At 66.6% G+C, this 56,567-nt stretch carries 55 protein-coding genes and 1 pseudogene (1 of these 56 running past the window's edge); 29 read left to right on the top strand and 27 right to left on the bottom strand.

What is annotated here, in order from left to right; all coding sequences use genetic code 11:
• The first annotated feature begins 169 nt into the window (after positions 1–169).
• Positions 170–1,066 carry an HhH-GPD family protein gene (locus tag NM2_RS13255; RefSeq protein ID WP_067668235.1) on the top strand — a complete coding sequence of 299 codons (897 nt, stop codon included), beginning with the start codon at positions 170–172 and terminating at the stop codon, positions 1,064–1,066.
• Positions 1,067–1,330: 264 nt separating this feature from the next.
• On the opposite strand, the gene NM2_RS13250 is transcribed toward NM2_RS13255, so the two are convergent.
• The 5 genes from NM2_RS13250 to kstR form a co-directional block, all read right to left on the bottom strand.
• Entirely contained in the window at positions 1,331–2,248 is a 918-nt protein-coding gene (locus tag NM2_RS13250; protein WP_067668233.1) for a metal ABC transporter permease, read from the bottom strand.
• Positions 2,245–2,991: a metal ABC transporter ATP-binding protein gene (locus tag NM2_RS13245; RefSeq protein WP_084530901.1), complete on the bottom strand. Its 747-nt coding sequence runs from the start codon at positions 2,989–2,991 to the stop codon at positions 2,245–2,247. Before NM2_RS13245 ends, NM2_RS13250 begins: the two co-directional genes overlap by 4 nt.
• Positions 2,992–3,732: 741 nt before the next feature.
• A complete protein-coding gene (locus NM2_RS13240) occupies positions 3,733–4,623 on the bottom strand; it encodes a metal ABC transporter solute-binding protein, Zn/Mn family (protein WP_067668231.1) in 891 nt (296 codons plus the stop codon).
• A gap of 181 nt (positions 4,624–4,804) precedes the next feature.
• On the bottom strand, positions 4,805–7,378 hold the full coding sequence (otsB, locus tag NM2_RS13235; RefSeq protein ID WP_067668229.1) for a trehalose-phosphatase: 2,574 nt from the start codon (positions 7,376–7,378) through the stop codon (positions 4,805–4,807).
• Between the two features lie 267 nt (positions 7,379–7,645).
• The gene (gene kstR / locus NM2_RS13230) at positions 7,646–8,305 is read right to left on the bottom strand and encodes a cholesterol catabolism transcriptional regulator KstR (RefSeq protein WP_067668227.1); all 660 of its coding nucleotides are present in this window, start codon (positions 8,303–8,305) and stop codon (positions 7,646–7,648) included.
• A gap of 146 nt (positions 8,306–8,451) precedes the next feature.
• On the opposite strand from kstR, the gene NM2_RS13225 reads away from it, so the two are divergent.
• The 8 genes from NM2_RS13225 (at position 8,452) to NM2_RS13190 (ending at position 16,513) form a co-directional block, all read left to right on the top strand.
• Entirely contained in the window at positions 8,452–10,740 is a 2,289-nt protein-coding gene (locus NM2_RS13225) for an acyl-CoA dehydrogenase family protein (RefSeq protein WP_067668225.1), read from the top strand.
• A 27-nt stretch (positions 10,741–10,767) separates the two neighbouring features.
• Entirely contained in the window at positions 10,768–11,847 is a 1,080-nt protein-coding gene (locus NM2_RS13220; RefSeq protein ID WP_067668310.1) for an acyl-CoA dehydrogenase family protein, read from the top strand.
• Positions 11,832–13,001: an acyl-CoA dehydrogenase family protein gene (locus tag NM2_RS13215; protein WP_067668223.1), complete on the top strand. Its 1,170-nt coding sequence runs from the start codon at positions 11,832–11,834 to the stop codon at positions 12,999–13,001. The genes NM2_RS13220 and NM2_RS13215 overlap by 16 nt, the downstream gene beginning before the upstream one ends.
• Positions 13,002–13,010: 9 nt before the next feature.
• Positions 13,011–13,955, top strand: a complete 945-nt coding sequence (locus tag NM2_RS13210; protein ID WP_067668221.1) for a bifunctional MaoC family dehydratase N-terminal/OB-fold nucleic acid binding domain-containing protein — start codon at positions 13,011–13,013, stop codon at positions 13,953–13,955.
• Positions 13,952–14,368: a MaoC family dehydratase gene (locus tag NM2_RS13205; protein WP_067668219.1), complete on the top strand. Its 417-nt coding sequence runs from the start codon at positions 13,952–13,954 to the stop codon at positions 14,366–14,368. The genes NM2_RS13210 and NM2_RS13205 overlap by 4 nt, the downstream gene beginning before the upstream one ends.
• Positions 14,365–15,534: a lipid-transfer protein gene (locus NM2_RS13200; RefSeq protein ID WP_067668217.1), complete on the top strand. Its 1,170-nt coding sequence runs from the start codon at positions 14,365–14,367 to the stop codon at positions 15,532–15,534. Before NM2_RS13205 ends, NM2_RS13200 begins: the two co-directional genes overlap by 4 nt.
• A 312-nt stretch (positions 15,535–15,846) precedes the next feature.
• Positions 15,847–16,074 (top strand): AbrB/MazE/SpoVT family DNA-binding domain-containing protein, encoded by a 228-nt coding sequence (locus NM2_RS13195; protein WP_067668215.1) that lies wholly within the window; start codon positions 15,847–15,849, stop codon positions 16,072–16,074.
• Complete coding sequence (locus tag NM2_RS13190; protein WP_067668213.1) at positions 16,064–16,513, top strand: type II toxin-antitoxin system VapC family toxin; 450 nt, start codon at positions 16,064–16,066, stop codon at positions 16,511–16,513. Before NM2_RS13195 ends, NM2_RS13190 begins: the two co-directional genes overlap by 11 nt.
• 49 nt (positions 16,514–16,562) lie before the next feature.
• On the opposite strand, the gene NM2_RS13185 is transcribed toward NM2_RS13190, so the two are convergent.
• Positions 16,563–17,135, bottom strand: coding sequence for a TetR/AcrR family transcriptional regulator (locus NM2_RS13185; protein ID WP_067668211.1), 573 nt, complete (start codon positions 17,133–17,135; stop codon positions 16,563–16,565).
• Between the two features lie 101 nt (positions 17,136–17,236).
• Here NM2_RS13185 and NM2_RS13180 point away from each other — a divergent pair, with 101 nt between their 5' ends.
• Positions 17,237–18,160, top strand: a complete 924-nt coding sequence (locus NM2_RS13180) for an NmrA family NAD(P)-binding protein (RefSeq protein ID WP_067668208.1) — start codon at positions 17,237–17,239, stop codon at positions 18,158–18,160.
• A gap of 128 nt (positions 18,161–18,288) precedes the next feature.
• On the opposite strand, the gene NM2_RS13175 is transcribed toward NM2_RS13180, so the two are convergent.
• Positions 18,289–20,160 carry an oxidoreductase gene (locus tag NM2_RS13175; protein WP_067668206.1) on the bottom strand — a complete coding sequence of 624 codons (1,872 nt, stop codon included), beginning with the start codon at positions 20,158–20,160 and terminating at the stop codon, positions 18,289–18,291.
• 373 nt (positions 20,161–20,533) lie between these two features.
• Complete coding sequence (locus NM2_RS13170) at positions 20,534–21,118, bottom strand: hypothetical protein (RefSeq protein WP_067668204.1); 585 nt, start codon at positions 21,116–21,118, stop codon at positions 20,534–20,536.
• 162 nt (positions 21,119–21,280) lie between these two features.
• Between NM2_RS13170 and NM2_RS13165 the strand changes: the two genes are divergently transcribed.
• Together NM2_RS13165 and NM2_RS13160 are read left to right on the top strand one after the other, a co-directional pair.
• Positions 21,281–21,853, top strand: a complete 573-nt coding sequence (locus tag NM2_RS13165; RefSeq protein ID WP_067668202.1) for a TetR/AcrR family transcriptional regulator — start codon at positions 21,281–21,283, stop codon at positions 21,851–21,853.
• 243 nt (positions 21,854–22,096) lie between these two features.
• Entirely contained in the window at positions 22,097–23,602 is a 1,506-nt protein-coding gene (locus NM2_RS13160; RefSeq protein ID WP_169816171.1) for a plasmid pRiA4b ORF-3 family protein, read from the top strand.
• Positions 23,603–23,641: 39 nt separating this feature from the next.
• Here the strand turns inward: NM2_RS13160 and NM2_RS13155 are convergent, their stop codons facing one another.
• The 3 genes from NM2_RS13155 to dapA form a co-directional block, all read right to left on the bottom strand.
• Positions 23,642–24,922: a type II toxin-antitoxin system HipA family toxin gene (locus NM2_RS13155; RefSeq protein ID WP_067668198.1), complete on the bottom strand. Its 1,281-nt coding sequence runs from the start codon at positions 24,920–24,922 to the stop codon at positions 23,642–23,644.
• Positions 24,919–25,221, bottom strand: a complete 303-nt coding sequence (locus tag NM2_RS13150) for a helix-turn-helix transcriptional regulator (protein WP_084530882.1) — start codon at positions 25,219–25,221, stop codon at positions 24,919–24,921. Before NM2_RS13150 ends, NM2_RS13155 begins: the two co-directional genes overlap by 4 nt.
• A 419-nt stretch (positions 25,222–25,640) precedes the next feature.
• Positions 25,641–26,531, bottom strand: a complete 891-nt coding sequence (gene dapA / locus NM2_RS13145; protein WP_067668308.1) for a 4-hydroxy-tetrahydrodipicolinate synthase — start codon at positions 26,529–26,531, stop codon at positions 25,641–25,643.
• A gap of 182 nt (positions 26,532–26,713) precedes the next feature.
• On the opposite strand from dapA, the gene NM2_RS13140 reads away from it, so the two are divergent.
• The 3 genes from NM2_RS13140 to NM2_RS13130 all read left to right on the top strand — a co-directional run bounded on the left by NM2_RS13140 (position 26,714) and on the right by NM2_RS13130 (position 28,295).
• Positions 26,714–27,658 carry a DUF3048 domain-containing protein gene (locus NM2_RS13140; protein WP_067668194.1) on the top strand — a complete coding sequence of 315 codons (945 nt, stop codon included), beginning with the start codon at positions 26,714–26,716 and terminating at the stop codon, positions 27,656–27,658.
• Positions 27,659–27,753: 95 nt separating this feature from the next.
• Positions 27,754–28,038 carry a type II toxin-antitoxin system Phd/YefM family antitoxin gene (locus NM2_RS13135; RefSeq protein ID WP_067668192.1) on the top strand — a complete coding sequence of 95 codons (285 nt, stop codon included), beginning with the start codon at positions 27,754–27,756 and terminating at the stop codon, positions 28,036–28,038.
• Complete coding sequence (locus tag NM2_RS13130) at positions 28,035–28,295, top strand: Txe/YoeB family addiction module toxin (protein ID WP_067668190.1); 261 nt, start codon at positions 28,035–28,037, stop codon at positions 28,293–28,295. The genes NM2_RS13135 and NM2_RS13130 overlap by 4 nt, the downstream gene beginning before the upstream one ends.
• A gap of 108 nt (positions 28,296–28,403) precedes the next feature.
• Here the strand turns inward: NM2_RS13130 and NM2_RS52975 are convergent, their stop codons facing one another.
• The 4 genes from NM2_RS52975 to NM2_RS13115 form a co-directional block, all read right to left on the bottom strand.
• Positions 28,404–28,496 carry a DUF2510 domain-containing protein gene (locus NM2_RS52975; protein WP_084530899.1) on the bottom strand — a complete coding sequence of 31 codons (93 nt, stop codon included), beginning with the start codon at positions 28,494–28,496 and terminating at the stop codon, positions 28,404–28,406.
• Positions 28,497–28,812: 316 nt separating this feature from the next.
• Entirely contained in the window at positions 28,813–29,064 is a 252-nt protein-coding gene (locus NM2_RS13125) for a hypothetical protein (RefSeq protein WP_067668188.1), read from the bottom strand.
• 321 nt (positions 29,065–29,385) lie between these two features.
• The gene (locus tag NM2_RS13120; protein ID WP_157121062.1) at positions 29,386–30,519 is read right to left on the bottom strand and encodes an LppU/SCO3897 family protein; all 1,134 of its coding nucleotides are present in this window, start codon (positions 30,517–30,519) and stop codon (positions 29,386–29,388) included.
• A 1,031-nt stretch (positions 30,520–31,550) separates the two neighbouring features.
• A complete protein-coding gene (locus NM2_RS13115; protein ID WP_157121061.1) occupies positions 31,551–32,186 on the bottom strand; it encodes a hypothetical protein in 636 nt (211 codons plus the stop codon).
• Positions 32,187–32,586: 400 nt separating this feature from the next.
• Between NM2_RS13115 and NM2_RS13110 the strand changes: the two genes are divergently transcribed.
• From NM2_RS13110 to NM2_RS13085, 6 genes are all read left to right on the top strand, one after another.
• On the top strand, positions 32,587–33,537 hold the full coding sequence (locus NM2_RS13110; RefSeq protein ID WP_067668183.1) for a DUF4129 domain-containing protein: 951 nt from the start codon (positions 32,587–32,589) through the stop codon (positions 33,535–33,537).
• Between the two features lie 5 nt (positions 33,538–33,542).
• A complete protein-coding gene (locus NM2_RS13105) occupies positions 33,543–34,055 on the top strand; it encodes a hypothetical protein (RefSeq protein WP_067668306.1) in 513 nt (170 codons plus the stop codon).
• 32 nt (positions 34,056–34,087) lie between these two features.
• A complete protein-coding gene (locus NM2_RS13100; protein ID WP_067668181.1) occupies positions 34,088–35,050 on the top strand; it encodes an AAA family ATPase in 963 nt (320 codons plus the stop codon).
• Positions 35,051–35,111: 61 nt separating this feature from the next.
• Complete coding sequence (locus NM2_RS13095; protein ID WP_067668179.1) at positions 35,112–36,386, top strand: DUF58 domain-containing protein; 1,275 nt, start codon at positions 35,112–35,114, stop codon at positions 36,384–36,386.
• On the top strand, positions 36,383–36,811 hold the full coding sequence (locus tag NM2_RS13090) for a hypothetical protein (protein WP_067668177.1): 429 nt from the start codon (positions 36,383–36,385) through the stop codon (positions 36,809–36,811). Before NM2_RS13095 ends, NM2_RS13090 begins: the two co-directional genes overlap by 4 nt.
• A gap of 255 nt (positions 36,812–37,066) precedes the next feature.
• Positions 37,067–37,972 carry an SAM-dependent methyltransferase gene (locus NM2_RS13085; RefSeq protein ID WP_084530879.1) on the top strand — a complete coding sequence of 302 codons (906 nt, stop codon included), beginning with the start codon at positions 37,067–37,069 and terminating at the stop codon, positions 37,970–37,972.
• 83 nt (positions 37,973–38,055) lie between these two features.
• On the opposite strand, the gene NM2_RS13080 is transcribed toward NM2_RS13085, so the two are convergent.
• Genes NM2_RS13080 through NM2_RS13065 form a run of 4 tightly spaced genes read right to left on the bottom strand, consistent with a single transcriptional unit; the run spans position 38,056 to position 42,080 of the window.
• On the bottom strand, positions 38,056–39,228 hold the full coding sequence (locus tag NM2_RS13080; RefSeq protein ID WP_067668174.1) for an acyl-CoA dehydrogenase family protein: 1,173 nt from the start codon (positions 39,226–39,228) through the stop codon (positions 38,056–38,058).
• 31 nt (positions 39,229–39,259) lie between these two features.
• Complete coding sequence (locus NM2_RS13075) at positions 39,260–40,411, bottom strand: acyl-CoA dehydrogenase family protein (RefSeq protein ID WP_067668172.1); 1,152 nt, start codon at positions 40,409–40,411, stop codon at positions 39,260–39,262.
• Between the two features lie 2 nt (positions 40,412–40,413).
• Positions 40,414–41,307: a 3-hydroxyacyl-CoA dehydrogenase family protein gene (locus tag NM2_RS13070; RefSeq protein WP_067668170.1), complete on the bottom strand. Its 894-nt coding sequence runs from the start codon at positions 41,305–41,307 to the stop codon at positions 40,414–40,416.
• A gap of 2 nt (positions 41,308–41,309) precedes the next feature.
• Positions 41,310–42,080 (bottom strand): enoyl-CoA hydratase/isomerase family protein, encoded by a 771-nt coding sequence (locus tag NM2_RS13065; RefSeq protein WP_067668168.1) that lies wholly within the window; start codon positions 42,078–42,080, stop codon positions 41,310–41,312.
• A 35-nt stretch (positions 42,081–42,115) separates the two neighbouring features.
• On the opposite strand from NM2_RS13065, the gene NM2_RS13060 reads away from it, so the two are divergent.
• Positions 42,116–42,403 (top strand): hypothetical protein, encoded by a 288-nt coding sequence (locus NM2_RS13060; protein WP_067668166.1) that lies wholly within the window; start codon positions 42,116–42,118, stop codon positions 42,401–42,403.
• 125 nt (positions 42,404–42,528) lie between these two features.
• Here NM2_RS13060 and NM2_RS13055 read toward each other — a convergent pair whose 3' ends face one another.
• From NM2_RS13055 to NM2_RS13040, 4 genes are read right to left on the bottom strand one after another with little or no spacing between them, the layout of a single operon-like run.
• Complete coding sequence (locus NM2_RS13055; protein WP_067668163.1) at positions 42,529–44,142, bottom strand: AMP-binding protein; 1,614 nt, start codon at positions 44,140–44,142, stop codon at positions 42,529–42,531.
• 13 nt (positions 44,143–44,155) lie between these two features.
• Positions 44,156–44,902, bottom strand: a complete 747-nt coding sequence (locus tag NM2_RS13050; RefSeq protein WP_067668161.1) for an SDR family NAD(P)-dependent oxidoreductase — start codon at positions 44,900–44,902, stop codon at positions 44,156–44,158.
• 23 nt (positions 44,903–44,925) lie between these two features.
• A complete protein-coding gene (locus NM2_RS13045; protein ID WP_067668159.1) occupies positions 44,926–46,071 on the bottom strand; it encodes an acyl-CoA dehydrogenase family protein in 1,146 nt (381 codons plus the stop codon).
• Positions 46,072–46,073: 2 nt separating this feature from the next.
• Positions 46,074–46,874: an enoyl-CoA hydratase-related protein gene (locus tag NM2_RS13040; protein WP_067668157.1), complete on the bottom strand. Its 801-nt coding sequence runs from the start codon at positions 46,872–46,874 to the stop codon at positions 46,074–46,076.
• A gap of 125 nt (positions 46,875–46,999) precedes the next feature.
• Here NM2_RS13040 and NM2_RS13035 point away from each other — a divergent pair, with 125 nt between their 5' ends.
• On the top strand, positions 47,000–47,644 hold the full coding sequence (locus NM2_RS13035) for a TetR/AcrR family transcriptional regulator (protein ID WP_067668155.1): 645 nt from the start codon (positions 47,000–47,002) through the stop codon (positions 47,642–47,644).
• On the opposite strand, the gene NM2_RS13030 is transcribed toward NM2_RS13035, so the two are convergent.
• Together NM2_RS13030 and NM2_RS13025 are read right to left on the bottom strand one after the other, a co-directional pair.
• Entirely contained in the window at positions 47,625–48,572 is a 948-nt protein-coding gene (locus NM2_RS13030) for a cyclopropane mycolic acid synthase family methyltransferase (protein WP_084530897.1), read from the bottom strand. The genes NM2_RS13035 and NM2_RS13030 overlap by 20 nt on opposite strands.
• Positions 48,573–48,695: 123 nt before the next feature.
• Entirely contained in the window at positions 48,696–49,223 is a 528-nt protein-coding gene (locus NM2_RS13025; protein WP_067668151.1) for a TetR/AcrR family transcriptional regulator, read from the bottom strand.
• 85 nt (positions 49,224–49,308) lie between these two features.
• On the opposite strand from NM2_RS13025, the gene NM2_RS13020 reads away from it, so the two are divergent.
• The 3 genes and pseudogenes from NM2_RS13020 to NM2_RS13010 all read left to right on the top strand — a co-directional run bounded on the left by NM2_RS13020 (position 49,309) and on the right by NM2_RS13010 (position 51,347).
• The gene (locus NM2_RS13020; protein WP_067668149.1) at positions 49,309–50,163 is read left to right on the top strand and encodes a TIGR03564 family F420-dependent LLM class oxidoreductase; all 855 of its coding nucleotides are present in this window, start codon (positions 49,309–49,311) and stop codon (positions 50,161–50,163) included.
• A gap of 182 nt (positions 50,164–50,345) precedes the next feature.
• Positions 50,346–50,927 (top strand): annotated as a pseudogene (locus tag NM2_RS53390) (maleylpyruvate isomerase N-terminal domain-containing protein).
• Positions 50,928–51,143: 216 nt separating this feature from the next.
• On the top strand, positions 51,144–51,347 hold the full coding sequence (locus tag NM2_RS13010) for a hypothetical protein (RefSeq protein ID WP_067668147.1): 204 nt from the start codon (positions 51,144–51,146) through the stop codon (positions 51,345–51,347).
• Positions 51,348–51,486: 139 nt separating this feature from the next.
• Here NM2_RS13010 and chsH3 read toward each other — a convergent pair whose 3' ends face one another.
• Both chsH3 and kstD read right to left on the bottom strand, forming a co-directional pair.
• A complete protein-coding gene (gene chsH3, locus NM2_RS13005; RefSeq protein ID WP_067668145.1) occupies positions 51,487–52,350 on the bottom strand; it encodes an enoyl-CoA hydratase ChsH3 in 864 nt (287 codons plus the stop codon).
• A 9-nt stretch (positions 52,351–52,359) separates the two neighbouring features.
• On the bottom strand, positions 52,360–54,078 hold the full coding sequence (kstD, locus tag NM2_RS13000; RefSeq protein WP_067668143.1) for a 3-oxosteroid 1-dehydrogenase: 1,719 nt from the start codon (positions 54,076–54,078) through the stop codon (positions 52,360–52,362).
• A gap of 131 nt (positions 54,079–54,209) precedes the next feature.
• Between kstD and NM2_RS12995 the strand changes: the two genes are divergently transcribed.
• The 3 genes in view from NM2_RS12995 to dmpG are tightly spaced (at most 14 nt apart) and all read left to right on the top strand, a layout consistent with a single transcriptional unit that may run on beyond the window.
• Positions 54,210–54,995, top strand: a complete 786-nt coding sequence (locus NM2_RS12995; RefSeq protein WP_067668140.1) for a 2-keto-4-pentenoate hydratase — start codon at positions 54,210–54,212, stop codon at positions 54,993–54,995.
• A 10-nt stretch (positions 54,996–55,005) separates the two neighbouring features.
• Entirely contained in the window at positions 55,006–55,932 is a 927-nt protein-coding gene (locus NM2_RS12990) for an acetaldehyde dehydrogenase (acetylating) (RefSeq protein ID WP_067668137.1), read from the top strand.
• A 14-nt stretch (positions 55,933–55,946) separates the two neighbouring features.
• A protein-coding gene (gene dmpG / locus NM2_RS12985) for a 4-hydroxy-2-oxovalerate aldolase (RefSeq protein ID WP_067668135.1) crosses the window boundary here: on the top strand, positions 55,947–56,567 show its 5' portion. The gene runs 432 nt beyond the window's last position; the window shows 621 of its 1,053 coding nt (coding positions 1–621); its start codon is at positions 55,947–55,949; the stop codon falls past the right edge of the window.

Below are 56,567 nucleotides of genomic sequence, written 5' to 3'. Positions count from 1 at the left end.
CCTGGTCCTGCTGCCACTGCGGGAATGTGTCCGTGCCGGGGCGGTTCCGGGGGCCTGAGGTGTGGACCGGGTGCATGTGGGCAAGGGCGTGGGTGAATCATGGCTGTGTGATGGTTCGGCAGCTGAATTCGCCCGTGTGGGCCGTGGATCCGGGAAGTGTCGAGGCCGGATGGGGTCCGGGGGTGTGCGGGTGAGTATCGACTCCGATGTGCTGATCGACTGGTACGGGCAGACCGCGCGGGATCTGCCGTGGCGGCGGCCGGGGGTTTCGGCCTGGCAGATTCTGATGAGCGAGATCATGTTGCAGCAGACGCCGGTGGTTCGGGTCGAGCCGGTGTGGCGTGACTGGGTGGCGCGCTGGCCGGTGCCGTCGGCGATGGCGGCGGCCACGCCGGGAGAGGTGTTGCGGGCCTGGGGAAAACTGGGATATCCGCGACGGGCGTTGCGGCTGCACGAATGCGCGCGGGCGCTGGCCGCCGAACACGGTGACGAGGTGCCCGGTGATGTCGAGGTGCTGCTCGGGCTGCCGGGGATCGGCGCGTACACCGCACGGGCCGTGGCGTGTTTCGCGTACGGGCAGCGAGTTCCGGTGGTGGACACCAACGTTCGCCGGGTGGTCGCGCGCGCGGTGCACGGGCGGGCGGAGGCGGGCAATCCCGCGGCCCGCGATCTGGTCGAGACCGAGGCGCTGCTTCCGGTCCGAATCGACCGTGCCGCGGTATTTTCCGCCGCGCTGATGGAACTCGGCGCGGTGGTGTGCACCGCCCGCACACCCGACTGCGACGTCTGCCCCCTGCCGCGCTGCGCCTGGCTCGCGGCCGGACGTCCCGCCTCGGATGTGGTGCGCCGCACCCAGAAGTACGACGGCACCGATCGTCAGGCTCGCGGCCGACTCCTGGACGTCCTGCGCGGAGCTTCCGGCCCCGTCGAACGCGTCGCCCTCGACCTGGCCTGGACCCGCGATACCGGCCAGCGCGACCGCGCCCTGGACTCCCTGCTCACCGACGGCCTCGTCGAACAGACTCCGGACGGCTTGTTCGCCCTCGCGGGAGAAGCCGGAGCTTGATCGCACCACTCAGCTGACGCACTTCACGTCCGCGCGGAGCGTTGCCGAGCATCGTCGCCGGCCGTCGGCGTCCGCGCCCTACATCGATACGGATCATGGTGTCTCGGTGTTGTCCGCGCGTTTCCGGCATGAGCCGTGTTGCGGGGGCAACCGGTCGAAGTGCGCACAGGTCCGCTGGATGTGATCGAAACACTGTGGTGCGCACCGAGAGTCTCGTATCCCAGCGAACCTGCGGGCATGCCGAACTCGAATGGCGGGAGTGCCTCAGCTCGGCGTGGAACTCGCCTCGACCGGAGTGGGCGCCACCGTGTGTGCTCGCGTGCGACGACCGGCATCGAGACGCGGTGCGATGGCGCGGCAGATCAGGTAGATGGCGAACGAGATGGTGGTGACGAAGGTCGACACCGGGACGCCGGGGGCCAGGGACAGAATGATGCCGCCGACCGCGGCGAGTTCGGCGAAGACGATGGACAGGACCGCGGCGCGCAGCGGACTCGCGGTGAGCTGTGCGGCGGCCGCGGCGGGGGTGATCAGCAGGGACAGCACCAGCAGTGCGCCGACGATCTGGACGCCGAATGCGGCGGTGATGCCCAGCAGCACGGCGAAGACCACCGACAGTGCCCGCACCGGGACGCCGCGCGCGACAGCCACTTCCGGGTCGGTGCTCGCGAAAAGCAGTGGGCGGTAGACGAATGCGAGCACCACCAGCACACCGGCCGTGCAGACCGACAGCAGGGTGAGGCCGTTGTCGCCGACACTGACCACCTGTCCGGTGAGCAGCGAGAACTTCGATCCGGCGCGGGTGGGGCCCAGCCACAGGAACAGCACCGAGAGTCCGAGCCCGAAGGAGAGCACCACCGCGATCACCGAATCACGTTCGCGCGCACGCGATCCGAGCAGACCGAACAGCACGGCCGCGACCACCGATCCGATGATCGCCCCCGCGCCCACCCCGATCCCGGCCAGCAGCGCCGCCGCCGCGCCGGTCAGGGACAGCTCGCTGGTGCCGTGCACCGCGAAGGACATCTGACGGCTCACGATCAGCGGGCCGATCGCCCCGGCCAGCAGGCCCAGCAGCGCGGCCGCCAACACCGCCTGCTGCACGAAGTCGTAGGACAGCAGATCCGCGGTCGTGTGGAAGTCGAGCAGCTTGGTGAATATGTCGGTGAGTTTCTCGTTCATGCCTGTTCTCCGCCGAGCGCGTCCATGGTGTCCCCGGTCCCGACGACGACCAGCCGCCCGCGCACCCGGAGCACGTCGACCTCGGTGCGATACAGCTCCGACAGCACCTCGGAGGTCATCACCTCGTCCGGCGTGCCGATCCGGAACTTCCCGTCGACCAGATACAACACCCGATCCACCAGCGGCAGAACGGGATTGATCTCGTGCGTCACGAACAGCACCGCCGTGTCGTGACTGCGGCGGCGCGCGTCGATCAACTCGGCGACCAGGCGCTGATTGGCCATGTCCAGACTCAGCAGCGGCTCGTCGCACAGCAGCACCCGCGGATCGCCGACCAATGCCTGTGCCACCCGCAGCCGCTGCTGCTCGCCGCCGGACATCGATTCCAGCGGCGCGTGCGCGTAATGCCGCGCCCCAACCTGCGCCACCGCCTCGGCGATCTTGCGCCGCCGCTCTTTACGCCCGCGCCACCCCAACCCCCACCGATGTCCGTCCACCCCGAGCCCCACCAGATCAACCCCGCGCAGCCGAACTCCCGCGTCGATCGTCTTCTGCTGCGGCACATACCCGATATGCGGATTCCCCACCCGCGCAGGCGCTCCCGCGATCTCCACTGCCCCCGCACTCGGCGCGACCTGCCCCAGCAACATCCGAAGCAGCGAAGTCTTCCCCGACCCGTTGGGCCCGAGAATCGCGATGAATTCCCCCGCTCGCACCGCCAAATCCAGCCCGTCCCACAACATCCGCTCCCCGTACGCCAACCGCGCCCCCCGCAACCGCACCACTGCCGCGCGATCCCCCGCAGAGCCCGAGGCCGTCCGCACATCTTCGGCGCTCGTGTCGGAGACGGCGGATTCCGAAGTCGCAGAGGAAGTTTCGATCGCGTCCACGACCGCCGCCGGACCGGCCGATCCCCGTAGTTCACCAGCCGGAACGGGTTCTGTTTCAGCAGGGGAAGTTTCGACCTTGTCGGCCGTCGTGACGAGGGAGATTTCCTCGGTCGATTCGCCCGGCTCGCTCGCCCGGGTGGATCCGCCGGTTGCGCCATCGCCTCGGGCGCCAGCGGATTCCATCGCTGTCGAGGAGGTCTCGTTCGGATCATCGCGTGTCGCCACGGCCGATCTCTGCTCGACGGAACCCTGGAGTTCGGCGTTCGGAGATTCGGTCGGCCCGCAGATTGGGCAGTCCGCCGGGTCCAAGGCGCGGGTGAGCGGGGAATCGGACTCCGACGCCGTATCGGTCGAGCTGTCGAACTGCTCATCAGCGGCAGCGGAGCCGGTTCGGCGGTGGCCGTTCTCGTCTGCCCGAGGCGTCGCCCGGCGATCGGCGTCGCTGGTTCTCGCGGAGTCGTTCGCCGCTCCGGCGGTGACCGACTCGGCGGCTCGGCCGACGCTGTTGCCGGATGCACCCGAGGCGGTGGCATCCGAATTCGATTCCAGCGCGGCGGTTTCCGCGGAGGTCCGTGTTGACATGGGCATTGCCGATCAGTTCAGGGCCGCGGCCAGGGCCTTGGCGTTCGCGGTCTGCCAGCCGAGATAGTCGGTGCCCTCCGGCAGGGTTTCGGTGACGTTCACGACGGGGATTCCGGCGGCCTTCGCGGTGGCCGCGACGTTCTGCGTGGTCTTGTCCTCGGTCTGGATGTTGTAGACCAGGGCGCGAACCTGCTTGCCGTTCAACAGGTCTCGGACGGCGGCCAGGTCGGCGGGGGCGGGATCGGTGCCCTGTTCGATGGCCTCCTCGAAGGGGTGCGGGGTGCGGTCGTCGGCGTCGGCGGCCAGCAGCAGGTAGTGGGCGATCGGCTCGGTCTGCAGGACCGCGGCCTTGGGATGGTCGGTGGCGATCTGGTCGGTGATCGCGCTGATGTTCTTCAGCTTGGAATCGAACTGGATCGCGCGATCGGTGTACGCCTGCGCGTGCGCCTTGTCGAGGGCGCTCAGTTCCGCGGCGATCTTGGTCGCGACCGCGGCGACGGTCTTCACGTCGTACCAGACGTGTTCGTTCTCGTCCTTCGCCGATGTGGCCGGGCGCAGGGCGAAGGCGTCGATGGTGGGTTTGCCGCGCCCGTCGGTGGCCTTCTCGGCGAATCCGTCGTAGTTGCCGCCGTTGTAGACGACCAGGTCGGCGTCGTGGATCTTCGCGGCGTCGAGGGGGGTTGTCTGATACGAGTGCGGATCGTCGGTCGGGCTGGAGATGATCGACGTGACCTCGGCGTCCGAACCTGCGACGGCGGCGGCGACGCTACCCCAGACGTTGGTCGAAGCGACGATGGACGGTTTGCCGGAGGCGTTCTTCGAACTTCCGCATGCGGTCAGTGTTGCGGCGGTAGCAACCCCTAATGCGATGACAGCAACTCGAGCGATGACACTTCTGGACACGCGGGGCACTCCTGGCACTACTGATAACGGAAACGATTTCCAATAGAGTAGCTCACGTGTCCAGAACCGGCGGTATCGTCTGTCCGATTCGTCCCTGTGACACCGCGCACGCCCGCCTCGACGTGAAACGGCCCGTCCGAACCGGACGGGCCGTACGGCAGATCTCGCGCGGACTAGCGCATCACTGCGCCAGCGCCGGCACCGGCTGGCTCAGCAACTGGGCGCACCGCAGCAAACCCAGGTGGCTGTACGCCTGCGGATGGTTGCCCAGCGATCGCTCGGCAACCGGATCATACTCCTCGCTGAGCAGCCCGGTCGGGCCCGCGACATCGATGAGCTGGGCGAACAACGCCTCCGCATCGGCCCGCTTGCCGATCAGCAGATACGCCTCCACCAGCCAGGCGGCGCACAGATGGAACCCGCCCTCGCCGCCGGGCAGCCCGTCGTCGTGGTGGTACCGGTACACCGTCGACCCGCTGCGCAGTTCCGCCTCGGTCGCCACGACCGTCGCCGCGAACCGCGGATCGGACGGCTCGATCAGCCCGCTCAACCCGATGTGCAGGGTCGCCGCGTCCAGATCCGAACCGTCGTAGGCGGCGGTGTAGGACTGCACCTCCTCGTTCCAGCCCTTGGCCTTGACCTCCTCGGCGATGGTGTCGCGCAGTTCGATCCAGCCCGGCTCGGTCGGACGGCCGAACTTGGCCGCGAGCCGCACCGCGCGGTCCACGGTCAGCCAGCCCATCACCTTCGAGTACACGTGGTGCCGCGGGTTGCCGCGAATCTCCCAGATGCCGTGGTCGGGTTCGCTCCAACGCCGCTGCACGGCCGACACCATGGCCGTGACCAGCTCCCAGTCCTGATCGGGCAGTACCTGCGCCGGGTCCACGATGCCCTTGTGCTCGCGGGCCTCGGCCAGGGCGGCGATGAGGTCCACGATCGGGCCGAACACGTCCAGCTGCACCTGCATATTGGCCGCGTTACCCACTCGGACCGGCCGGGATCCGGCGTAACCGGGCAGCTGGTCCAGCACGGCCTCGGGGCCGAGCGTCTCGCCGTAGAGCGTGTACAGCGGGTGCAGGCGCTCGGGTCCGGCGAGTGTCTCGAGCACGCCGTGCACCCAGGACAGGAACTGCTCGGCCTCGGTCAGCGAACCCAGCGTGACCAGCGCGTGCGCGGTGAGCGAGGCATCGCGCAGCCAGCAGTAGCGGTAGTCCCAGTTGCGCACGCCGCCGATGTCCTCGGGCAGCGAGGTGGTGGCCGCGGCCATGATCGATCCGGACGGCGCGTGCACCAGACCGCGCAGGGTCAGCGCCGAACGCTTCATCAGGTCCGGCTTCAGCGGCGGCAGCTCGAGCTGCTGGGCCCACTCGCGCCAGTACCGCTCGGCCTCGTCGCGCCGATCCGGCTCGCTCACCATCGCGGGTGCGAGATCAGAAGTGCCGCAACGCATTTCGAGCACCACCGGCCCGCGCGAGGGATCCACGACCGCGGTGGCGACGTGGTGGATACCCTCCTCCAGGATGGTCCACTGCACGCCCGGTGAACGCAGCACGATCGGATCGTTGGTGCCGTGCACGCGCAGTCCGGCCGGTTCCTGCACCAGTGTGACGGGCACCTGACCGAATTCCGGACGCGGCGCGAAGGTGACCACGGCCTTGGCGTCACCGGTGATGACGCGAGTCAGATCGGTCCGCTCGGCCGCCACGTCGTGCGGCAGGTAGTCCACGACCTGCAAACTGGCCCAACGGGTTTCGACGGTCATGGTGCCGTCGATGTAACGCTGGGACAGCGGCAGCCCGGGCCGCTCGGGCACGATGGTGAAATGCCCGGACTCCGGTCCGCCGAGCAGATGCGCGAACACCGCCGCGGAATCCGGTTCGGGATGGCACAGCCAGGTGATCGTGCCATCGGGGGTGACCAGGGCCTTCGCTCGGGGGCCGGCCAGCATGGTCAGCCGTTCGATTCGAGGGGCCGAGGCGCCGGCCAGCCAGGTGCGGCGCTCCTCGAGCAGGAACGCCAGGGCCTTGGACACCTCCTCGGTACTGGCGACCCGATATCCGGCCCGGCTCTCGCCGTCGCCGACCTTGATGCCCACATCCGGCCCGGCCAGGCGCGCGAACGCCTTCTCGTCGGTGACGTCGTCGCCGAAGAACACCGCCGCCGACGCGCCCTCCTGATGCCGGATGATGTCCAGCGCGGCGCCCTTGTCGGTCTGGATGACGGCCAGTTCGATGACCGATTTCCCCTCCGTCACCTGCACGCCCACCCAGCTGGCCGGCCCCTGGCTCGCCTGCTGTAGTGCGCGACGCCCGACCTCGGGTGCGGCATTGCGCACGTGCAGCGCCACGCTGGCCGGTTTGACCTCGACCGATACGCCCGGATTGTCCTGGGCGATGTGGGTCAGCGAGTTCTGCACCTCCTGCAGGAGTTTTCGGGCGTCGTTGTCGATGGCATGGACGAAACCCACGTCGAATTCCGAGCCGTGGCTGCCGATCAGCTGCACCTCGACCGGGAGCCGGGATAAAGCCGCGAGATCTCGCAGCGCCCGGCCGGAGATGACGGCCGCCGTGGTGGCGGTCAGGCCGGCGAGCGCGCGCAGGGCGCTCACCGATTCACGATGGGGATAGGCTTTCGCCGGGTCGCTGACGATGGGCGCGAGTGTCCCGTCGTAGTCCGATGCGACCAGTAGCCGCGGCATGCGGGCCACCGCCGACAACGCACGGCGAAGTTCGATTGGCAGATCCTGTGCGCTCACGCATCCAACCTTGTGATCGGAGGAGAAATACCGGGGGCGCGAGAAACCTTACTGGGTGGGGGTTGCTCACGTGTTTCGCGCACGTCGCCGACGTATCGGCACGCGCGCATACCCGATTGTGAGGTCTCCTGCGGTGCGTCACCTTATTAGCCATAGGTAAGCCGCGACAAACCGCTCAAACCTGGCGAGTCGGTTCGGGTCGGCGAGTCACCCCGGTTCGGTCGGCGAGTCACCCCGATTCGGTGTGAATCTCCGACCCGGTTTCGATCAGGCCTGTGAGCCGAGCAGCAGGTCGACGGTCAGTTCCAGGCGTTCGGCGACGTCGGTGGCCGAGGCACGGCGGGTCAGCCAGGCGACCAGATTCGACAACCACACGTCGCTGATCACCCGGGCGATGGCCAGATCGCGCTCGGACGGCTCGTCCTCGTTCAGGGCACGGGCGAAGAAGTGGTCCATCACCTTGCCGACCCGGTCCACCTCGGCGGCGGCGGATGCGTCGGCGAACATGAACGCGCGGGTCATCGCCTCGGTGAGCAGCGGGTCGCGCTGCATGGCCCGGGTGACCTGGGTGAGCATCAGGTGCATGCGCTCGCGCGGACTCTGCCCGGCCAGCGGTTTGCGTTTGCTGTCGAACTGCTCGAACTCGCGGGCCAGCGCCGACACCAGCAGGTGCACCTTGGACGGGAAGTACCGGTAGAGCGTCCCCACCGCGACATCCGCACGTTCGGCCACCGCGCGCATCTGCACCGCGTCGTACCCGCCCTTGGAGGCCAGGGCCAAGGTGGCGTCGAGGATGCGTTTGCGGCGTTCGCGCTGCGCGGTCGAGCTCAGTTCGTCCTCACTGAGCGTGGACACCGGGGTCGCGCGTGAACGGCCGCCGTTCTGCGCCCCCGAGTCTGCTGCCTGCTCTCGGGAGGGACTGGCCATCGATGAAAGTCCTTTCCTGCACAAGCCTCATCCGGTGGGCGAGGTGCGTCTCGTCTGTTTGGTGGGACGCCGGTTGACATCCGCCCGATGAGGATATTAGAACATGTTCTAGGTGTGGGAGTCACGCCGGAAAGGCGGTATGGAGTGTGACCATCGCCACCACTGACGAGCATAAAGCCGTTCAGGAGTCGATGAGCGCGTGGGCGACGACGGTCGCCCCGATTGCAACAATGCGCGCTGGAGCGGCCGGGTCGGGGTCGAATGCGGCAGCGGAGGGTCACCTTGTAACCTCCCTGGTCGGTCCCGATGCGCATCTCGCGGCCGATTCCTGGCGTGCGTACTGGCCGAGTCTGGTAGGGCTCGGCATCTTCCGGGTCGCCGTGGCCGAAGGCGACGACAGCGCCGACGGTACGGTCAGCGATCTGGCCGTGCTGATCGAGCAGGCGGCGCACGATCTGGTGGGTGGTCCGGTCCTCTCGACCGCCCTGGCCGGTATGGTCACCGGCGCGGCTGTGGCCGAGGATACGCCCTGCGGCGTCGCACTGGAAGATCCGGTTGGCGTGCAGGACAACGGATCCGGTGACTTGGATCTCACCGGCACGTGGTCCGCGGTGCTGGGCGCGGCCCCCGGCGGCGCGGTCCTGCTGCCGGTGCTGCGCGGCGATCGGGAGGTGTGGTGCCTGATCACGCCGGATGCGGCCGGACTGCGCATCGACCCGCTCGAACCGCTGGACCACAGCACTCCGCTGGCCCGGGTGGCATGCGCCGAGGTTCGGGTGCCGTCCGAGCACATCTTCGAACCCGGTTATGCCGTAAGGGATCTCGCCGCGGTGCTGATCGCCGCTGAGGCCGCCGGTATCGCGGGGTGGTGCCTCGAGACCGCCACCGAATATGCCAAGGTCCGTGAACAATTCGGCCGCAAGATCGGCGAATTCCAAGCGGTGAAGCACATTTGCGCCTGGATGCTGTGCCGCGCCGAGCTGATCCGCGCGGTCGCGGCCGACGCCGCGGCCGCAGCGTCGGTCGATCAGGGACGCAATCCCGAACTCCCGATCGCGGCCGCGATCGCGATGACGATCTCGCTGGACGCGGCGGTGCAGACCGCGAAGGACTGCATCCAGGTGCTCGGCGGCATCGGCTTCACCTGGGAGCACGACGCGCACTTCTATCTGCGTCGCGCGGTCGCGCTGCGGCAGCTGCTGGGCGGTTCGGCCCGGTGGCGGGCCCGGGTGACCGAGTTGGTGCGCCGCGGTGACCGCCGCACGGTCGGGCTGGATCTGGGTGTCGCGCTGGGTTCGCTCGCGGGGTCCGACGCGAGTGCCGATGACGACATTCGCAACGACGCCGAGGCATGGGCGGCGCTGGGGCTGGACGCCGCGCAGGCGACCGAACTCGGCGCGGATATCGCTCGTATCGCCGCACTTCCGGTCGAGCAGCAGCGAGATGCGCTGGTGGACACCGGCCTGTTCGCACCGCACTGGCCCGCGCCGTACGGCCGGGGTGCGGGGCCGATCCTGCGCACGTTGATCGACGAACAGGTCCGCAAGGCCGGAATCACGGTGCCGGACATCACGATCGGCAACTGGGCGGTGCCCACGCTGCTGCAGCACGGCAGTCCGGAGCAGATCGAACGTTTCGCGCGGCCGACGTTGCGCGGGGAGGTGATCTGGTGCCAGCTGTTCAGCGAGCCGGAGGCCGGATCGGATCTGGCGGCGTTGCGCACCACCGCGACGCGCGTGGACGGCGGCTGGCGGCTGCGCGGGCAGAAGGTGTGGACCTCGCTGGCCAATGTGGCCAACTGGGCGATCTGCCTGGCCCGCACCGATGCCAGCGCACCCAAGCACCGGGGTATCAGCTACTTCCTGGTGGAGATGAGCAGCCCCGGCATCGAGGTGCGGCCGCTGGTGCAGATCACCGGCGAGGCGCGCTTTTCCGAGGTGTTCCTGGACGACGTCTTCGTCCCCGACGACGGCCTGGTCGGCCAGCTCGGCGCGGGGTGGAAGATCGCGCGCTCGACGCTGTCCTCGGAGCGAGTTGCCATGGGCGGCAGCGGAATCGGTGACGCCCTGGAGGAACTCATCGCCGCGGCCCCGACCTCGGGCCCGGGTGCGGAGCTGATCGCCGACCGGATCGGCGAACTGGTCTCCGACGCTGTTGCCGGACTATTGCTGGAGACTCGTGCGGCGCAGCGCATGCTCGCCGGCGGGGATCCCGGCCCGCAGAGCAGCGTGCGCAAACTGGTCGGTGTGCGACACCGGCAGGCGGTCGCCGAATTCGCCGTCGAACTGGCCGGTACGGCAGGTGCGCAGGACATCGATGTGGTGAAAGAATTCCTGCTGACACGCTGTTTGTCGATTGCGGGCGGTACCGAGCAGATCCTGCTGACGGTGGCCGGTGAACGAATACTCGGACTCCCGCGCGAACCGCAGGCGTAGGTCCACACCTCGATCTGGAGCATGGAATTGGACTTCAACAGAGACGAGAGCCAGGACGCTGTCGCCGAGGTTGTCGTAAGCTTGCTGGAACGCAATACCGAGCGTGATATCGAGCTTTGGCCCACCCTCGTCGACAGTGGTCTGCTGGCCGTCCCGCTTCCCGAACGTTTCGGTGGCGACGATATGGGCCTGCTCGAGGTGTCGGCGATGCTGACCGAGCTGGCCACCGACGCGGTGCAGGTGCCCGCCCTGGCCACGCTGGGGCTGGGTGTGCTGCCGCTGGTGGGCAATATCCCGGATACCTTGGCGGAGAAGATCTTTCCCGCTGTCATCAAGGGGTCGGTGCTCACCGCCGCCCTGCACGAGCCGGGCGCGCCGTTCACCACCCAACCGAAGACGACCGCCGTGGCCGAGGGTGCTTCGGTGCGGATCTCCGGTCGCAAAACCGCTGTGCCGTACGCGGATCAGGCGCAGTGGATACTGGTGCCCACCGATGCGGGCCTGGCCGTCGTGGACGGCGATGCGACCGGAATCGGTCGCGTCGAGAGCCCGACCTCGGCCGGGTTCCCGGAATTCTCCGTGCAATTCGACGATGTGATCATCCCCGCCGAGCAGCTGCTGCCCATCGGGGTCGCGGGGCTGCACCGGCTGGCACTGGCCTCGATCGGCTCGGTCGCCGACGGGCTGCTCAAGGGTGTGCTGACGCTGACCGCCGAACATCTGCGGACCCGTCAGCAGTTCGGCCGCCCGCTGGCCGAATTCCAGGCTGTGGCACAGGAAATCGCCGACGTCTACGTCGTGTCGCGCACGCTGCACGTCGCGGCGGTGTCGGCGAACTGGGCGTTGGCGACCCACCTCGGCAGCGGCCCGAGCGAAGCGGAGGCCATCGAACACAGAGTCGACGACGACCTCGAGGTGCTCGCGTACGCGGTCGCCTCGGATCTCCCTGCGGCCATGCAGAAATGTCATCACCTGCACGGCGGTATCGGCGTCGACGTGACCCATCCGCTGCATCGCTACTACTCACAGGCCAAGGACATCGCCCGCTGGCTCGGCGGCGAATCGTTCCGGCTGGACCGTCTGGGGGCGAGATGTTCATCGATCTGACGCTCGAACAGCGCAACCTACGCGCCGAATTACGTTCGTACTTCGCCGATCTCGTGACTCCCGAGGAGGAGGCCGAGATGCTGGTGAACCGGCACGGCGACGCCTACCGCGCGGTGGTGCGGCGGATGGGCCGGGACGGCTGGCTCGGCGTCGGCTGGCCGAAGGAGTTCGGCGGCCAGGGATTCGGGCCCGTCGAACAGCAGATCTTCTACAACGAGGCGGTGCGGGCGGACGTCCCGCTGCCGCTGGTGACGCTGCTGACCGTCGGCCCGACGCTGCAACAGTTCGGCACCGACGAGCAGAAGAAGAAGTTCCTGCCCGGAATCCTTTCCGGCGATATCCATTTCGCGATCGGCTACTCCGAACCCGAAGCCGGAACCGACCTCGCCGCGTTGCGCACCAGCGCGGTGCGCGACAGTGCGGGGGACTGGATCGTCAACGGGCAGAAGGTTTTCACCACCGGCGCGCACGAGGCCGACTACATCTGGCTGGCCTGTCGCACCGGCACCACCGAATCACGGCATCGCGGGATCACGATCCTGATCGTGGACACCACCGATCCGGGCTACTCCTGGACCCCGATCATCACCTGCGACGGCGCGCACCACACCAACGCGACGTATTTCGACAGCGTCCGCGTACCAGCGAATATGATTGTGGGCGAAGAGAATCGGGGCTGGAAGCTGATCACCACCCAGCTCAATCACGAGCGGGTGGGCCTCGGGCCGTCGGGCAAGATCGAGCAGCTCTACGATCGCGTGCACGATTGGGCGAAGGCGCAGAACGTGCTGGGCGAGTCCGGTGTGCAGCGCGCACTGGGGCGGTTGCACGCCATGGTGCGGCTCAACGAGCTGCTGAACTGGCAGGTCGCGGCGAAGGCCGATCAGGCGGCGGAGGATCCCAACGGGGTCATCGCCGACGCCTCGGCGACCAAGGTCTATTCGACCGAATCCCTCCAGGAGGCAGGGCGTTTGGCCGAGGAGGTCGTCGGCCGCTACGGCGATCCCGCCGAACCCGCGACCGCGGATCTGCTGGGCTGGCTGGACCGGCGCACCAAGCAGAACCTGGTGGTGACCTTCGGCGGCGGCGTCAACGAAGTCATGCGCGAACTGATCGCCACCGCCGGTCTGCAGCTGCCACGCGTACCGAGATAGGAGCCTGGAGTGCCGGAAACCAGCACAGCCGACGAGATCGCCGCCGCCGGGGATCGGATCATGGCCGAGGGCGAATGCGCCCCGCGCTACGGCCGCGATCCGGTGAATCAGCCGATGATCAACAACTGGATCGAGGCCATCGGCGACGCGAACCCGATCTACGTCGACGAGGAGGCCGCGCGCGCCGCCGGACATCCGGGCATCGTCGCGCCGCCCGCGATGGCGCAGGTGTGGACCATGCCCGGCCTGCACGGGGCGCGGCCCTCGGACGATCCGATGAACGCGGTCAACGATCTGCTCGACGCCGCGGGATACACCTCGGTGGTCGCGACCAACTGTGAGCAGACCTACCACCGGTATCTGCGACTGGGAGAGCGGCCGTACGCGCGGACCCGGTTGAAGGATCTGGTCGGCCCCAAGCGCACCGCGCTGGGCGAGGGCTGGTTCGCCACCTACCTGCTGACCTGGTACGTCGGGGACGAGGCCGTCACCGAGATGTCCTTCCGGATGCTGAAATTCATCCCCGGCACCGGCAAAGCCGCTGCACCGCAGGATGACCTGAGCAAGCGGGTCCGGCCGATCGTCTCCAAGGACACCGAGTTCTTCTGGGAGGGCGCGAAACTCGGCGAGCTCCGGATTCAGCGCCTGCCGGACGGTTCGCTGCGTCATCCGCCGATTCCGGCGCTGTGGCAGGACAAGGACAAGACGCCGGACTACGTGGTGGCGTCGGGTCGCGGCACGGTTTTCAGCTACGTCGTACATCACGCGCCGAAGGTGCCCGGACGCACGTTGCCGTTCGTGGTGGCCCTGGTCGAACTCGAGGAGGGCGTGCGCGTCCTGGGTGACCTGCGTGGGGCCGAGCCCGGCGAGGTGCAGGTCGGGATGCCGGTCGAGGTGGGCTTCGAGAAGCTCGACGATGACAACACGCTGCCGTACTGGAAGGCGGTCCGATGACCGGGACTTTGCGACCATCGGCGGTGCAGGCCGGAAATGCGCTGCCGGAGTTGGTGATTCACGCCGATCCGACCTTCGTGGTCAGTTCCGCCCTGGCCACCAGGGACTTTCAGGACGTGCACCACGATCGGGACAAGGCGGTGCAGCGCGGTTCGAAGGACATCTTCGTCAACATCCTCACCGATACCGGTCTGGTGCAGCGGTTCGTAACCGATTGGGCCGGGCCCGGGGCGATCGTGAAATCGCTGGCCCTGCGGCTGGGCGTGCCGCTGTACGCGGGTGACACGCTGACGTTGAGCGGCACCGTGACCGCCGTCGAGGGCCCGCAGGTCCACATCGACGTGGTCGGCCGGGACAGCCTCGGCGACCACATCACCGCCAAGGCCGTGATCGAGTTGCAGGAGAACCCATGAGTATCAGTGGCAAGGCCGCCATCGTCGGTATCGGCGCCACCGACTTCTCGAAGGATTCGGGCCGCAGCGAATTGCGTCTGGCCGCGGAGGCGGTCACCGCCGCGCTGGCCGATGCCGGGCTGACGCCCGCGGATGTGGACGGGCTCACGACGTTCACCATGGATACCAACACCCAGGCCGCCGTGGCCCGTGCGGTCGGCGTGCCGAATCTGAAGTTCTTCAGCAATATTCCGTTCGGCGGCGGTGCGGCCGCGGCGACCGTGCAGCAGGCGGCCATGGCGGTGGCCACCGGAATCGCCGATGTCGTTGTGGCATACCGCGCTTTCAACGAGCGGTCCGGACATCGGTTCGGCCAGTTCGCCACTCACCTGGCCGCGGCCCCGACCTCCTCGGGTGTGGACGCGGCATGGGGATACCCGCAGGGCCTGGGCACCCCCGCCGCGCAGGTGGCCATGGTCGCCCGGCGCTATATGCACGTATACGGCGCTACCAGTGCGGATTTCGGTGCTATCGCGGTCGCCGATCGCAAGCACGCGGCGGTGAACCCGGCGGCCCACTTCTACGGTAAGCCGATCACCCTGGAAGATCATCAGAACTCGCGCTGGATCGCCGAGCCGCTGCATCTGCTGGACTGCTGCCAGGAGACCGACGGCGGCGTGGCCATCGTCGTCACGAGTGCCGAACGGGCCCGCGATCTTCCACAGAAGTCGGCCGTAATCGCCGGTGCCGCACAGGGTTCCGGCGCGGACCAGTACGTCATGACCAGCTACTACCGCGACGCCCTCACCGGACTGCCGGAAATGGGCCTGGTAGGCGAACAGCTCTGGGCCCAAAGCGGTTTGGGCCCATCGGATATGCAGGCCGCGATCCTCTACGACCACTTCACCCCGTTCGTCCTGATGCAACTCGAGGAACTCGGCTTCTGCGCCCGCGGCGAAGCCAAGGACTTCATCGCCGACGGCGCGATCGAGGTAGGCGGCCGCCTCCCCCTGAACACCCACGGCGGCCAACTCGGCGAGGCCTACATCCACGGCATGAACGGCATAGCCGAGGCCGTCCGCCAAATCCGCGGCACCTCGGTCAACCCGGCCCCCGATGTCCAGAACATCATCGTCACCGCGGGAACCGGCGTCCCCACATCCGGTTTGGTCCTCACCGCGGGCTGACCCTCGAACCCCGTACCCCGAGGGCCCGCGCATGCCCCGGGGTGCGGGCCGTCGGCGTGAACAGTCCGTCCATGTTTTTCGGAGCCACGTTTCTCCGGCTCCGAATTGTCAGTGCCACGCTCGCGGACGTCGGTGTCTGCTGATTGCCTGTCGGAGTTGCGGCTCTCGGCGAACGAGTCGCGCTGCCCCTATGTCGCGGTGACAAGCGCATCGCCTCGGAGTTGATCCTGTCGGTACGGAGCAGTTGATCGGCTGTTGCGGCTCAGGTGCGTAATACGTATCGTTGGTATTACGTATTACGGGAGGTGGCCGATGCGGCTCAACAGCAAGGGGCAGGTCACGATTCCCGCGGAGTTGCGGCACAAATATGCGCTGGAAGAGGGGGATGAGGTGGATGTCGTCGAGGTGGGCGGTGCTCTGCAGATCGTGCGGCGAGAAGGGGCGGAGAGCCGCGGTAAGCGCCTAGCGAAGCATATGCGCGGTCGCGCCACGACAAAGATGACAACCGATGAGCTGATGGAACTTTTCCGTGGCGAATGAGCCCGTCCTTCGAGCGGTTCCTGATCGTCCGATCACGCTGGTGGATTCGTGTGTGCTGCTCGATGTTCTCACCGACGATCCCACTTGGGCGGACTGGTCCGAAGATGCGCTTGCCCGAGCTCGCGATCTCGGGTCGGTGGTCATCAACCCGATCGTCTACGCCGAGGTCGCTGCCGGTTTCGACACCATCGAGGATCTCGATGCGGCACTTCCCGAGAGCGAACTGGGACGGGAAGACCTGCCGTATGCGGCCGGATTCGTGGCCGGCAAGGCGTTCGTCGCCTACCGCCGGAAGGGTGGAGAGAAGCGCAACCCACTTCCGGACTTCTACATCGGTGCGCATGCGGTGGTTGCCGGGTATCGATTGCTCACTCGGGATGCGGTGCGTTTCAGGACCTACTTTCCGCGCCTGCGAGTGATCGCGCCCGCCGGACCATAATTCGCCGCTTCCTCGGGGCCGGTCGTACAACCGGTTCGCGCGGTCCGGGCTACGTCGGTCGTCCTGTGGGTAGACCGGCGATCGTCAGCTCGAACAGCCGGTCGGCCTGGGGGGCGGGATCGGTGCAGCCCTCGGTGGTGAGGGCGATGCCGACGATCAGCATGATCAGTTCCTCGACGGTTGCGGTGGTCGCTACGGTGCCTTGCTGAATCGCGCGGCGCAGCAACGGGTTTCCGGCCTCTTCCAGGGCTGTGGAGCAGGCGTTGTCGTGTACCGGGTCGGTTCCGGCGCTGTCGCGGGCCAGTACGGCCGCCAGTCCTCGTGCGCTGATGCAATAGGTGAGGACGTCGCCCAGCCAGTCCAGCAACGCGCTGCGGCTGTCCGCGGAATCGATCAGCTCCTCGGCGCGGGCGCACAGCGCTTCGATTCTCTTGTGCGAGACCGCTTCCAGCAGTGCGCGGCGGGTGGGGAAGTGGCGGCGCACGGTCCCCGAACCGACTCCCGCGATGCGGGCGATCTGCTCCAGGGACGCTCCGGCGCCGTGGGCGGCGATCTCCTCCTCCGCTACCGCGAGGACGCGTGCGTAGTTGCGACGGGCGTCGGCGCGCTGGTGTTCGGGCACGACCTCACCTCCTGGGTTGCTAAACGGCGGGCCCCGCCATATCTTAGATGAAGATAAACGGCGGGCCTCGCCGTTTAGTGAATCCGCACGTGAGGGGCATCATGTCCACAGTTTCCGCACCAGTTCTGGTCTCCGGCGCCACAGGCCAGCAGGGTGGTGCGACTGCTCGCGCCCTGCTCGACGCGGGCGTTCGAGTTCGGGCGCTGGTCCGCGATCCGCACACCGCGCGAGCCGAGGCTGCCGCGGCGCTCGGCGCCGAACTGGTCACCGGCGATCTGCGCGATCGCGATTCGATCATCCGGGCAGCCGAAGGGGCGCGGGCGGTGTTCTCCGTGCAGATGCCCGAATTCACCACGGCAGGGCCAGATTTCGACAGTGAGATCGCGCAGGGGGTCAACCTCATCGAGGGTGCTCGGGCCGCGGGGGTGTCGCAGTTCGTGCACACCTCCGTATCCGGTGCGGGGCAGCGCACCGAGGACCCGCGCTGGATCAAGGGGCGCTGGCCGATGGCCGAGGCCAGTCTGGCCGCGAAGGCAGCGCTCCAGGACCGGGTTCGTGCGGCGGGCTTCCCGCACTGGACGCTGCTCAGGCCCGCGACATTCATGGAGAACTTCCTGCCCTCCGTCGCGTACCTGTTCCCGCGTGGCATCGAAGGCGGCCTGGTGGGCGTCATCGCCCCTGAAACCCGCCTATCGCTGGTCGCGGTGGACGACATCGGCCGCGCGGCCGCTGCGGCCCTCACCGCCCCCGAGCGGTTCGACGGCGTCGAGCTCGAATTGGCCAGTGACCTTTTGACGATGACCGAAATCGCCGAAGTTCTCTCCCGCGTGCTGAACACGCCTCTGTTCGCACCGAATATGACAGAGGAACAAGCCCTGGCCGCCGGAATGCCTGCCATGGGTGCTGGTCTGGATCTGCTGAACGTGGTCCCTCAGCCCGCTCGTCCGGAGTACGCCAGGGATCTCGGTATCGCCGTCACCAGCTTCGAGGAATGGGCCCGTCGGTACCTTCGGCCCGTCGCCTGAGAGTCGTGCCCGAGGCAGGTGGGCAACTGTGTCGAGCCCGACGATCCGCGAACTTCGCCGAGACCGTCCGGGCGCTCGGCACGCGAGTGATCCCCGGTCCGCATCCCGACTTGGCCGCGAGGCGATATTCACAGCTTGGCGGCGACTTTCCACGCCGAGTGAATTGCTCCCTGAATGTAATCGACCTCGGCGGCGTCTCCGATGACGTGTACCTCGGGAACCGCGCCTTCGAGGGCTTCGGCGAGTGAGGCCTGGGCGGAGACCTTCGAGGCGACGACGACCATGTTCGCCGGGGCCGTCATCGTCTTGTCGGCAACACGAAACTCGACGTCTTGCTTGGTGATTCGTTGCACCGTCGCATGTCGGTGGATCGTTACGCCGTGTTCGCTCGCGTGGCGGACCGCTGTCCAGCGGCGGGGCATGGCCATGGGGACGCCGAGTTGCTGCCCCTCCTCGAGTAATGTGACGTTGCGGCCACGCTCGGCGAGAAATTCCGAGAGTTCCAGTCCCACAAGCGAACCGCCGATCACCACGACGTTCTTGCCCATCGGCAGGAATCTTCGGGTCACCGTGCGGATGGCGGCCGGACTTCGGGTGATGCCGGACAGCTTGCCGAGTTTCGCGATCGTACGGAGCAGCGGCGGCACTTGTGAGACGTCGCCGGACCCGGTCATCAAGGCGCGCAGGGTGTCTCCGGTATGGACGTGCGGCAGATCGCCGCCGGGAACGCCCGGGCGTCCGCGCACCGCGCCGGTGGCTACCACCACCACGTCCGGATTCAGGGCTGCGATCGAGGCCGCGGTGGCCTCGGTGTTCAAGCGGATATCGATGTCGAGCCGCTCGACCTGGACCTTCAGCCAGTTCAACAGTCGCTGATTGTCCGGCGTGGTGAGGCTGGCGAACCAGAGCGTGCCGCCGAGTCGATCTGTCTTGTCCAGCAGTGTGATTCGATGTCTCCGCTCGGCGGCGAGGCGGGCAACCTCCAAGCCGCCGGGGCCCGCTCCGACGATGACGACGTGTTTCGGAGTCGAGACAGGCGACAGCGGCAGCAGTTTCTCATTGCCCAGGGCGGGATTCACCGCACAGATGGGGGTGTCGTCCCAGAAGTTCTCCTGAACGCAGACATAGCAATTGATGCAGGGCCGGACGTTCTCAGGTGTCCCGGCCGCGAGCTTGTTCACCAGTTCCGGATCGGCGAGCAGCTGTCGTCCCATCGCGGCGAAGTCAGCTCGCCCCTCGGCGATCGCCTTTTCGCCGACTTCCGGCAGTACCCGGCCGACGGTGATCACCGGAATGGACACCGCCTTCTTCACCTCGACCGCCAAACGTGCGCGATTCGCCAGCGCCCCACCGTATCCGTCGGTGCGCTTGTTGTCCGCCCGGCTCAGGAATCCGCCGAGTATGTAGCCGTGCGCGCAGTGAATCTCGACAGCGTCGCCGCCCGCCGCCCGCACCCGACGGGCCGCCGACGCGAAACATCGCACCACCCAATCGATATCGTCCTGGGTGGCCTCGCGGTACGTGGCCTGCTTACCGCCCGTGACCGCCGCCATCTTTCGCATCTCGTCAGAAGTGTTGTCCGCCAACGCGGAAAGGTCGGCAGACCCACTCGGCGCCGACGGCACCAACAGCGGCCGACCTTCGACGGTATCGATCCGAGCGATCTTCCCGTGGTGTGTCATCTGCACACACAACTTGCTTCCCGCGGCGTGCACGGCATCGGCGAGAGCCCTGAGTCCCGGAATGAACCGATCCTCCGACAGCCCAGGCTCTTTCGTGCTCGCGCATCCGACCGGATAGGCCACGGCGCAGCACCCGGTGATGATCAGCCCCGTCCCACCGGCCGCCCGAGCAACGAAATGCTCGATATCCTCCTGCTCGATCTCCCCGTCCGCGCACAGATTCATATCCATCGCGGGCAGCACAACCCGATTGGGCACGGTGACGGGCCCGATGGTCCCGGGAGCGAGCAGGTGCGGAAAAGCCGGTTTACGGGTCACAAACCAACGCTAGGTCTCTCGGCCGAGAGTCACCGCACCATTCCCGATCACCGGGACTCCGTCGCGCAATCCAGCTGACACGCCGCGATGAACTGGGCAAACGCATGCGATCGTCGGTGCGAACGAGTCTGCCTGCCCGCAGCAGCCGGTCGAACGGCCGCGCCGGACAGGCAGATGAAGCGGATACGCTGACGGCATCGTCGCAACCCGTCGAGCTCACTGTTTGCACACTGGCCGACGCCTCCGGACAGTGGTGCCACAGAGTCTTCGCGCCCGACGGCAGGGTGATGCCGTCGGCAAACTGCATCTTCGACGCGGGTTGGGCAGGTGCGGTGGGCGATAGCGAGCGGCCTTCGAGGCCGCGAATGTCACATCACTTCGCCCGCGCCGCGCCGCGATGCAACCGAATCGCCGAGATCAGGAAGAAAACCCCGCCCAGGACCGCGTAACCGGCCAGTGAGGTGAGCGCGGCCTTCGGCCCACCGGCCATCGCGATGAAACTGCTCCCGGCGAGAACGGAAATGCCCCCACTGAGAATCATCGCCCACTGACCACCGAGCCGGTAGCGCAGGATAGCCACGACCAACTGGACGATGCCGGCGGTGATCGCCCAAATACCCCACACGCGAAGCACATTCGGGATTCCAGAGGTGACGGCGACGCACATGCCGATGGTGGTGAGCAGACTCAACCCCATGTTGATGTAGAGCGGCGCCTTCGCCCGGGTGGCGCCCGAGGAACGGAAGTCGACCACGGCCGCGGCAACATCGAAGAGTGGATAGATCACTAGCAGCGCAACGGTTCCCGGGCTGATCGTCTTGGCGACCGTCGTCATCAGCACCGCCCAGATGATGGCGAAGCCGAATCGCGCGTAGTACAGGTTTCGCAGCGCCTTGGTGCTGTCGGCGACGGCCGCGGTGTCGATGTCGCGAGCGTCGGTGGCGAATGAACTGGACATCAGGTCCCTCTCGAGTGGTGGAGCGGTGGATGATTCCGACGTCCCGGCAGAGAGAAAGAACGATCGGTATATCTGAGCGTGCGGCAACAGCTCGCCGATGTCAAGACCGATCGTTCTTTCTGCTAGCCTGGAAACATCACTTCGACCGAACGGATGGGAACGATGTCGGAAGCACGGTCACGACTGCTCGACACGGCGACCGGCCTCTTCTACGCCGAGGGCCTGCACGCGGTGGGCGTCGAGCGAGTGGTCAGTGAGGCGAAGGTGACCCGAGCCACCCTCTACCGGCATTTTCCGGGCAAGAACGACCTCCTCGTCGCCTACCTGAAGCAAGCCGACGAGGCCGTCCGAGCCCAGGTGGACGCCGCCCGCACCCCGAACGCGACCCCGGACGACATCATCCGAGCCGTCGCCCGATCCATCGCCGACGACATCCAACGAGACGGCTTCCGAGGCTGCGCCTTCCTCAACGCCGCCGCCGAATTCCCGGACCCCACCCACCCCGTCCACCAGGCCGTCCTCGACCACCGCCAATGGTTCCTCACCACAATGACCGAACTCTTCACCGCCACAGGCAAACCCGATGCGGACCCCGCCGCCCGCCACTTCGTCATGCTCCGAGACGGGGCCATGGCGGCGGGGTGTCTGACGGACCCGAAGCCCATCTGCGAGACGTTCCTGCGGGGTGTCGAAGGACTCTTGGGATACCGCAGCGGCCAGGGTGCGGAAGGCTGAACCAATCGTGATAGTCGGCACCGGAGAGAATTCCCACGGTGCGGGCGGTTACGCGGTGCTTCGACGTCCGCCGTCGAAGCACCCGATGATATTGAAGGCGCGCGAACGGGGGTGTCATCAAGGCGCGCAATGAATTAGCGGTGTGTATGTGCCGATGTCGGTGCGGACCCCGTTTACCACTCTGTCCAGTGTGCGCAAGCAGTGCCGCACCACGCCTCGACGTGGCCTGCGTATCCTCGCGGCGTGACCGACGACGCCAGGTTTTCAAACGTCAGCGACTTCCCGGCTGCTGTTCCAGGAAGAGTGTTCGATGCCGCGCCGAGCAAGTCGTCGACGCTGGGCGATCGCTATGTCCACCCCGTCCCCTCGCCGCGACGTCCACGCCGAGCCGAGGCGGTGACCTACCGGGTGCGGGTCGACCTGCGGGGCGCCGCGCCTCCCCTGTGGCGTCGTTTAGAACTGTCATCGGATCTGTTTCTCGACGAACTGCACGAGGTACTGCAGGCCGCCTTCGGCTGGACGGACAGCCATCTGCACGAATTTCGTAGCGGATCCGCCTATCACGATCTCGAGGTCGAACGGTACCTGTGCCCGTTCATGCTCGAGGAGGACGACGGCGGGGTGGCGGAGGAGCGTGTTCGTCTGGACGAGTTGCTGGTCGATCCCGAGGATTGTCTGTCCTACTGTTATGACTTCGGTGACGACTGGCTGCATATGCTCGAACTCGAGGCGGTCCTGCCGCGCACTGCCGCGACTCCTCGGGCGATGTGCACGGCTGGACGGCGCCCGGGGCCACCCGAGGACTGCGGTGGGATAGGCGGATACGAACTCGTCGCCGCGGCAGCCGATGCTGGACATCCCGATCACGCCGAGGCGCTACGGACCTTCCGCGAGTGGCATGGGGACGTCGATCTGGATCACTTTCGGCCCACACCGTTCGATATCGACGGAATCAATTCTGCCCTAACGGAATTCGGTACCGGCGAGGCTGCGCCGCGGCCCGATGAGGCCGATGGCGCGATACTGCATGCGCCCGCGGTACTCGCGGCGCTCTGGGCTCGGTTGCCGGCCTCCACCGCTCGGCGAAAACTGTTGACGCTCATCGGTCGAACCGAATTCGATCGCCCCGTACAGATCGATGCGGATGAGGCCGAGCGTGTCGTGCTGCCGTATCGGTGCCTGCTCGACCACATCGGCGTCGACGGGGTCGCGCTGACGCAGGCGGGTTATCTGCCGCCACGTGTGGTCTCGGCCGTATTCACTGAGCTGGAGATGGATGAGCATTGGATCGGTAAGGGGAATCGGGAGGACATGACGCCGCAGGTGCTCGAGCTTCGCGAGTCCGCGCAGAAACTTGGATTGATTCGTAAACATCGTGGGCGACTGCAGGTTACGAAGAAAGCTCAGTCCCTGCGGGAGGATCCGGCCGCGCTGTGGCGACATCTCGCCGCGAGGACCTCCGAACTGACTCGCAACACCTTCGAACGAGAGGCCGGGCTCTTCTATCTGTGCGCGCTCGCGGGCGGCGCCGGGGAACCCGTCGACGTCACCGCGCAATCGTTGACGGCGCTGGGCTGGTGCTCCGCCGACAATATCCGCTGCACCTCAGCCGATGCCGCCGCAGGAGTACGGCACGTGCGGTACATGCTCGACAGGCTTGGTCTACTTCGGCGCGCGGATCGTCTTGGCCTGCATACCGAACCGACGCATGGAGCGCGCTTGTTCGCGAAGGCCGCGCTGGTCGAATAATCGCCGATGTATCAACCTGGAACGGCATCCCGACCGAACTCACCTACCGCCCCGTTCGAACCGCCGATCCATCCAGTCGGCGGTGTTGGACAACAGTCGACGAACGGCCGGGCTGTCGTAGATGGCGATGTCGGTTGAGGCCGCGGCTGCTGCCATTGCGTCCAGCAGGCTCTCACGCTGCCGGTCGATCTCATTTCGCAGCCAGTCGGGCTCGATGTGCAGGGCCGGAGCGAACCGCACCCAATTGTCGACCGTAATTCGATCGGCATGGAACATCCCTCCGACGGACATCGACAAGCTGTTCCCGGAACCGTCGGAATAGGCGAGATGGGAGTTGAGGTCGTACAGCGGTGCGAGACGGATGGTCTGTCCGCTGAGCAGAAGCGAGTAGTTGCGGGCGTGAGCGTCCGTGCCGCAGACGAGCCAATTGAAGATGAGCGCCCGAACGAGTCGGCGCACGTCATCCGATGGTTGCCGACTTTCCCGGCGAATCAGATCGGCCAGCGAGACTGCGCCCGGACCGCCCTGGCTTTCGTACTTGCGGGTGGGCCACATGCCCAGTGCCTGGCACATGTCTTCCTGGTGCACGCGAATCCACCGGCCGTCGGATTGCTGGGCGCGGTCGTAGCGCTCCACGACGATGGCGCGCTCATCGCCGAACTCTTCGACCGAACACTTTGCGACGCTCAGTTCGAGGTAACTCGCCGTGCGTAACGTCACGGCCTCCACCAGATCCTGGTCGGTCATGCCGGGAATGGCGGGTTTGAGGATGTGAGTGGACGGCACGCTGCCTGACGGGTCGGTCCAGCCGCCTTCGGTGCGGTGAAGTGCGATTTTCGCTTGCGCCCCCGCGAGGGAGAACTTGCCCTGCCCGTTGTCGATATCCGATACAGGCAGATCCGCCTTGGCGCGGCGAAGCATTTCCGCGATTCGAGGACCATCCAATGGGATCAGGCGTCCGGATCGTTCCAGCACGGCTTCGAGGCGTTCGGGGCGAACGAACTGCGCAGCGCCGGCGAGGTCCTCGCCGACATGCCGCAAGAGAGAGTAGGCGTCGTTTTCGTGGGAGATGCCGAACTGACGTCGCCACTGTCGAAGGGTTTCGGGGCGATCCGGCAGAAGGCCGGAGAGCCACGGATCCAAGATCGATTCTCGGTATCGCCCTATCGGGCCCGGCATCGACACCGACAGCGGGGTGAAACTCTGCCCGCGAGAGTCCGAATAGCGCAGTCGCATCCGGCGTTTTCCCGTGCGCTGGACATCGCCGATCACGCGGCCGTTCATCACGACATATAACTGATGCTCGTTCGCGATGCTCATCGGTTGTACTTCTCGAGGTGCGCTTCGAGATCGATTGGTTCATCGTCGATGGACTCGTGTGCGCCGGTTCGGAATCTTTCCGGCGGAGTCAGCATGAGTGTCACGTCCAGGGCCGCGGCAACACGCATGACCATGTCGAGCGGTGCCGACGGCTTGTCACCCATCTCGAAGGAGTTGAGCCACTGCCGCCCCACGCCGGCCAGCTCAGCCAGCGCGGACTGGGTGACGCCGTCGGCAACCCTGACCTCGCGCAGCGCAGGTCCCAGGTCGTCGGCCCGATCCACCCTTGCTGTCGTCATACGGCGACATTAGCGTATGTCGCTGTATGGCGACAATAGAAGATGTCGTCGTACGGCGACATGTATAGCAATGTTCGGACTCCGCAGCATCGTGTTCTTGGAGCACCCGCCGCCCGCGATAGTCGATTATCGCTCGAAGACAGCCACGCCGACTACATCAGCGCAGGTTGGCAGGGTGTTACAGGGCCACATCCCCCCGATCGAGCCCTGTTCATCTCGACTTCACGCTGGGCAGGGGCCTGTGCCCGTCGTTCCGGCAGTGTGACCGCCAGGATCAGCACGGTCAGTGGCAGGCCGATCGCGATGACGAGTCCGAGTGTGACCACTCTTCGCGTCTCACCTCTGGGTGTCAATGCCGGGTCGTGGTCCCTGTGCAGCAGGGCAATCGGGGCTGCTGCACGGTGTATTCACGTGCCTGTCTACAACAGGCCGGATTCCTCGAGGCCGGCACGCAGGCGTTGCTGATGCTCCGGCGGGCCCTGCCGGTATGGCATACGCAGTGCATCGGAGGAGATGACGCCGAGCATTTTCATCGCGGCTTTGGACTGGATGGCGCCCTGTGAGACGTGCATGATCGCGTCGACGGCGGGGATGAGACGCCGGTGGATCTCGCGTGCCCGAGACAGGTCGCCGCGGCCGACGGCGGCGATCATCTCCGCGTAGCGATCGCCCGCGACGTGACCGACCACCGACACGATGCCGGTCGCGCCTTGAGCGAGGTGTGGGAGGTTGACGACGTCGTCGCCGGAATACCAGAGCAGGTCGGTCTGCGACATGAGCCGACTGGCCTCGAAGAAATCACCCTTGGCATCTTTGACGGCGCGCACGGCGGGAATGTCGGCGGCGCGGCGAATGGTATCGGTGCTCAGCGCCGTCCCGGTCCGGCCCGGGATGTCGTACAGCATGACCGGCACACCGCCACCGGCCTCGGCGACCAGACGGAAGTGTTCGAGGATGCAGTCCTGCGGCGGCTTGTTGTAATACGGCGTGACAACGAGCAGAGCGTCCGCCCCGCAGGCAACCATCTCGCGCGCCGCGCGAGTGGAATGCTCGGTGTCGTTGGTGCCACAGCCGGCCATCACCGCGACGCGGTCGCCCACGGCCTCGACCACTGCCCGCACGCAGGCGTAGTCCTCCTCGTCGGTGGTGGTGGCGGACTCACCCGTGGTCCCGTTGACCAGCAGTCCGTCATGGCCGTGGTCGGCGAGATATACGGCGAGGTTCTGCAGGCCGTCGTAGTCGATCGAGCCGTCGGCGTGCATGGGGGTCACCATCGCCGTGATGACTCGACCGAAGGGAGTGTCCACCATGATCGTGAGATTACATCCGGCGAGCACGTCACCGCCCGCGCGGAAGGCCCCGTGCCCACGCGAAGTGCGTCGTCGGGTGGTTCCGCGGGCGCTCGCCGGGGGCAAGAGCCTCAACCAGTGACTGGCCCGACCACTCCTGCCGTGGTCAAGCGCGGCGTAAAATTTTTCCAGAGGGTTGCGCTATGCAACAGCGATTGTGGGTGTGGATTGCGGCGTTCCTGATGACACTGGGAATGTGCACTACGTTCGCGTGCAGTAGCGGCAGCGGACCCGAGCGTGCTGCACCAGACTCGACCACATCTTCCCGGGTAGGGGCGCCCGTGCTGGTCGCGAAGATAGACAACAGTCCGCAGGCACGACCACCGGTAGGGCTCGGAGCCGCCGATTTGGTCTACGTCGAGCCGGTCGAGGGCGGTTCGAGCCGGTTGGCCGCCGTGTTCTCGACCCACAAACCCGCGGTGATCGGACCTATCCGAAGCGCGCGGGAAACGGATCTGACGCTGTTGGACCAGTTCGGCAACCCGACGTTGGCATCCTCTGGTGCCGCACCTGAGCTGGTCGCATCCATCGATTCCGCCTCGCTCCAGAACGCCTCGGCCGATCGGCACCCTGCGGCGTACTACCGTGACTACAGTCGCGCCGCGCCGCACAACCTGTTCGTCCGCTCTGATCAGCTGCCCGTAGGCGGCGGCTGGACGGCGGCTTCGCAACTGCGCTTCGGTCCTACGCCTGCCGGTGGCCGGCCCACGCAACATGAGGTAGCGCGGTATCAGGGCGCGGCGATCGGTTTCGACTGGTCACCCAGCAACCACCGGTGGCTGGTGTCCATGGACGGTGCCGCCTACACCACTGCCGATACCGGACAGCTCATGGCAAGTACGGTCGTACTGCAGAGTGTGCAGGTGCGCGATTCGGCGGTCCGCGACGTCGCGGGCAGCGTCTCGCCCGTGGCCCAGACGACTGGTGGCGGTCGGGCACTCGTACTTCGCGACGGTCAAGCGTTCCCGGCCGTGTGGTCCCGGCCCTCCCCACAGGCAGGCACAACCTATACAACCCCCACCGGTACAGCCATCTCCTTCGCGCCGGGGCAGGTTTGGACAGTTCTGATTCCAGAGCGGCTCTGGTGACTCCTGTCCTCGCGGTGTGACCGATGATGACATCGTTTCCGTTGATCCCCAGACGCCCGCTCACTTCTGTACAGAAAACCTGTACATTAATTCGTATGAGGCAGATCTCCTACACCGAGGCTCGTGCGACCCTGGCGAAAGTGCTCGAGTCCGCTACCGACGACCTCGATGAGGTTGTCGTCACCCGCGCGGGTCATGAACCGGCGGTTGTCGTTTCGCTGCGCGAATACGAGGCGCTGAAAGAGACCGCACATCTACTCGGAACTCCCGCCAATGCCAGACATCTGCAACGCGGGTTGGAAGAATTCGCGGCCGGTGGATTCGTCCCCGGTGAACGTCTGGACGTACCAGACCACGACGATTCGTCGGGAGTGGCGTGAAGTTCCAGTTCTCGAGCGAGGCGTGGAACGACTACACCTGGACGGTCGCGAACGATAGGGCGGCGGCGCGCAAGATCAACCGCCTCTTCGATGACATTGCCGCCCACGGCCAAGCCGATGGCATCGGGAAGCCGGAGCCGCTGATACACAATCTGGCCGGCTGGTGGTCGCGGCGGATAACCCAGGAACATCGCTTGGTGTACCAGGTCGAGGACGAGGTAATCCGCGTCCTGTCGTGCCGCTACCACTACGAGTAGGACTCCAGAAACTACGACCGCCCAGTTCCGATCTACCCTACGGTCGCCATGCGGCGGCAGTATCGAGTGTCGCCGTTCGGTGACAAGGCGGACAGTCGGTGACAGCCGTCAACCGGCGTGGTTCGACCAGGTTTCTCCGTCCCACCATCGCCAGTTGGCGACATGTTGCGGGTCGGGATACCAGCTTGGTGGGCAGCGGATTGCTCTTTCAGACGAAGGACGCCAGCCTCGACCTGTGCTACGAGAGTTCTGGCGCGGGTGGGATCACATGGACGTGTTGGCTTACGTTGCGGGTGATGGAGATCAGTCGATTTCGTTGATGCACCGACGCCGGTCGCAAACAACCGAATCCATTTGTCCCAGTCGCTTCTCGGATTAATCTCGGACGTGCCCGACTTCGGTAATTACCAATGGGGGCAGTGGCTTTCGGTATGATGCGAAAAAGGCACCTCTCGCCCGTGGGTGAGAAGTGCCTCTTTCGTCAAACTGTCAGGAACTTATCGTTCGGTTCCCGATGTCACCAGGTGCGGCAGCGGTTGTCGCGGTGACCGTTGCGGTCGTTGTTGTTGTTGTGCCAGTTGCCGTGGCGGTCGCAGTGCCGGTCGATGCCCTTGGGGGCGCCGCCGCCGCGCCAGTCGTTCGAGTCGGGCTGCGGCTGCTGGTGGGCGGGAGTCACCACCTCCGCGAGTGCGGGGGCGGCGAGGGGGGCGCTCAACATCGCGCCCACTGCGACCGCGGCGAACGCGCGTCCGATTATCTTGCGCTGCATTGTGACTCACTTTCAGTCAGCCGAACCGGCGGCGGCCTGTCCGACCGCCGGGGGAACTGCAGATCCTCATAAAACGCATCGGATCTGTACCGCAGCCTTGCTGAGAAGGCAAACAAAAGTTACGCAAGCGTCAAAAATTTTACAATAGGAATTGTTTTGAAAGTACCCGATGTTCGTATTTGTCCGTATTTACGTCTTACGGACTTTCTGCTCTAGTCTGGAACGATCTTCGCCGGTGCGGTACGCATCGCAGCAGCAAGCCCTTCGAGATGATCGGCCCCGGCAACCCGTGAGCTCGCGGCGTGACCGGTGCCGATCCAGTCAGTGCACCGTGCTCAGGCAGACGACCATCTCCTCCGGTTTGGAGTAGGTGAGGTACTTGGTGGCGGAGTTGCTGCAGCCGCTGTCGTTGGTGGTGTTGTGCAGCACGTTCGTGACGCGGTAGTTCGCCTCGGCGCTGTCGCAGGTCACCTTCACGGTGTTGTCGTACTGCTTGTCGAGGCAGTCGCCCTCGTCGACGTTCAGTTGCAGGCACAGGTTGTAGCCGCCGGAACCGGTCTGCCAGACGCTCGCGTAATTGCCGTCGGGGCAGGTCGAGGTGCTCTTGTCCTGACGTTCGGCGACCTTGTAGTTGGCGTCCATGCTGCTGCAGTCGGTGATGTCGACCTTGGGGTCGTTGGTGGTGCCCCCGACCTTGACGCACTGGCCGACCTGGGCCTTCTCCGCATCGGGTTTGGTGACCTGATGGCAGCCCCAGCTGACGAGGTAGATCAAGCCGACCACGACCACGAGTCCGATCAGGGAACCGAGTCCGGACTTGAGCCGACGGCCGATACCCGCCGCACCCGCACCGAGTCCGGAGGCCGCCCCGCCGCCCCAGGACGGCGGCTGCCCGCCCGGGGTGAGCATCGGTCCCTGTGGATAGGCGTTCGGGTCGTAGCCCGGCTGCCCCGGAACCGGTTGTCCCTGTGGATAACCTGCTTGACCCTGACCGAAGCCCTGCTGTCCCGCCTGGGGATAACCCGACTGAGGCGTCTGTTGCAGATGCGTGGTCGGATCCGCTGCGGACTGTCCCTGCGGCAAGTAGGCCGTCTGGTCCGGCGACTGCCCTTGTTGCAGGTAAGCTCCCTGCTCCGGTGACTGCCCCTGCATCGGATAACCGGGTTGTTGTCCCCAGCCCGGCATGGATTGCCCCTGCGGCATCTGCGCGGTCGGGTCGGCCCCCTGGGGATATCCCGTCTGCCCCGGAACCGACTGGCCCGCCTGTGGATAACCAGCGGGCTGTCCCTGCTGTGGATAACCTGCCTGCCCCGGAATCGGCTGCCCCTGCTGTGGATATCCATACTGCCCCTGCGGATATCCGGGCTGTAGCTGTGGCTTACCGGTCCAGTCCTGCGGGTTCCCGGACTGTCCCGACGGGTTGTCCGACGGTCCCGGCGGGGGTTGCGGTTGCATTCGTGATGTCCTTATGGTCTGTCGTCTACCAGGGGTGCGAGATTCCCGCGGCCCGGCACCCTCGCGTGCCACCGCCACACCCCGTCGGCCGCTGAGAACCGCCGTGTGAACACCAATCCGCACCCGACAACCGCCGCCTGCACAGTGCTCCCCCAACGTTCCTCGACACGACCGCCGAAACGTTACCGTCGCACCACAGTGGTTGCCAGTGAGAAGAGTCCTCGGAGCGCGCGGCCCGAGCTACCGATCATGATCGACCGTGGTCGTCGGTCGGTAATGCCAACCACCCAGCACACACCGGAGCAACTGCCGGGTGGTTGGCAACGCGATAGCATCGCTCGCCGTGAACCGGATTCAGACCTCGTGGAATTGCTGAGATCGGCTCGATGGGGTCATTGCGGAGCAAATTGCGGAGATCCGCGGACGGAGCATTTCTGGTGTTGTGGCGGAGATTCCGGTATGCGGCGGCGCCGCGTTGCCGCGTCTCGAGGGGATTCTCGGCCGAGTTCGCCAGCATCGCGCTGGAGGCTGCCGCCCGGATCCGTTGGCGTGAAACAACTCCCCGGTACGCCGCTGGGCGAACTGGTGCTCAGCTACCCGGATACTCCGTCGCTTCGTGCGACGCGTGCTGAGCGGAATTCTGGCGTTACCTGTCGGCCGTGCGCCTCGAGTCGAGTCGAAGGAACTGGGCCGAATGGGTCGTCGTTCAGTCGGATTCGGTTGCGGTGCGGACTGTTCGGCGCTGATCTGTGAGCGGTCCGGTTCATCAGCTTAGGTAATGACGGCCGGTGCTGCGTGTGACAGTGCGCCGCGTTGCGCTCGGTTCTGGTTGGGGGCGTACGCGATCGAGCGTTCCGCGTGCGGTGCCCTGCGCCATCGGACGTACGCGATGGTATCGATTCATGTTGTGGCACAGAACTTTCCATAGCGCAAAAGCGTGAGCGCTGGGCCGGTGCGATGGCCCGGCCCAGCGTCGAACGAGATCGATGTACAGCGGAAGCGGGAGTCGAATCCGCTCCCGATCCGCACCTCTACCTGACGGTTCGCTGCAGAATGTTGTTGCCCAGCTCGCGGGTGAACAGCGGCACCCGGTCGGGGGCGGCTCCGGGGATGACGTCGTCGAAGTCGCTGGTCTGGTAGTCGAGATTCTGCTGCGGCATCCCGGGTTCGGCGACCACGTATTTCATGGGCCGCATCGGCCAGGAACCGACCTCGTCGAGGGCGGCGATCTCCTGCATGGTCGGTTCGGTGCTGTAGTAGGACACCATGCACTCGGTCTGGTGGTCTATCCGTTGGGATTCGAACCTCGCCAGGCTGTAGCGCAGCAGCAGGGCGCCGCGGCCGATGGCGCAGATCGTGAGCGGGTTGCTGCTGAGCCGCTCGGCGATCGTGCGCATGATCACCTCGGCGAAAGTGCGGTAGCCCTCCTCGAGAGTCCTGCTGACGCTCGGCGACACCAGGATCAGGTCGAGGCGGGCGTCTTTGAGCGCGGCGCGGAACGAATAGCCCGGGTCGTCGATGTCCTGGGCGAAGGCGGCGGGTTCCACCGGCCCTTCCGCGGGATCGCCGATCAGGACGAACGGGCGGACGATACGGTCGCGGGAGGGGAATACCGCCGCGGAACCGAACGGAAGCTGCCATTGCATGACTGGTGCGACACTGGTCATTCGTCGAACTCCTCACATTGGTTTGGAAGAACCGGGAGAGAAGAACCAGCGAACAGCCCATCTGCGTATACGACCGATCGGAAACGGGATGTCGATCTGCAGGGGCCGATTCCAGTATTCCGCATATTCGGCTTGGCGCAACGATTTTCTCGGCGAGGGGGTCGAGCATGGCACACGCCCCGGTGAGCGAGGTCTGCGACGGGTCTGACGGCCTCGGTGAGCGGGCCGATCACGCCGCACCGGCACGATGCCGGGTAGCGCTGTGGGATTTCACAAAAATTTCCGATGTCGCCCCACGGGTGGGGACTATACGCAGTCGAAATGGGGCTGCTCTGGCGATTTCGCCTCTCACGGACCGTTCGGCATGTAACGATGTGCCTGTTTTTGGCAGTGCTGCAGTATGGGAGAACAGCCCGTGGTCGGGGTGGGTACGGCGATACCGCGTGCGATCGGGCTGATCGCACTGCTGTCGCTCGTCGTCATCGCGTTGCGCGGCTATCTGCCGGGTGGTGACGGGCCGCATGTGGGCTCGCCGCCGTCGGTGATCGCCGTGGCGTTGATGCCGGTGCTGTCGCTGGTGTCGATCGTGATTCTGCTGGCGGGTGTGATCACCAGTCAGCATCGGCTGCCGCTGGCCCTGCCCGACGCGCATCCGGATCGGGTGCGGCGGCCGGTGCGCAAGCGTCGGCTGGGGTTGTACCTGGTGGTCTCGCTCGCGGTCATCGCGGTGCTCGGTGCGCTGTTCTGGGCGATCTATCAGCTGAGCGTGGTGCATCCCGCGTCACCGGCGCAGAGTCCGAGCGCGCAACCGTCCACGGCGCAGCCGTCCACCACCGCGCCGCCGTCGCCGGGACCGACCGTCGAATCGCCGCTCAGCGCGGACGCCATGATCGTCATCGGGGTGTCCGCGGGCGCGCTGATCCTCACGGCGATCGTCGGATTGATCGTGGTCGGGGTGGGCACTCGCCGTCGTGTGCACGCACCGGCGGCCGAGGCCGAGTCCGCGCCGGCGCAGGAGGCGGTCTCGCTGGCGCAGGTCGCCGAGATGGGCCTGGCCGCGATGATCGCCTCCGGGAAGGAACCGCGGGAGGCCATCATCGCTTGCTACGTCGCCATGGAAAGCGGCCTGGCCCGCGCGCGCGAGGTGGCCCCGCTGATCTCCGACACCCCCTCGGAGGTGCTGGCCCGCGCCTTCGACCGCGGCGTCCTGCGCGACGCCTCGGCACGTGAGCTGGTCATCCTGTTCGAGGAGGCGCGATTCAGCCCGCATTCGATGCTGGAGTGGCAGCGTATGCGTGCGGAACAGTTGCTGCGTATCGTGCTGGGCGACCTGCAGAGGGCCGAATCATGACCGGGATGTCCGAGTGGGGACGCGGGGCGGTCGTGGGTGGATCGATCGCGTTGATCCTGCTGATCGAGGCGGTCGGGTACGACAATCAACGTGCGCTGCTACCGGTGCTGACGGGGGTGCTGGTGTTGTGCGCGGTGGGAATGCTGGTGCGGTCGCTGGCCGAACGGACGAAGTCCGACGGTCCCGCCGACCCGGCGGACAGTGATATCGAGAACGGGCCGGCGGAGATGTTGTTCCGCTGGCGGGCCCGCGCGGAGATGCTCGTCGACCGAGCCGACGGCAGCCGCGCGGACTGGGATCGGCATCTGCGGCCGTTGCTGGCCAAGGAGTTCGAATTGTCGAGCGGACATCGCATCGCCAAGGACCGGCGGGCCACCGAGGCCGCGGGCCGGTTGCAATTCGGGCCGGAATTGTGGCGCTGGGTGGATCCGGCCGATTCTCAACTGCGCGATGACAATTCGCGTGCACCGGGACGCGCCGCGCTGGACGAGATCCTGCGCCGGCTTCAGGAAATGTGAATAAAGGGTTGGAAACACGTGCGGATTCAGTCATGACGAAACCTTTGGACGCGACCGTCAAGCGCACCGACGCCGTGTTGCGCGAGGTGTCGCGGGTCGTGGTCGGCAAGCAGGACGAATTGCAGCTGATCATGATCGCGGTGCTGGCGGGCGGACACGTCCTGATCGAGGATCTACCCGGGCTGGGCAAGACGCTCATCGCCCGATCCTTCGCCGCGGCACTGGGTTTGAACTTCACCCGCGTGCAGTTCACCCCCGACCTGCTACCGGCGGACCTGATCGGTTCGACGATCTACGACATGAATTCGGGCCGGTTCAACTTCCGCAAGGGGCCGGTCTTCGCGAATATGCTGCTGGCCGACGAGATCAACCGGACGCCGCCCAAGACCCAGGCCGCGCTGCTCGAGGCGATGGCCGAGGGACAGGTCAGCATCGACGGCGAAACCTTCCCGCTGCCACAGCCTTTCATCGTGCTGGCCACCGATAATCCGATCGAGTACGAGGGCACCTATCCGCTGCCCGAGGCTCAGCTGGACCGCTTCGCGCTGCAACTGCGTCTGGGATATCTGTCCGAGGAGGACGAGACCCAGATGATCCGCCGCCGCCTCGAACGCGGTTCGGTCCAACCGCAGGTCGGGCAGGTGGTGGATGCGGCCGGACTGCTGGAGATGCGCAATGCGGTCGAATTCGTCACGGTGCATCCGGATGTGGTCGGTTATGTGGTCTCGCTGGCCGCGGCGACCCGCAGCCATCCGCAGGTGGAGGTCGGCGCGAGTCCGCGTGCGGAGTTGGATCTGATCCAGATGGCCCGCGCCCGCGCGCTGTTGCAGAGCCGGGACTACGTCATTCCGGAAGATGTGAAAGCCCTTGCCGTTCCGGCGATGTCGCACCGCATCACATTGCGTCCGGAGATGTGGGTGCGGCGCATCCGCGGCGAGGACGTGATCGCCGAATTGCTTCGCCGCCTGCGGGTCCCGCGGGCGACGGGGGCATGAGCGCGACCGTGCAGCGCGGGTCCGGCCCACCGCGCGCCGGGCTCGCGACCGGGGAGTGCCTATGAGACACCGGGATTCGAGCTCGGCGACCGAGGCCGAACTACGCTGGCGGCCCGCCGCCCTGGTCTACATGCTCGCCGTGGCGGGCGGTATGGCGCTCGCGGCGGCGGTGATACTGGGCCGCTGGCAACTGGTGGTCTTCGCCGCGCCCATGCTCGGCGTGCTGGCCAGCGCGCCGATTCAGCTGGCGCGCACCAAGGTTCAGGTCGATGGCGGAGGCGTACTGCGCTGCTTCGAAGGTGAGGAGGTGGTGCTGTCCGCGGCGGCCTTCGTCGAGGAGGGACACGCGCTGCTGCGTTGCAAGCCCGAACAGCTCGACGGTATGGAACTGCGCGTGGAGAAGTCGGTGGACTCGGGGACCGCACCGGCCGGATTGCGGATGGCATTGTCGGCCGCGCGCTGGGGACGCTATCCGATGCGGATCCGCGTGACGGCGTTGAGTCCGGCCGGGCTGGCCACCGCCGCGGTGAGCCTGCCCGCCGGGCAGGTGTACGTGTATCCGATCGCCGATCCGCAGCCGATGCGGTTGCCGCGCACCGAATATCCCGAGCGGATCGGCACCCATCTGACCCGTCGTCACGGTCCCGGCGTGGAGTACGCCGACATTCGCGCGTATACGCCAGGTGATCCGCTGCGCACGGTGAACTGGTCGGTGAGCGCGCGTCGCGGCAGGCTGCACGTCACCGAGCGGCTCACCAACCGCGCCGCGGATGTGGTTGTGCTGCTGGACAATTCGTTGCAGGCTCCGGGCCCAGCGTCGGATTCGCTGGAGTTGTCGGTGCGTGGGGCCGCGCAGGTGGCCCAGACCGCGTTGCAGGCGGGCGATCGCACCGCGGTGGTCTGCCTGGGGCAGTCGCCGCGCTGGCTGCGGGCCGATATCGGGCGACGGCAGTTCTACCGCATCGTCGACACCGTGCTCGATGTGGGCGACGAGCACATATCCACCTCCGGGTCGCTGGTTCCGCACGCCGCGGTGCCGATCGGTGCGATCGTGGTGGCGTTCTCGACGATGCTGGACACCGAATTCGCCCTGGCGCTGATCGATCTGCGCAAACGCGGACATGTCGTGGTGGTCGTGGATGTGTTGCGCGGCACGCCATTTCGCCAGGATCTGGATCCGACGATGGCGCGCATGTGGCAGTTGGAGCGGATGGCGATGTACCGGGATATGGGCACGGTCGGGGTAGACATCGTGGCCTGGTCCGAGGGCACCCGGCTGGATCAGGTGATGCGGTTGATTCCGGAGCGCCGACGACTGGTGCGGGTGCGGCGATGACCAGATTCCTCGCGGTGCTGTCCGGGCTGCTGCTGATCACGGCGGTGGGAATCGTCATGCCCTGGCTCGCCATCGCGGCCGGGGTGCTGGTGGTCGCGGGGTGGTGGTCGCGAGTCTGCGCGGTGGGTGCGGTTCTGGTCGCCCTCGGCGCGCTGGGCTGGGCCGATTCCGGTGCGCTCGCCGCGGCCGCGACGGGGCTGGTGGCCACCACCTATCTGCTCAATACCGCCACGGTGTCCGCGCCGGTCGGGGTGGTTCCGACGACGCTGCCGTCGGTGGCGGGCGCGGTATGCTTCGCCGCCGTGGCGGTCATCGCGACCGAGATTCCCGCGCGGCTGGAATGGGTGCCGCTGGCCGCGCCGGTGCTGGCGGTGCTGGTGTTCGCACTGGTGATCCGGGGTGTTGCCGCGCGCACGGACGAGTGAGCCGGTGGTCATTACCCGGTTCTGCCTGCGGTGATGCTCGGCACAATTATGTCACGGTAACTACTACAGCTTGTAGTCTGTTGGCATGTGGATCATCCCCGTTGTCGCCGTTGTCTGCGCCGTCGCGATCGGCGGCCTGTTCACGACGGGCTTCCCGAAGGACTGAATCCCGGTCGAGAGTGATCGGCGAATCCCGCCGTCGCGACCGGTCGGTGTGTGCCCCGCGTCCGTGAACGGGCATCGCCCGGCCTCTCGATGAAACGGGTATCCTCTTGTCCCAGTGGGGATCTCGGTGATATATCTCATGGGTCCGATAAGGCCAGAGCCATCGAGACCCATCGAGCCGACAGCCTTGCCGCTGATGTGTACGCCGAGCGTTTCGTGCGGGCCGCCGGGGTCTCCTCGACGTGGCCGACCCATCCGGCGCAGGTGCCCGATGGTGACTCGAATCCCTTGTGGGGCAGGTTCGCTCGGTACTTCGGCCTGCGCACCAGGGTCTTCGACGACTTCCTCGTCGAGCGGGCGCAGGCCGGTACGCGGCAGATCGTTCTGCTCGCGGCCGGTCTCGATACGCGCGCCTTCCGGCTCGATTGGCCTGCGGGACAGGTGATCTACGAAATCGACCGCGCCGGTGTCCTGGCCTTCAAACACGAAGTGCTCGAAGCCGTCGCGGCCGCCCCGACCACGACGCGGCATCCGATCGCGGCCGATCTCGGCGCGGACTGGGCCGAATCCCTGCTGCGGGCCGGTTTCGACCCGACCGTGCCGACCGCCTGGCTGGTGGAGGGTGTGCTGTTCTACCTACCCGCGGCCGTCGAACAGAACCTCTTCGAGACCCTCGATTGGCTCAGCGTCGAGTCGAGTCGAGTGCTCTTCGAGATCAAGCCCGGCGTCGAATCTCCCGAAGTCCGAAGCAGTTCCATCTATGCCGCGACCGAACAGCAGCTGGATATCGACCTGCCCGACCTGTTCGATCACGATCTGCGCCCGGACTCCACGGGGTATCTGACCGAACGCGGTTGGTCCACCGAGACCCGCACGCCTTTCGATTTCGCTCACCTGAACTCCGGTCTTTCACCCGAACCGAACGACGCGCTGGCGACCAACCGCTGGGTGTTCGCCCGGAAACTCGGTCGGGAATCCGTCGATCAGCCTGCGTGACCGACGGGTTCGTCTGGAGGCCCGCGCCATCGGAACGTCCCGGAAGAACTCCCCGCGTCGAATTCCGAAGGTGTGCTTCGAGTTCAGCGGAAGGCGGAGCAACCGGTCACGGCCTGTCCGATCACCAACTGGTGGATCTCCGAGGTGCCCTCGTAGGTCAGCACCGACTCCAGATTGGAAGCATGGCGCAGGATCGGATATTCGAGACTGATGCCATTGGCTCCCAACAGGGTTCGGCATTCGCGAGCGATCTTCAGTGCCTCGCGGACATTGTTCAGTTTGCCGACGCTGACCTGTTCCGAGCGCAACGTCCCGGCATCCTTGCGGTTGGCCAGATGCAGGGCCAGCAGCATGCCCTTACCCAGTTCGACGGTCATATCGGCCAATTTCAGCTGGGTGGCCTGATAGGCGGCGAGCGGTTTGCCGAAGATGTCCCGGTCGCGGGTGTAGGCGATGGCCGTCTCGAGGCAGTCGCGCGCGGCGCCGAGCGCGCCGAAGACGATGCCGAAACGCGCCTCGTTCAGGCACGACAGCGGCCCGGACAGGCCGCGCGCCTCGGGTAGCATCGCCGAGGCCGGCAGCCGGACTCCGTCCAGGATCAGCTCACTGGTCACCGAGGCCCGCAGCGACAGTTTGTTCTTGATCTCCGGTGCGGTGAAACCCGGTGTCTCCGTGGGGACTACGAAGCCGCGGACCTTGTCCTCGGTCTGCGCCCACACCACCGCGACGTCGGCGACCGATCCGTTGGTGATCCACATCTTGGCGCCGTTGAGAATCCAGTCGTCCCCGTCACGGCGGGCGTTGGTGCGCATATCGGCCGGGTTGGAACCGAAATCGGGTTCGGTGAGCCCGAAGCAGCCGATCGCCTCGCCCGCGGCCATCCGCGGCAGCCACTCGTCCTTCTGCTCGGGGGAGCCCCACCGATGGATCGCGAACATCGCCAGCGAGCCCTGCACCGAGACCAGGCTGCGCAGCCCCGAATCGGCGGCCTCGAGTTCCAGGCAGGCCAGCCCGTAGGCGAGCGCACTGGTCCCGGCGCATCCGTAGCCGTCCAGATGCATACCCAGGACACCGAGTTTGCCCAGCTCCCTTGCCAATTCGCGAGCCGGGATGCTCGCCGACTCGTACCATCGCGCCAGCTGCGGTCGCAGCCGATCGGCGGTGAACGCGCGCACGGTGTCGCGGATCGCGCGATCCTCCTCGCCGATCAGTTCTTCGACGTCGAACAGGCCGAGCGGGGTCTGCGGGGTTGGCATGGGATGTCCTTTCACAGGGGGGTCCGGCGGGTCACAGGAATGCGCTGACGCCGGTCTCGGCGCGTCCGATGAGCAGTTTCTGAATCTGGCTGGTGCCCTCGTAGAGGGTCATCACCCGGGCGTCACGCAGGTATTTCTGGACCGGATACTCGTCGATGTAGCCGTAGCCGCCGAAGATCTGGATTGCGCTGTTCGCCGCGCGCACGGCGGCCTCGCTGGCGAAGTACTTCGCCTTGGACGCGGCCGTGCCGAACGGCTCACCGCGTTCGATGAGATCCGCTGCGCGCCAGACCAACAGCCGTGCGGCGTCCAATTCCACCGAGATATCGGCGATCATGTCCTGGATCAGCTGGAACGAGGCCAACGGCCGGCCGAACTGCTGTCGCTGCGTCGCGTAATCCACCACCGTGTCCAGACATCCGGAGATGATCCCGACACATCCGGCGCCGACGGAAACGCGGCCCTTGTCCAGTGAATGCATGGCGATGGCGAACCCCTGGCCCTCTTCGCCGAGCCGGGCCGAGGCCGGGACGCGCACGTCGGTCAGATATATCTCGCCAGTCGCCTGCCCGCGCAGCCCCAATTTCCCCTTGATCTCCCTGGTTTCGAATCCGGGGGTCGCGGTGGGCACGAGGAACGCGGAGACGCCCTTCGGCCCGGGGCCGCCGGTTCTGGCGAAGACGAGGCACACATCGGCCCAGGTTGCGTTGGTGATGAACATCTTCTGGCCGTTGAGCACGTACTCGTCGCCCTCGCGGCTGGCGCGGGTCTTCAAATTCCCAGCGTCCGAACCGGTGTCGGGTTCGGTGAGACCGAAGCAGGCAAGCACCGATCCGTCGGCGATCCGCGGCAGCCAGCGCATCTTCTGCTCCTCGGTGCCGTGCGACAGGATTACCTTGCCCACCAGTCCCATCGACACCGAGACGATGCCGCGCACCGCCGAATCGGCGCGGCCGAGTTCCTCCATGCCGATGCAGTAGGTGATGTAGTCGCCGCCGAGTCCGCCGTACTCCTCGGGGATGGTCAGGCCGAAGAAGCCGATCTCACCCAGTTTCGGGACGATCGAGATGTCCACGCTCTCGGCGCGATCCCAGGCGGCGCGCTGGGAAACCACCTCCTTGTCCAGGAATTGCCTTGCGTAACTGCGAAATTCGAGTTGAGCTTCGGTGAGGGTCAGGTCCATGGTCACTCCTGGGGGCGGGGGCGGGCGGATGCGGTGCCGTCGGAGGCGTAGTCGTACCAGCCGCGGCCGGTCTTGCGGCCCAGCTCGCCGCGCTCGACGAGCAGCCGGACGCTGCGGCTGGGCGCGTCGCGCGGATCGCCCGAGGCGTCGAAACGCGCTGTCTTGGTGAGATATCCGATGTCGATGCCGGTCAGGTCCATGAGTTCGAATGGCCCCATCGGATAGCCGAGCGCCGTACGGCAGACGGTGTCGATCGCCTCGACGGTCGCGATATCGCCTTCGAGCAGGGCGATCGCCTCGTCTCGCACGGCGTTGAGGATCCGGTTGGCGATGAAGCCCGGAATCTCGCGGTCGAGCACCACCGGGGTCTTGCCCAGGAGTTCGGCCAGCTGCACCGATGCGGTCACCGTCGCATCGGAAGTCTGTGGCCCACGGACGATTTCGACACATCGCATGATCAGCGCCGGATTGAAGAAGTGCAGATTGCAGACCCGGTCGGGGCGGCCGGTGGCATCGGCGAGTTCGGAGGGCACGAAGCCGGAGGAATTGCTGGCCAGGATGGCGTGCTCGGGAACCAGGCGATCCAGGCGCGCGAACAGCTCCCGCTTGACGTCGAGTTTCTCCACCGCCGCTTCGATGACGTAGTCCACGTGCGGCGCGCACTCGTCGAGGTCGGCGGTGTAGGTGAGCCGGTCCAGCGCGGCGTGCGCGTCGGTCTCGGTGACGCGTCCCTTGCGGACGCGCGAGGCCAGCAGGTCGGTCAGTTCCGACCGCGCCTTGATGAGACGGTCGTCGTCGATGTCGCAGAGCACGGCGTCGTATCCGGCCAGGGCCGCGGTCAGGGCTATCTGGGAGCCCATGGCGCCCGCGCCCACGACGAGAATGCGAGAGATCATGGTCAGCTCCCCGTGAATGCGGCGGGGCGCTTGGCCAGAAACGCTTGTGCGCCTTCGCGTTTGTCGTCGCTGGTGTAGAGCAGTGCCTGAGCCAATCGCTCGACGACGAGTCCGGTGCGCTGATCGGCGTCCATGCCGGTGCGGATGACCAGTTTGGCCAGCCGCACGGCCAGCGGACCGCGCTGGAGGATGCCGTGCGCGGTCTCCCGCGCCGCGGCGACCGGATCGTCGGTGACCGCGGTGACCAGGCCGATCGAATGCGCCTCAGTGGCATCGACCATGCGGCCGGTGAGGATCAATTCGATGGCACGGCCCACCCCGACCAGACGGCCCATCCGCTGCGTTCCGCCCGCGCCCGGCAGCACCGACAGCATCGTCTCGGGCAAGCCGAATTTCGCTGTGGGCGAGGCGATCCGGATATCACAGGCGATGGCCAGTTCACAGCCGCCGCCGAGGGCGTAGCCGTTGACCGCGGCGATGGTCGGCTTCTCGAACGCCTCGATCTCGTCGTAGAGGCGCTGCATCTCCGCGGCCAGCCCGGTGTGCAGGGTGTAGTCGCGCAGCTGGGTGATATCGGCTCCGGCGGCGAACGCGCGGTCACCCGCTCCGGTGAACACCACCGCACCCACCCCCGGATCGTCGCGGAACTCCGCGAGCGCGGCCCGCACATCGGCCTGGACCTGCCGGTTGATGGCATTGCGCACGTCGGGGCGATTGAGGGTGAGCACCGCGACGCCGTCGGCGACGTCGGTGCGCACGGTGTCGTATTTCATCGAGAGTCCTTGCTGGTCAACAGAATTCGTGGAGGATGTGCGCTCAGGCCGGATTCGGTGAGTACGGGCGGGCCGATGTGGTGATGGTCCTGCTGCCGCGTCCGGCAGTGGCGATGGTGCTCGGGTGCAGCCTGCTGGCCACCTGCGCGTGCTCGGCGGTGGGCCCGGACGATCTGCCCTCGGTTCGCGGCGGCGTCGGGGCGGGCTATCAGCTCGGGATGCAGTTCGCCGGCACCATCCGCCGAGCGCGAGCGGGGGCACGTGGTGTCCCGCCGCGTCCGCCGCGAGCCTCGATCTGCTGGTGCTGTGTCGATGGGGCGTGAGCAGGGGCCTGTGTCCTGTTGCTTCGTTCCCGCCTGCGGCCTCGACCTGCTGGTGCCGTATTCATCGCGGATGAGCTGGGGTTCGGGTGGTGACGCTTCTTGTGCCGCCTGCGGTCCCGGCCCGCTCATGCGGGATCCCCGATGTGAGCGCGCAGCTGGAATTTCTGAATTTTGCCGCTGGCGGTGCGGGGTAATTCCGGCAGAATCACTAGCCGCTCGGGCCAATACTGTTTGGCTACGCCCTTGCCCGACAGGAAGGTGCGCAAGCCCTCGAAATTCAGTTCGGCCGCACCGGGTTTGAGCACCAGGCAGGCGCAGGCGCGCTCTTGCAGCCGGGGATCGGGTACGCCGACGACGGCGACGGCCTCGACGTCCGGGTGCTCGTACAGCACGTTCTCCACGTAGGCGACCGGTATGTTCTCGCCGCCGCGAATGATCATGTCCTTGGTGCGGCCCGCGATGCGCAGATAGCCCTCGGCGTCGATGCTGCCCAGGTCGCCGGTGTCGAACCAGTCGCCGTCGAAGCATTCCCGGGTCAGTTCCTCCCGGTCGGCGTAGCCGACGAACAGGAACGGACCGGTCACCTGCAACCGGCCTTCCTCGCCCGAGGGGAGTTCGGTCCCGTCGAGGTCGACGACCCGGATCCGCATACCCGGCCACGGATAGCCGTCGGTATCGATGATCTTGTCCTCCGGATCACCCGGAATACCCAGCGTGACCAGTGCGTCCTCGGTCTGTCCCCAACCGCCGAGCACGACCGTGCCCGGCAGCACGCGGCGCGCCTCGCGCACGATCGCCCGCGGGATGGGCGCGCCCATACAGCAGAATCGACGCAGCGAGGACATGTCGCGGTCCGCCGGGATCGGTGCGGCCAGCAGGTCGTGCAGGAACGGTGTGGCGCCCGAGGTGTAGGTGATGCCGTGCTCGGCGACGAGTTCGGTGAATCGTTCCGCGTCCCAGACGTCCTGGAGCACACAGGTCGCCCCGTTCTGCACGGGAAGCCTTGCGCCGTAGAGGAATCCGGTGAGATGGGCCAGCGTCGAGGCCATGTGGAACACGGAGTCGGCGGTGATGCCCAATCGCTCGGGCAGCGGATCGTTGGCGGCGACGGCCGTATTGTGGGTGTGCATAACCCCTTTGGGCTCGCCGGTGGTGCCGGAGGTGAAGATCAGCAACGTCACCGCGTTCGGATCGGGCCGCAGCGTCGCGAGTTCGGCCGGATCGCGGCGCTGCTCCCACGGTGTGCTCATGAATTCTTCCCACGAAGATCCCACGGCCAGAACATGTTTCAGGTCCGGCAGCTCCGTCCTGATGTGTTCCACCATGGCCGGATAGTCGAATCCCCGGAACTCCTCCGGGACGACGAGCACCTTCGATTTCGCCATCCCGACCATGAATCCGACCTCGCGCTCGCGATAGATCGGAATCAGCGGATTGCTGATCGCGCCGATGCGGCTCGCGGCGAAATGCGTCACCACCCATTCGATCCGGTTGGGCAGTTGGAAGGACACCACGTCACCGGGGCGCACGCCCAGTTCCAGCAGGCCGAGTGCGCAGCGGTCGACCTCGGATCGCAACTCCGCGTAGGTGATTCGGCGTTGCGAGTCGATGAACGCGGTCTTGTCCGGGGTATGCGCGGCGGCCTCGTCGAGATAATCGGTGATGAGCCGATTGCTCCAGTAGCCCTCGCGGGTGTAGCGGTCGATCTGCTCGGCGGTGAGGATCGTCGCGAAAGTCATGGCGAACTCCGGTTCAGCTCATGGTGAGGCCGCCGCTGACGCTGACGGTCTGGCCGGTGACGTAGGCGGCCTCGTCGGAGGCGAAGAAGGCGACCACATTGGCGAGGTCGCTGGGCTGGGCGAGGCGGCGGAACGGGATCGCCTTGGTCAGCGCCTCGCGCAGGCGCGGATCGTCGCCGCCGATGGAGGCGAACAGCGCGGTATCGGTCGGGCCCGGGCATACCGCATTGGCGTTGACCTGATACCGGGCCATCTCGCGCGCAACGGATTTGGTGAAGGAGATGACCCCGCCCTTGGCCGCGGAATAGACGGCCTCGCCCGAGGAACCGACGCGTCCGGCGTCCGAGGCCACGTTGACCACCGTGCCGGATTTCTGTTCGGCCATGACCGGGAGCACGGCCTTGCAGGTGTTCAGCACCCCGTACAGATTGATCTGGATGACCCGGTCCCAATCGGCCCGATCGGAATCGACGAAGGGCGCGGCCTTGTCCCAGCCGGCGTTGTTGACCAGCACATCGATGCGGCCGAACTGTTGCCGGACCTGGTCGGCCATCGCCTGAACCGATTCGGGCGCGGTCACGTCGGCGCGCAGTCCGACCGCGCGTGCGCCCAGGGCGGCGGCGGTTTCCTTCGCCGTGTTCTCGTTGATGTCGGCGATGACCACCGTCGCGCCCTCGGCGTAGAGCTTCTCGACGATACCGCGGCCGATGCCCTGTCCGGCGCCGGTCACGATGGCGATCTTGTCCTCGAGTGTGCCCATGGCGGAATTCCTTTCGCTGTGATTCAGGGGGCGAAGCTGCGGCCCAGCAGGTTTCGGGCGATGACGAGCTTGGAGACCTGCGCGGTGCCGTCGCCGATCTCGAGTCCGATGACGTCGCGCATGCGCTGCCCGATCGGGCTCTCACTGGAGTAGGCCAGATGCCCGAAGGTCAGCAGGCACTGGTGGATGACCTCGGCGGCCAGCTTGGGGGCCCAGAACTTGGCCATGGCCGCCTCGGTGCTGTGCTCGAGACCGTTGTCCTTGCGCCACAACGCCTCATAGCAGACGTGCCGCGCGCCGCGCAGATACGTCGCGTACTCCGCGAGCGGGAAGGACACCCCCTGGAAGGTGCCGATCGGGTTGCCGAAGGTCTTGCGGTCGCGCGCCCACTGCAACGCCTCGTCGAGCGAGACCTGCGCCGCGCCCAGGCAGGCCAGACCGATGACCGCGCGTGAGTAGTCGAAGCCCTGCATCACCGAGATGAAGCCCTGCCCCGGCTCCCCGACCAGACGGTCGCGGCCGACCGGAAGACCGTCGAAATGCAGTGTGGCCCTGCCGATCGCGCGGCTGCCCAGATCGTCGAACGCGGCCCGCGAGACGTACCGATCGTCCAGATCCACCCAGAACGCGCTGACTCCGCGCGCCCCCGGACCGCCCGTGCGGGCCAGGACCAGTGCCTTGTGTGCGGACATCCCAAGGGTGATCGAGGTCTTCTCGCCGGTGATCCGCCACCCATCGCCGTCGGGCTCGGCCCTGGTCTCGAGTGCGGCGGCGTCGGTGCCGTGTTCGGGTTCGGTGATGCAGAAGGCGGGAACCACTGCGCCCGAGGCGATCTCGGGCAGCCAGGCGGCCTGCTGCTCCTCGCTGGCGTTGCGGGCGAGAATGTCGCTGACCAGGGCGTTGACGATGATCAGGTAGGTGGCGTTGAAGTCACCCCGGGCGACCTCTTCGGCGGCCATGCCCGCGATCACCGCGCTGGCGTCCTGGCCGCCGTGCCGCTCCGGGATGCGCAAACCCGTCAGTCCCATGCGGGCCATATCGGCGACCAGTTCCGGCCGCAGCTTCGCCGCCTTGTCGTCGGCCTGGTAGTGCGGGGCCAGGACCTTGGCGGCGAAGCGCCGCAACTCCTGCCGGTACGCCTCGACCTCGTCGTCGAATGTGAAGTCCATGATCAGTAGTGCCAGTCGACGTGCGAGTTGAAATCCGGCTTGCGCTTCTCGGCGAAGGCCTTCGCGCCCTCGAGTCCCTCGGGCGACGCGGTGAACAGATCCAGCGCCGACATGGCCAGGTTGGACAGGCCCGCCTGGTGGTCGGTGTCGGCGTTGAACGACTGCTTGAGGAAGCGCAGCGCGGTCGGGCTCTTCTCGGCGACCTCGTTGGCCCAGCTCAGCGCGGTCTCGCGCAGCTGGTCGGCCGGTACGACGGCGTTGACCAGGCCCATCCGCTCGGCCTCGACGGCGCTGTACTGGCGGCACCAGAACCAGATCTCGCGGGCCCGCTTCTCGCCGACCACGCGGGCGAGGTAGGCGGTGCCGAATCCGGCGTCGAACGAGCCGACCTTGGGGCCGGCCTGGCCGAACCGGGCGGTCTCGCTGGCGATGGACACGTCGCACAGCACGTGCAGCACGTGCCCGCCGCCCACCGCGATGCCGTTCACCGCGGCGATCACCGGCTTGGGGATGTCGCGAATGAGCTTGTGCAGGTTGCCGATCTCGAACATGCCGCTCTCGGTCGGGCCGTAGTCGCCGGTCTCCGCCCGCTGCTTGACGTCGCCGCCGGTGCAGAACGCCTTCTCGCCCGCGCCGGTGAGGATCACCGCCTGCACCTGCCGGTCCGCCCAGGCGGCGCGGAACGCCTTGATGAGCTCCTCGACCGTCTTGCCGCGGAACGCGTTGTACCGCTCCGGCCGGTTGATCGTGATGATCGCCGCAGGTCCCTCGACCTCGTAGCGGATGTCGTCGTATGTGGTCATCGCCAGCTCCTCCTCGTTGTTTGACCATGCTGACAAACTTTGACTATAGAGTCAATAATTGAATTTGAGGTCAAACCGGTACTCTCGGGTCGAGTCCGCCGGGAGAGCACAGAGAGGGGAGCGCGATGACTTCGGCTCAGACCGACGCGCAGGCGAGCCCGGCATCCGGCCGGGTGCAGCGCAAACGCGGCCGCCGGATCCAGGAGATCCTCGCGGCGGCGGCGGAGCTGTTCGGCGAGCGGGGCTACGACGCGGTCAGCCTCGAGGATGTCGCCGAACGTCTCGACGTCACGAAAGGCTCGCTGTACTACTACTTTTCGAGTAAGGAAGAACTCGGCACCGCGGCGATCGAGACGCTCGGCAACGAGTGGACCGACCGCCTCGAAGCGCACCTCGCGGCCACCGAGGGCACGCCCACGACGCGGCTGAGCGCCCTGATTCACGAACACATCACCATCGCCGTGCGTGACTATCCGGCCGCCCTGCGTCTGTTCCTGATGCCCCGTGAATGGCCCGACGCCCAGCGCGAACGCATCAAGGACATGCGTCAACGTCACGACCAGCTGTTCCGCCGGCTCGTGGAGGCCGGGGTCGCCTCGGGCGAATTCACCGTCACCGGGATCGACACGGCCTTGCAGTGCATGCACGCTGCGATGAGCCAGGCCCCGCTGTGGTGCGCGAGCCTGACCGGCAAGGCTCAGCAGCGCGCGGTCGACGAACTCACCGACACCCTGATGATGCTGGTCGGGATCACTCCCGCGAGGGCGTGACCGTGTCCTCGCTGATTTGTGCTGTGGCGCAAGAGTTCCTGTCGGTGGCGGCGTGAGCGGCGTCCGGTGCGGATTTGACGAGAGTGAACTGCATGACGTCGAGCAATCCGCGGCGGAATCGGTCGGCGGCGCCGCTTAGATATGTCACGTAGCGGTTGTAGACGGATTCGTCGGTGAGGCTGATCGCCTCGTCGCGATGGTCCTGTAGTCCTCGGGTCCAACGGTCCAGCGTGTACGCGTAGTGCGGTTGGAGGGATTGGATCCGCGCGACGGTGAAACCGGCGGCGGTGGCACCGTTCGTGATGTCGGCCGGTTGCGGAAGTTGCCCGCCGGGGAAGATGTGACGCCTGATGAATACGTGGAAACGGGCGTCGTCCCGGGTCACCTCGATGTTCATGCGCCGAAGATCCGCCAGGGAATAGCCGATGATGCTGTGCAGCAGCAGTCGCCCGTCCTCGGGCAGCAGGTCCCGGCAGCGGCGGAAGAATTCGTCGTATCGTGCGCGGCGGAAATGCTCGAACGCGCCGATGCTGACGATGCGGTCCACCGGGTGATCGAATTCCTCCCAGCCTTGTAGCCGCACCTGTGCCTCGGCGAGTCCACGGCGGCGGATATCGGCCGCGACGTATTCGAACTGATTACGGCTCAGCGTGAGGCCGATGGCACGCACCCGGTGCAGCTGCACCGCGCGTCGTAGCGCCGAACCCCAGCCGCATCCGATGTCCAGCAGGGTCATGCCCGGCCGCAGGTCCAGCTTGCCCAGTGCGAGATCGATCTTCGCCTGCTGGGCCTGCTCGAGCGTCATGCCCTCCCGCACGAAGTAGGCGCAGCTGTAGGTCATGGAAGGATCCAGGAACAAGCGATAGAAGTCGTCGGAAACGTCGTAGTGTGCTTGGACGTCCCGGTAGAACGGTGCGAGTTCGGCCACGATGACCACCTCCGTATGGACCTGCAACAGTCACGAAGAGCCGACCCGCAGGGTTCATTCCCGTGGACGACAACCACCGGATGATTTCGTCGGGAACGATCGGCTCCGTCGGTTACTCGAAATTCAGTTCTTCCGTGTGCGCAGACCGTCGAGCAGCACGCGGGTCAAGTGATCGTCGGCGCGGGCGTCGCAGCGGCAGACCGCCACGTGGAGCACTCCCACCACCTCCGTCGGCGGCACGTCGGCGCGCAGGTCGCCCTCGCGTTGCGCGTCCGCCGCTATCTCGGCGATCAGGCTCTTGATCTCGGCTTCCAACTCGGGCAATTCATGGCGGTCCGGATGGCCGGTGATCAGGTGCGTAATCAACGGTAGCGGCTTGGCCACGCAGTAGTCCACGACCCGCAGCAGCGCTTCCCATGCCGGGGCCCGGCCGACTTCCGCGCGCGTGGCCTCCAGCAGTTGCCGCAGCGTGTCGACCGCGATGTCCTCCAATAGGGCGCGCCGGTCCGGGAAGTGCCGGTACAGCGTGCCGACGCCAAGTCCGGCCTCCCGCGCGATGTCCTCCATCGACACGGCTTCGCCCCGCTCGTTGGCCAGCCGGAGGGCGGCGCTGGTGATCGCCGCCCGGTTGCGCTGTGCGTCCGCCCGCACTGACACCTCCCAGTAAGCGGAATCTCTGATTCATCTTATGCTAGCGTCGTGAAAGCGGAATATTGAATTCACCTTTGGAGGAATCATGCGGATCGGTCTGTACGTCGGAGACCAGAGTGATCTCCAGTCCCAGATCGGGCAGGCACGTGCGGCGGCGGAATATGGGCTGGCCAGCGTGTTCTTCAACCAGGTACTGGCGTGGGACCCGCTTACCGTCGCGGCGCTCGCCGGAGCGGCCGTGCCGGAGATCGAGCTGGGCACCGCCATCGTGCATACCTACCCGCGCCACCCGATCTCGCTGGCCGGGCAGGCTCTCACGGTGGCGGCCGCAACCGGTAACCGGTTCACCCTGGGTGTCGGGCCGAGTCACCAGCAATTCATCGAGGGCGTCTACGGGCTGTCCTATGACCGCCCCGCTCGCCACACGCGCGAGTATCTGACCGCGCTACGCGCCGAACTCTCGGGTGCCGGCCACGTCCAGGTCCCGGGCGCGCGGCCTCCCTCGGTGCTGCTGTCCGCGCTCGGTCCGGTGATGCTTCGCATCGCGGGTGAACTCGCCGACGGCACGGTCACGGTGTGGGCGACACCGCAGACGATCGCCGATCACATCCGGCCCGGGATCGATGCCGTGGCGAAGGATCCACGTGTCGTCGCGGGGGTGATGGTGAGCGTGACTTCCAGGCCGAACGCCGTGCGCGACGAGGTCGCCGCCGCGCTCGGCTTCGCTTCGGACTTCGCCACTTACCGAACGCTGCTGGACCGTCAGGGCCAGAAGAACGTCGCGGAGACGGTCGTCGCAGGGAACGAGGACACCGTCGCCGCCGCGATCCGTGCGTATGCGGACGCGGGCGCGACCGAAGTGCTGGTCAGCGTCGCCGGGGACGACACCGAGAAGGCCAGGACACTGAAACTGGCTGGGGAACTGGCCAACTCCCTGTAGGAACCATCGTGTGGTGCGTGGCCCGACTGGCACAGCCCAGCAGCGCGCGGTCGCCGAACAGGACAGCACCCTCATGACCCTGGTCGTGATCAATCCCGAGAAAGAGTGAATCGTTCCCGGCGGAATCGATCCGCGATAGTCTGGCCCGCGGCATCGTTCAAGCCGTCGCCGAAGGGGAGTCGATGATCGACCGCGCGGATGGCTACCTGGAAGCGGCTCGTTCGGTGGCCGGGCTGCTCGCCGATCCGGCGGTCGCCGCAGCCTGGGATGAGCCGAGCGCGTTGGCGGAGTTCAGTGTTCACGGGTTGGCCGGACATCTGGCATTGCAGGTCTCGCACGTATCGCGGGTGCTCGAGACGGGCGCGTCGGCCTAGGAGCCGGTATCGGCCGCCGAATTCTTCAGCCGTGCGGCATCTTTCGACAACGATGTGGATGACGAGAGCAACGTTCGTATCCGGCGGTTCGGCGAAGCGGCAGCGGCGGACGGCGTGCGGGCCTTGATCGAGCGAATCGAATCGGTGCTGCCGGTGCAGCGTGCGGCCCTGTCGGATGAGCCCGCCGATCGCGTGATTTCGTTCGTCGGAATCCCGTTGCTGCTCAACGATTTCCTGCTGACGCGCCTGGTCGAGTTCGTCGTCCACAGCGACGATCTGGCGGTGAGCGTAGGCATCCGGACACCGCTTTCCCACCACGGATCTTCGAACCCGTACTCGATCTGCTGTCCCGCCTGGCCGTCACCCGCCACGGGCAATCCGCCGTCCTGAGCGCACTCACCCGCGCCGAACGCGCTCCGGTGACGATCGCCGCATTCTGAGTGCTCACGATACTGCCGCCGCACGCGAGGAGAAGCAATCCGCCGACTCGGTTGTGATCCTCCAGTTCGCCAGCAGGGCAACGCTGTTCACCACACCGCGGTCGCGACCTGCGCCGACGGTGGAGCGCTGAGCCTGGTCGGCGGCCCGCACGGCGGCATCGATCTGATGAGCTGCTTCCCGCGCAACATCACCGTCAGCGGGGGCCTTACCCCGGCTCGCCGCTACCTTCCCCAACTGCTCGCGCAGGTCGTCGCAGGTCGGCTCGACCCGTCCCCGATTTTCGAGGCGACGGTCTCGCTGGCCGACGCCGCCCGGGGATATCAGCTGATGGCCGACCGTCGTGCAGCGAAAGTCCTTGTCCGAGTGTAGGAGTCACCGATGTGCGGATCGCGGCCGCCGCTCGGCGACCCGAGAATGAAATCCGCCGCACCGGCGGGACGAAGGTTGCAGCGGGATGAGGGACCGCTGCGTGCCTTCTCCGGCGCCGGGGCGGCGGGGTCGGGTGGTTCTAGGACGTGAAGGTCAGGCGGACGTCGCTGAGAACCGGAGCCTCCTCGCGGTCCACCACCGTGGCCGCGATGACGAGCTCATTGCTTTCCAACCACATTCGGGTCCGAATTGTTTCCCCGGGATAGAGCACACCGGCGAAACGCGCGCGGAATCCGGTGATTCGGCTGGTGTCGGAGTCCAGGACGGTGTCCGCGGCGGTCTTGCAGACCAGGCCGTAGGTGCACAGTCCGTGCAGGATCGGGTTGGGAAAGCCTGCGGCGTGGGCGAATTCGGGATCCGAGTGCAGCGGGTTGCGGTCGCCGCACATGCGGTAGAGCAGCGCCTGCTGCGGCAGGGTGGGCGTGGTCACATTGAAATCCGGTGCCCGGTCCGGCAATTCGACCTTGCTGCTGGGCCCGCGTTCGCCGCCGAATCCGCCCTCGCCCTTGGCGAAGATGGACGAGCGGGCGGTCCACAATAATTCGCCGTCCGAACCGGTGACGAGGGTCTCGTGCGCGACGACCGCGGCCGAACCCTTGTCCCACACCTCGGTGATGTGCCCGGTGCTGGACGCCTTGCCCTCGGCCGGAATCGGCCGGTGCACCACGATCTCCTGGCTGCCGTGCACCACCTTGGCCAGGTCGATCTCCACGCCCGGGAAACTGACCCGCGGCGGTTCGGTGACGCGCATGGTCGGCGCGACCGTCGCGAACGTCGGCAGCACCTGCGGCGCCCGGTCGTCCAGATAACGCAGTTCGCCCGGATCGGTCCAGCGCGCGCCCGCGCTCAGGCCCAGGTGGTAGAGCTGCACATCCGAGGGCGTCCACGCGAACTCCTGCGGCGGAAGTGCCGCTCCCAGTGCAACTTTCGGATCAATCGGCATGGGCTTCTCCTAGTGCGCGTCCGCGGCGGGCTTCACCCGATCGGTGATGTCCTTGATCGCAAGGTATCCGAACGTGATCGCGGGTCCGATGGTCGCGCCCGGACCCGCGTAGGTGTGCCCCATCACCGGGGCCGAGCAGTTCCCCGACGCGTACAGCCCCTCGATGACGGTCTCGTCCTCGCGCAGCACCCGCCCGGCGGTGTCGGTGACCAGACCGCCCTTGGTGCCCAGGTCGCCGGGCACCATCTTGGCCGCGTAGAACGGGCCCTGCACCAGCCCGGCCAGGCTCGGGTTCGGCTTGTTGGTCGGATCGCCGTAGTAGCGGTCGTACGCGCTGTCGCCGCGGCCGAAGTCCTCGTCCTTGCCCTTCTCGGCGAAGGAGTTGAACCGCGCGACGGTCTCGGCGAGCGCCTGCTCGGGAACGCCGATCTTCGTAGCCAGTTCCGCGAGGGTGTCGGCCTTGACGATCAGGTCGTTTTCCATCCAGCGGGACGGAATCCGCTGGCCCGGTTGCAGACCCGCGAAAATGTACCGGTTCCGGTAACGCTGGTCGAACACCAGCCATGCGGGCACATGCTCGCCCGGACCCTCGCCCTGTCCGTACTTGCCGCCGTACATGGTGTGCACGGCCTCGACGTAAGGAGCGGACTCGTTACCGAATCGCTTGCCCGCCGCGTCGACCATGATGCTGCCGGGCAGATTCCGCTCGGCCAGGGCGAACCACGGCCTGCCGCCCTTGAACAGGGTCGGCCCCCACCACGCGTCCTCCATGACGTCGATGTTCGCGCCCACGGCCATACCCGCGACGATCCCGTCGCCGGTATTTCCGGCCGCACCTGTTGTCCATTCGGTACCGATGGGCTCACGCTGGTACTTGTGCCGCATTTCCTCGTTGTGCTCGAAGCCGCCGGAGCCGAGCACGACGCCGTACTTCGCGCGGAAGGTGACCGGCTCGCCGGCTGTGCCGTCCGCCCCGCCCCCCTCCCTCGCTTCGACGCCGACCACGCGCCCGTCCTCGACGACCAGTCCGGTCATCGGGGTGTTCAGCAGCAGCGGCACATTCGCGTCCATCAGGCCCTTGCGCATGGCGGCGATCAGCGCCTGGCCCATGCCGAGCAGGTGCTTGCCGGTCCACTTGGCCAGGTAGGTGCGCGCGCCGACCCGCATCGCGGTCAGCATGCCGCGCGGATGACGCCTGATCAGGTTCAGTTTGACGAAGTCGGCCTGGGTGACCACGACGTTCAGCGGGGCCTTCGCGTACGGCGGCTCCAGGTTGAACCGCTCGTCGCCGAGGACCTTGGCGTTGAACGGCTTGGGTTCACAGGAACGTCCCGAGGAGCGGCCGCCGGGGGCCTCCGGGTAGTAGTCGGAGTAGTTCGGCACCCAGCGCATCTTCAGCGGCGTGTGGTCCAGCACGAAGTCGAACGCCTCGGCGCCGCGGTCGATGTATGTGTCGATCCGTTCCGCCGGTGCGCCGTCGCCGATGATCGCGTGCAGGTAGGTGCGCGCGTCCTCGCGGTCGTCGGGGCGGCCCGAGGCCCGCAACGCCTTGTTGCCCGGGACCCACACACCGCCTCCGCTGCGGGCGGTGTTCCCGCCGTAGTGCGCGGCCTTCTCGATGAGGACCACGCGCAGGCCGTGGTGGACCGCGGCGAGGGCGGCCGTCATACCGGCGGCGCCGCTGCCGACCACCACCACGTCGTATTCCCGATCAGTCATGTAGAACACGTTATAGAATCAGCCTACGTCTGGTCTATATTGGTGTGGCAGAAGGTACTGCTGGATCAAGTTTCCGCAGGAAAACTCGTTTCAGTTTCTGTCTCAGTCACCGGACCGGGCCCTCAGTGGAAGGAAGTAGCGTGCTGTCCGACGCGGTACGGAGGGAACTGGCCGCGGAGCTCGCGGCCGCCGAACGTGACCGGGTGCCGATCGACCCGCTGGTCACCAGGTATCCCGAGATCGACGTGGTCGATTCCTACGAGATCCAGTTGGTCAACATCCGCGAGCGCCTGGATGGCGGCGCGAAGGTCATCGGCCACAAGGTCGGTCTCTCGTCCGAGGCGATGCAGAAGATGATGGGCGTGGACGAGCCCGACTACGGCCACCTGCTCGCCGAGATGGAAGTGTTCGAGAACACACCCGTGGACACCTCGAAGTACCTGTATCCGCGAGTCGAGGTGGAGGTCGGATTCGTGCTGGGCGCGGATCTGCCGGGCGAGGAGTGCACCGAGGCCGACGTGCTGGCCGCGACGGTCGCCTACGCCCCCTCGATCGAGCTGATCGATTCCCGGATCAAGGACTGGAAGATCGCCCTGTGCGACACCATCGCCGACAACGCCTCGTCGGCGGGCTGGGTGCTCGGGCCCGAGCGGGTCGCGCCGAATGCGTTGGACATCAAGAAGATCGACGCGCGCCTGACCCGCAACGGCGAGCCGATCGCCGAGGGACGCAGCGATGCGGTGCTGGGCGATCCGACGATCGCGGTGGCGTGGCTGGCTCGCAAGGTCGCCTCGTTCGGGGTGCGGTTGAAGGCCGGTGACATCGTGCTGCCCGGTTCTTGCACCCGTGCGATCGATGCCCGCCCGGGTGATGACTTCCATGCCGAGTTCGACGGACTCGGTTCTGTTCGTCTGCGTTTCAGCTGAGGAGATTCGAGTGAGCGACAACGGAAATGCCGCCGGGAAGAAGGTCACGGCCGCGATCGTCGGGTCCGGCAACATCAGCACCGATCTGCTGTACAAGCTGCTGCGTTCGGACCGGATCGAACCGCGCTGGATGATCGGAATCGACCCGGACAGTGAGGGTTTGAAGCGCGCGGCCGGGCTGGGCCTGGAGACCTCGCACGAGGGCGCGGACTGGCTGCTGGGATTGCCGGAGAAGCCGGACATGCTGTTCGAGGCGACTTCGGCGTACGTGCATCGCGAGTACGCGCCGAAGTACGCCGAGGCGGGTATTCGCGCGATCGATCTGACTCCGGCCGCGGTGGGTCCGGCGGTGGTGCCGCCGGTGAACCTGGACGCGAATCTGGACACCCCGAACGTCAACATGATCACTTGCGGTGGCCAGGCGACGATTCCGATCGTCGCGGCCGTTTCGCGGGTGGTCGAGGTGCCCTACGCGGAGATCGTCGCCTCGGTGTCCTCGGTGTCGGCCGGGCCCGGAACCCGCGCCAACATCGACGAGTTCACCAAGACCACGTCCAAGGGCGTGGAGACGATCGGCGGGGCGCGGCGGGGCAAGGCGATCATCATCCTGAACCCGGCCGAGCCGCCGATGATCATGCGCGACACCATCTTCGCCGCGATTCCCGAGGACGCCGATACCGCGGCGATCAGCGAGTCGATCCATCGGATGGTCGCCGACATTCAGCAGTACGTGCCCGGATACCGGCTGCTCAACGAGCCGCAGTTCGACGAGCCGAGCGTGATTTCCGGTGGCATGGCGAAGGTTTCGGTGTTCGTGGAGGTCGAGGGCGCGGGTGACTTCCTGCCGCCGTACGCGGGCAACCTGGACATCATGACCGCCGCCGCCACGCGTGTCGGCGAGGTCGTCGCCGATCAGATCCGCTCGGCCCGGGTGTAGAAGGGAGCACCATCATGAATTACGTGAAGCAGCCCTATTCGCAGGAGCTGGACGTTCGCGTCACCGATACCTCGCTGCGTGACGGGTCGCACCACAAGCGGCACCAGTTCACCGCGACCGAGGTGCGCGATATCGTTGCCGCCCTGGATAATTCGGGAATCCCGGTGATCGAGGTGACGCACGGCGACGGCCTCGGCGGATCCTCGTTCAACTACGGATTCTCCAAGACCCCCGAGCAGGAACTGGTCACCATCGCGGCGCGGACCGCGAAGCAGGCCAAGATCGCGGTCCTCATGCTGCCCGGTGTGGGCGTGAAGGAGGACATCAAGATCTCGCAGGACAACGGCGCCTCGATCGTGCGCATCGCCACGCACTGCACCGAGGCGGACGTGTCGATCCAGCACTTCGGGTACGCGCGGGATCTGGGCCTGGAGACCGTGGGCTTTCTGATGATGTCGCATTCGCAGCCGCCGGAAGTACTGGCCAAGCAGGCGCGGATCATGGCCGACGCCGGGTGCCAGTGCGTGTACGTGGTCGACTCGGCGGGTGCGCTGGTGCTGGATCAGGTGTCCGACCGGATCTCCGCGCTGGTCGCCGAGCTCGGCGACGACGCGCAGGTCGGTTTCCACGGGCAC

Source organism: Nocardia miyunensis NBRC 108239, from assembly GCF_001613065.1.
Taxonomy (GTDB): Bacteria; Actinomycetota; Actinomycetes; order Mycobacteriales; family Mycobacteriaceae; genus Nocardia; species Nocardia miyunensis.
Note: the sequence above shows the minus strand (reverse complement) of the source record. Positions and strands in the feature narration are given on the sequence as shown.

Bases quoted from the DNA above. Each gene is read 5' to 3' on its own strand.
- NM2_RS13195 (WP_067668215.1), top strand. From the start codon at position 15,847: ATGCGGCTCAACAGCAAGGGGCAGGTCACGATTCCCGCGGAGTTGCGG.
- NM2_RS13150 (WP_084530882.1), bottom strand. From the start codon at position 25,221: ATGACGACAGCAAGGGTGGATCGGGCCGACGACCTGGGACCTGCGCTG.
- NM2_RS13120 (WP_157121062.1), bottom strand. From the start codon at position 30,519: ATGCAACCGCAACCCCCGCCGGGACCGTCGGACAACCCGTCGGGACAG.
- NM2_RS13140 (WP_067668194.1), top strand. From the start codon at position 26,714: ATGCAACAGCGATTGTGGGTGTGGATTGCGGCGTTCCTGATGACACTG.
- NM2_RS13020 (WP_067668149.1), top strand. From the start codon at position 49,309: ATGCGGATCGGTCTGTACGTCGGAGACCAGAGTGATCTCCAGTCCCAG.
- NM2_RS13050 (WP_067668161.1), bottom strand. From the start codon at position 44,902: ATGGGCACACTCGAGGACAAGATCGCCATCGTGACCGGCGCCGGACAG.
- NM2_RS13010 (WP_067668147.1), top strand. From the start codon at position 51,144: ATGAGCTGCTTCCCGCGCAACATCACCGTCAGCGGGGGCCTTACCCCG.
- NM2_RS13065 (WP_067668168.1), bottom strand. From the start codon at position 42,080: ATGAAATACGACACCGTGCGCACCGACGTCGCCGACGGCGTCGCGGTG.
- NM2_RS13080 (WP_067668174.1), bottom strand. From the start codon at position 39,228: ATGCCAACCCCGCAGACCCCGCTCGGCCTGTTCGACGTCGAAGAACTG.
- NM2_RS13055 (WP_067668163.1), bottom strand. From the start codon at position 44,142: ATGACTTTCGCGACGATCCTCACCGCCGAGCAGATCGACCGCTACACC.
- NM2_RS13155 (WP_067668198.1), bottom strand. From the start codon at position 24,922: ATGAGCATCGCGAACGAGCATCAGTTATATGTCGTGATGAACGGCCGC.
- NM2_RS13250 (WP_067668233.1), bottom strand. From the start codon at position 2,248: ATGAACGAGAAACTCACCGACATATTCACCAAGCTGCTCGACTTCCAC.
- NM2_RS13170 (WP_067668204.1), bottom strand. From the start codon at position 21,118: ATGTCCAGTTCATTCGCCACCGACGCTCGCGACATCGACACCGCGGCC.
- NM2_RS13035 (WP_067668155.1), top strand. From the start codon at position 47,000: ATGACTTCGGCTCAGACCGACGCGCAGGCGAGCCCGGCATCCGGCCGG.
- NM2_RS13100 (WP_067668181.1), top strand. From the start codon at position 34,088: ATGACGAAACCTTTGGACGCGACCGTCAAGCGCACCGACGCCGTGTTG.
- NM2_RS13245 (WP_084530901.1), bottom strand. From the start codon at position 2,991: ATGTTGTGGGACGGGCTGGATTTGGCGGTGCGAGCGGGGGAATTCATC.
- NM2_RS13110 (WP_067668183.1), top strand. From the start codon at position 32,587: ATGGGAGAACAGCCCGTGGTCGGGGTGGGTACGGCGATACCGCGTGCG.
- NM2_RS13095 (WP_067668179.1), top strand. From the start codon at position 35,112: ATGAGACACCGGGATTCGAGCTCGGCGACCGAGGCCGAACTACGCTGG.
- NM2_RS13165 (WP_067668202.1), top strand. From the start codon at position 21,281: ATGTCGGAAGCACGGTCACGACTGCTCGACACGGCGACCGGCCTCTTC.
- NM2_RS13200 (WP_067668217.1), top strand. From the start codon at position 14,365: ATGAGTATCAGTGGCAAGGCCGCCATCGTCGGTATCGGCGCCACCGAC.
- NM2_RS13255 (WP_067668235.1), top strand. From the start codon at position 170: ATGGGGTCCGGGGGTGTGCGGGTGAGTATCGACTCCGATGTGCTGATC.
- NM2_RS13085 (WP_084530879.1), top strand. From the start codon at position 37,067: ATGAAACGGGTATCCTCTTGTCCCAGTGGGGATCTCGGTGATATATCT.
- NM2_RS13115 (WP_157121061.1), bottom strand. From the start codon at position 32,186: ATGACCAGTGTCGCACCAGTCATGCAATGGCAGCTTCCGTTCGGTTCC.
- NM2_RS13070 (WP_067668170.1), bottom strand. From the start codon at position 41,307: ATGATCTCTCGCATTCTCGTCGTGGGCGCGGGCGCCATGGGCTCCCAG.
- NM2_RS13045 (WP_067668159.1), bottom strand. From the start codon at position 46,071: ATGGACTTCACATTCGACGACGAGGTCGAGGCGTACCGGCAGGAGTTG.
- NM2_RS13205 (WP_067668219.1), top strand. From the start codon at position 13,952: ATGACCGGGACTTTGCGACCATCGGCGGTGCAGGCCGGAAATGCGCTG.
- kstR (WP_067668227.1), bottom strand. From the start codon at position 8,305: ATGGCCAGTCCCTCCCGAGAGCAGGCAGCAGACTCGGGGGCGCAGAAC.
- NM2_RS13180 (WP_067668208.1), top strand. From the start codon at position 17,237: ATGTCCACAGTTTCCGCACCAGTTCTGGTCTCCGGCGCCACAGGCCAG.
- NM2_RS13125 (WP_067668188.1), bottom strand. From the start codon at position 29,064: ATGCAGCGCAAGATAATCGGACGCGCGTTCGCCGCGGTCGCAGTGGGC.
- NM2_RS13105 (WP_067668306.1), top strand. From the start codon at position 33,543: ATGTCCGAGTGGGGACGCGGGGCGGTCGTGGGTGGATCGATCGCGTTG.
- NM2_RS13135 (WP_067668192.1), top strand. From the start codon at position 27,754: ATGAGGCAGATCTCCTACACCGAGGCTCGTGCGACCCTGGCGAAAGTG.
- chsH3 (WP_067668145.1), bottom strand. From the start codon at position 52,350: ATGCCGATTGATCCGAAAGTTGCACTGGGAGCGGCACTTCCGCCGCAG.
- dapA (WP_067668308.1), bottom strand. From the start codon at position 26,531: ATGGTGGACACTCCCTTCGGTCGAGTCATCACGGCGATGGTGACCCCC.
- NM2_RS13075 (WP_067668172.1), bottom strand. From the start codon at position 40,411: ATGGACCTGACCCTCACCGAAGCTCAACTCGAATTTCGCAGTTACGCA.
- NM2_RS13090 (WP_067668177.1), top strand. From the start codon at position 36,383: ATGACCAGATTCCTCGCGGTGCTGTCCGGGCTGCTGCTGATCACGGCG.
- NM2_RS13215 (WP_067668223.1), top strand. From the start codon at position 11,832: ATGTTCATCGATCTGACGCTCGAACAGCGCAACCTACGCGCCGAATTA.
- NM2_RS13040 (WP_067668157.1), bottom strand. From the start codon at position 46,874: ATGACCACATACGACGACATCCGCTACGAGGTCGAGGGACCTGCGGCG.
- NM2_RS13060 (WP_067668166.1), top strand. From the start codon at position 42,116: ATGTGCGCTCAGGCCGGATTCGGTGAGTACGGGCGGGCCGATGTGGTG.